45 protein-coding genes and 1 pseudogene (1 of these 46 running past the window's edge) are annotated in these 48,571 nt (G+C 65.7%); 34 read left to right on the plus strand and 12 right to left on the minus strand.

Annotated elements, in window-relative coordinates; all coding sequences use genetic code 11:
• Window positions 1-315, plus strand: the 3' portion of a protein-coding gene (locus VLK31_RS19030; RefSeq protein ID WP_409169990.1) for a hypothetical protein. Its footprint begins 9 nt before the window's first position; only the last 315 of its 324 coding nucleotides appear in the window; the start codon falls outside the window, past its left edge; the stop codon is at window positions 313-315.
• Window positions 316-333: 18 nt separating this feature from the next.
• On the opposite strand, the gene VLK31_RS19035 is transcribed toward VLK31_RS19030, so the two are convergent.
• Complete coding sequence (locus VLK31_RS19035; protein ID WP_409169991.1) at window positions 334-1,230, minus strand: LysR substrate-binding domain-containing protein; 897 nt, start codon at window positions 1,228-1,230, stop codon at window positions 334-336.
• Between the two features lie 109 nt (window positions 1,231-1,339).
• Between VLK31_RS19035 and VLK31_RS19040 the strand changes: the two genes are divergently transcribed.
• The 5 genes from VLK31_RS19040 to mmsB are packed head-to-tail and all read left to right on the plus strand — an operon-like array spanning window position 1,340 to window position 6,493.
• A complete protein-coding gene (locus tag VLK31_RS19040; RefSeq protein WP_409169992.1) occupies window positions 1,340-2,863 on the plus strand; it encodes a CoA-acylating methylmalonate-semialdehyde dehydrogenase in 1,524 nt (507 codons plus the stop codon).
• Entirely contained in the window at window positions 2,860-3,258 is a 399-nt protein-coding gene (locus tag VLK31_RS19045; RefSeq protein WP_409169993.1) for a lysozyme inhibitor LprI family protein, read from the plus strand. The genes VLK31_RS19040 and VLK31_RS19045 overlap by 4 nt, the downstream gene beginning before the upstream one ends.
• On the plus strand, window positions 3,255-4,409 hold the full coding sequence (locus VLK31_RS19050) for an acyl-CoA dehydrogenase family protein (RefSeq protein WP_409169994.1): 1,155 nt from the start codon (window positions 3,255-3,257) through the stop codon (window positions 4,407-4,409). Before VLK31_RS19045 ends, VLK31_RS19050 begins: the two co-directional genes overlap by 4 nt.
• A gap of 28 nt (window positions 4,410-4,437) precedes the next feature.
• Window positions 4,438-5,556, plus strand: coding sequence for an enoyl-CoA hydratase/isomerase family protein (locus VLK31_RS19055; protein WP_409169995.1), 1,119 nt, complete (start codon window positions 4,438-4,440; stop codon window positions 5,554-5,556).
• A 40-nt stretch (window positions 5,557-5,596) separates the two neighbouring features.
• Complete coding sequence (mmsB, locus tag VLK31_RS19060; protein ID WP_409169996.1) at window positions 5,597-6,493, plus strand: 3-hydroxyisobutyrate dehydrogenase; 897 nt, start codon at window positions 5,597-5,599, stop codon at window positions 6,491-6,493.
• A 15-nt stretch (window positions 6,494-6,508) separates the two neighbouring features.
• On the opposite strand, the gene VLK31_RS19065 is transcribed toward mmsB, so the two are convergent.
• The gene (locus VLK31_RS19065) at window positions 6,509-6,844 is read right to left on the minus strand and encodes a hypothetical protein (protein WP_409169997.1); all 336 of its coding nucleotides are present in this window, start codon (window positions 6,842-6,844) and stop codon (window positions 6,509-6,511) included.
• Between VLK31_RS19065 and VLK31_RS19070 the strand changes: the two genes are divergently transcribed.
• The 5 genes and pseudogenes from VLK31_RS19070 (at window position 6,843) to VLK31_RS19090 (ending at window position 10,278) form a co-directional block, all read left to right on the plus strand.
• Window positions 6,843-7,523 (plus strand): DUF1345 domain-containing protein, encoded by a 681-nt coding sequence (locus tag VLK31_RS19070; protein ID WP_409169998.1) that lies wholly within the window; start codon window positions 6,843-6,845, stop codon window positions 7,521-7,523. The two genes, VLK31_RS19065 and VLK31_RS19070, sit on opposite strands and share 2 nt — an antisense overlap.
• Window positions 7,524-7,528: 5 nt before the next feature.
• A complete protein-coding gene (locus VLK31_RS19075; protein ID WP_409169999.1) occupies window positions 7,529-8,263 on the plus strand; it encodes a hypothetical protein in 735 nt (244 codons plus the stop codon).
• Between the two features lie 178 nt (window positions 8,264-8,441).
• Window positions 8,442-8,789: pseudogene (locus VLK31_RS19080) on the plus strand (5-methyltetrahydropteroyltriglutamate--homocysteine S-methyltransferase); the annotation flags it as partial.
• 127 nt (window positions 8,790-8,916) lie between these two features.
• Window positions 8,917-9,720 carry a hypothetical protein gene (locus VLK31_RS19085; RefSeq protein ID WP_409170000.1) on the plus strand — a complete coding sequence of 268 codons (804 nt, stop codon included), beginning with the start codon at window positions 8,917-8,919 and terminating at the stop codon, window positions 9,718-9,720.
• 210 nt (window positions 9,721-9,930) lie between these two features.
• Complete coding sequence (locus VLK31_RS19090; RefSeq protein WP_409170001.1) at window positions 9,931-10,278, plus strand: alpha/beta hydrolase; 348 nt, start codon at window positions 9,931-9,933, stop codon at window positions 10,276-10,278.
• An 88-nt stretch (window positions 10,279-10,366) separates the two neighbouring features.
• On the opposite strand, the gene VLK31_RS19095 is transcribed toward VLK31_RS19090, so the two are convergent.
• Window positions 10,367-11,257: a LysR family transcriptional regulator gene (locus VLK31_RS19095; RefSeq protein WP_409170002.1), complete on the minus strand. Its 891-nt coding sequence runs from the start codon at window positions 11,255-11,257 to the stop codon at window positions 10,367-10,369.
• 105 nt (window positions 11,258-11,362) lie between these two features.
• Between VLK31_RS19095 and VLK31_RS19100 the strand changes: the two genes are divergently transcribed.
• On the plus strand, window positions 11,363-12,742 hold the full coding sequence (locus VLK31_RS19100; RefSeq protein WP_409170003.1) for an amidohydrolase family protein: 1,380 nt from the start codon (window positions 11,363-11,365) through the stop codon (window positions 12,740-12,742).
• A 190-nt stretch (window positions 12,743-12,932) separates the two neighbouring features.
• Window positions 12,933-13,820, plus strand: a complete 888-nt coding sequence (locus VLK31_RS19105) for an MBL fold metallo-hydrolase (RefSeq protein WP_409170004.1) — start codon at window positions 12,933-12,935, stop codon at window positions 13,818-13,820.
• A 55-nt stretch (window positions 13,821-13,875) separates the two neighbouring features.
• Here the strand turns inward: VLK31_RS19105 and VLK31_RS19110 are convergent, their stop codons facing one another.
• Window positions 13,876-14,454: a DNA-3-methyladenine glycosylase I gene (locus VLK31_RS19110; protein ID WP_409170005.1), complete on the minus strand. Its 579-nt coding sequence runs from the start codon at window positions 14,452-14,454 to the stop codon at window positions 13,876-13,878.
• A 62-nt stretch (window positions 14,455-14,516) separates the two neighbouring features.
• Here VLK31_RS19110 and VLK31_RS19115 point away from each other — a divergent pair, with 62 nt between their 5' ends.
• Entirely contained in the window at window positions 14,517-16,283 is a 1,767-nt protein-coding gene (locus VLK31_RS19115; RefSeq protein ID WP_409170006.1) for a dipeptidase, read from the plus strand.
• A 19-nt stretch (window positions 16,284-16,302) separates the two neighbouring features.
• On the opposite strand, the gene VLK31_RS19120 is transcribed toward VLK31_RS19115, so the two are convergent.
• The 6 genes from VLK31_RS19120 to VLK31_RS19145 form a co-directional block, all read right to left on the minus strand.
• Window positions 16,303-16,620 carry a chaperone modulator CbpM gene (locus VLK31_RS19120; protein WP_409170007.1) on the minus strand — a complete coding sequence of 106 codons (318 nt, stop codon included), beginning with the start codon at window positions 16,618-16,620 and terminating at the stop codon, window positions 16,303-16,305.
• Window positions 16,621-16,622: 2 nt separating this feature from the next.
• The gene (locus VLK31_RS19125; RefSeq protein ID WP_409170008.1) at window positions 16,623-17,585 is read right to left on the minus strand and encodes a DnaJ C-terminal domain-containing protein; all 963 of its coding nucleotides are present in this window, start codon (window positions 17,583-17,585) and stop codon (window positions 16,623-16,625) included.
• Between the two features lie 57 nt (window positions 17,586-17,642).
• Window positions 17,643-18,302: a histidine phosphatase family protein gene (locus VLK31_RS19130; protein WP_409170009.1), complete on the minus strand. Its 660-nt coding sequence runs from the start codon at window positions 18,300-18,302 to the stop codon at window positions 17,643-17,645.
• An 8-nt stretch (window positions 18,303-18,310) separates the two neighbouring features.
• Complete coding sequence (locus VLK31_RS19135) at window positions 18,311-18,949, minus strand: CDP-alcohol phosphatidyltransferase family protein (RefSeq protein ID WP_409170010.1); 639 nt, start codon at window positions 18,947-18,949, stop codon at window positions 18,311-18,313.
• Window positions 18,950-19,118: 169 nt separating this feature from the next.
• Window positions 19,119-19,895, minus strand: coding sequence for a glutamine amidotransferase (locus VLK31_RS19140; protein ID WP_409170011.1), 777 nt, complete (start codon window positions 19,893-19,895; stop codon window positions 19,119-19,121).
• Between the two features lie 58 nt (window positions 19,896-19,953).
• A complete protein-coding gene (locus VLK31_RS19145; RefSeq protein WP_409170012.1) occupies window positions 19,954-20,853 on the minus strand; it encodes a LysR family transcriptional regulator in 900 nt (299 codons plus the stop codon).
• Window positions 20,854-21,033: 180 nt separating this feature from the next.
• Here VLK31_RS19145 and VLK31_RS19150 point away from each other — a divergent pair, with 180 nt between their 5' ends.
• From VLK31_RS19150 to VLK31_RS19175, 6 genes are all read left to right on the plus strand, one after another.
• Entirely contained in the window at window positions 21,034-22,212 is a 1,179-nt protein-coding gene (locus VLK31_RS19150) for a CaiB/BaiF CoA transferase family protein (protein ID WP_409170013.1), read from the plus strand.
• On the plus strand, window positions 22,205-23,149 hold the full coding sequence (locus VLK31_RS19155; protein ID WP_409170014.1) for a hydroxymethylglutaryl-CoA lyase: 945 nt from the start codon (window positions 22,205-22,207) through the stop codon (window positions 23,147-23,149). Before VLK31_RS19150 ends, VLK31_RS19155 begins: the two co-directional genes overlap by 8 nt.
• 79 nt (window positions 23,150-23,228) lie before the next feature.
• Complete coding sequence (locus VLK31_RS19160) at window positions 23,229-24,170, plus strand: Bug family tripartite tricarboxylate transporter substrate binding protein (RefSeq protein WP_409170041.1); 942 nt, start codon at window positions 23,229-23,231, stop codon at window positions 24,168-24,170.
• Between the two features lie 95 nt (window positions 24,171-24,265).
• Window positions 24,266-24,754 carry a hypothetical protein gene (locus tag VLK31_RS19165; RefSeq protein ID WP_409170015.1) on the plus strand — a complete coding sequence of 163 codons (489 nt, stop codon included), beginning with the start codon at window positions 24,266-24,268 and terminating at the stop codon, window positions 24,752-24,754.
• 8 nt (window positions 24,755-24,762) lie between these two features.
• On the plus strand, window positions 24,763-25,251 hold the full coding sequence (locus VLK31_RS19170) for a ribonuclease HI family protein (protein WP_409170016.1): 489 nt from the start codon (window positions 24,763-24,765) through the stop codon (window positions 25,249-25,251).
• A gap of 90 nt (window positions 25,252-25,341) precedes the next feature.
• Window positions 25,342-25,590, plus strand: a complete 249-nt coding sequence (locus tag VLK31_RS19175; RefSeq protein WP_409170017.1) for a DUF3297 family protein — start codon at window positions 25,342-25,344, stop codon at window positions 25,588-25,590.
• 16 nt (window positions 25,591-25,606) lie between these two features.
• Here VLK31_RS19175 and VLK31_RS19180 read toward each other — a convergent pair whose 3' ends face one another.
• The gene (locus tag VLK31_RS19180; protein ID WP_409170018.1) at window positions 25,607-26,746 is read right to left on the minus strand and encodes a DUF2272 domain-containing protein; all 1,140 of its coding nucleotides are present in this window, start codon (window positions 26,744-26,746) and stop codon (window positions 25,607-25,609) included.
• 199 nt (window positions 26,747-26,945) lie between these two features.
• Between VLK31_RS19180 and VLK31_RS19185 the strand changes: the two genes are divergently transcribed.
• A complete protein-coding gene (locus tag VLK31_RS19185; RefSeq protein ID WP_409170042.1) occupies window positions 26,946-27,962 on the plus strand; it encodes a TRAP transporter substrate-binding protein in 1,017 nt (338 codons plus the stop codon).
• A complete protein-coding gene (locus VLK31_RS19190; RefSeq protein WP_409170019.1) occupies window positions 27,959-31,045 on the plus strand; it encodes an EAL domain-containing protein in 3,087 nt (1,028 codons plus the stop codon). The genes VLK31_RS19185 and VLK31_RS19190 overlap by 4 nt, the downstream gene beginning before the upstream one ends.
• Window positions 31,046-31,228: 183 nt before the next feature.
• Here the strand turns inward: VLK31_RS19190 and VLK31_RS19195 are convergent, their stop codons facing one another.
• Window positions 31,229-31,384, minus strand: coding sequence for a hypothetical protein (locus tag VLK31_RS19195; protein WP_409170020.1), 156 nt, complete (start codon window positions 31,382-31,384; stop codon window positions 31,229-31,231).
• 729 nt (window positions 31,385-32,113) lie between these two features.
• Between VLK31_RS19195 and tssH the strand changes: the two genes are divergently transcribed.
• The 12 genes from tssH (at window position 32,114) to VLK31_RS19255 (ending at window position 48,491) form a co-directional block, all read left to right on the plus strand.
• Window positions 32,114-34,813 carry a type VI secretion system ATPase TssH gene (gene tssH / locus VLK31_RS19200; protein WP_409170021.1) on the plus strand — a complete coding sequence of 900 codons (2,700 nt, stop codon included), beginning with the start codon at window positions 32,114-32,116 and terminating at the stop codon, window positions 34,811-34,813.
• A gap of 99 nt (window positions 34,814-34,912) precedes the next feature.
• Entirely contained in the window at window positions 34,913-35,449 is a 537-nt protein-coding gene (gene tssB / locus VLK31_RS19205; RefSeq protein ID WP_409170022.1) for a type VI secretion system contractile sheath small subunit, read from the plus strand.
• A gap of 50 nt (window positions 35,450-35,499) precedes the next feature.
• Entirely contained in the window at window positions 35,500-36,996 is a 1,497-nt protein-coding gene (gene tssC, locus VLK31_RS19210; protein WP_409170023.1) for a type VI secretion system contractile sheath large subunit, read from the plus strand.
• Window positions 36,997-37,134: 138 nt separating this feature from the next.
• The gene (locus tag VLK31_RS19215) at window positions 37,135-37,620 is read left to right on the plus strand and encodes an Hcp family type VI secretion system effector (protein ID WP_409170024.1); all 486 of its coding nucleotides are present in this window, start codon (window positions 37,135-37,137) and stop codon (window positions 37,618-37,620) included.
• 154 nt (window positions 37,621-37,774) lie between these two features.
• Window positions 37,775-38,452, plus strand: coding sequence for a type VI secretion system lipoprotein TssJ (gene tssJ / locus VLK31_RS19220; RefSeq protein ID WP_409170025.1), 678 nt, complete (start codon window positions 37,775-37,777; stop codon window positions 38,450-38,452).
• 34 nt (window positions 38,453-38,486) lie between these two features.
• Window positions 38,487-39,842, plus strand: a complete 1,356-nt coding sequence (gene tssK, locus VLK31_RS19225) for a type VI secretion system baseplate subunit TssK (protein ID WP_409170026.1) — start codon at window positions 38,487-38,489, stop codon at window positions 39,840-39,842.
• A gap of 67 nt (window positions 39,843-39,909) precedes the next feature.
• Entirely contained in the window at window positions 39,910-42,471 is a 2,562-nt protein-coding gene (locus tag VLK31_RS19230; protein ID WP_409170027.1) for a type VI secretion system Vgr family protein, read from the plus strand.
• A 5-nt stretch (window positions 42,472-42,476) separates the two neighbouring features.
• On the plus strand, window positions 42,477-43,454 hold the full coding sequence (locus VLK31_RS19235) for a hypothetical protein (protein WP_409170028.1): 978 nt from the start codon (window positions 42,477-42,479) through the stop codon (window positions 43,452-43,454).
• A 48-nt stretch (window positions 43,455-43,502) separates the two neighbouring features.
• Complete coding sequence (locus tag VLK31_RS19240; RefSeq protein WP_409170029.1) at window positions 43,503-46,559, plus strand: T6SS effector BTH_I2691 family protein; 3,057 nt, start codon at window positions 43,503-43,505, stop codon at window positions 46,557-46,559.
• Window positions 46,560-46,846: 287 nt separating this feature from the next.
• Window positions 46,847-47,560, plus strand: a complete 714-nt coding sequence (locus VLK31_RS19245) for a DUF6708 domain-containing protein (RefSeq protein ID WP_409170030.1) — start codon at window positions 46,847-46,849, stop codon at window positions 47,558-47,560.
• 109 nt (window positions 47,561-47,669) lie between these two features.
• Window positions 47,670-47,981 (plus strand): hypothetical protein, encoded by a 312-nt coding sequence (locus tag VLK31_RS19250; RefSeq protein WP_409170031.1) that lies wholly within the window; start codon window positions 47,670-47,672, stop codon window positions 47,979-47,981.
• Window positions 47,982-47,990: 9 nt separating this feature from the next.
• Window positions 47,991-48,491, plus strand: a complete 501-nt coding sequence (locus tag VLK31_RS19255; protein ID WP_409170032.1) for a hypothetical protein — start codon at window positions 47,991-47,993, stop codon at window positions 48,489-48,491.
• Window positions 48,492-48,571 lie beyond the last annotated feature (80 nt).

Here is a 48,571-nt window from a genome sequence, read left to right on the forward strand (position 1 = left end):
TACGAAGGAAGGCCGCTGCTGCGGCTGGTGGATTGCTGGGTGCTGGACGCCATCGAGCAGCTCGACGACACCAAGCGCGAGACGCTGGAAGCGCTGGAGCCCAGGCTTGCGCAGACGTTTCTCGCGACAGGAACCTGGCAGGAGATCGTCGCCGGCCAGATGGGCTTTGCCGACGATGTGCCCGACATGGTGCGGCACTTCTGGCGCCGCTACCTCGACCATGCGGAAACCGAGAACCTGCGCGTGGACCCGCAGGCCTTCGTGGTCGAGTTTGTGGCGCAGAACTTTCCGGCCATCGCGCCGCCCAAGCGCTGAGGCGCTTCGAGTGCGCCCTCAGCCCAGAGGCAAAAGCAACAGCTTGTGCTGCGCCTGCGCTGTGCTGCGCAAGAACTCCCACACCGCCTGCATGCGCACCAGGTGCTTGGTCTCCGCGGGCATCGACATCCAGAAGGTCCGCGTGAAGGTTGCCTGGCCCGGCAGCGCGGGCTTCAGCGCACTGTCGTTCTGCGCAATGAAGGCCGGCAGCACCGCCATGCCCGCACCGGCGGCCACCGCGCTGTGCTGCGCCAGCACGCTGGTGCTGCGCAGCGCGAAGGTGTCGGGGCGATGCAGTTCGTCCAGGTACTGCAGCTCCTTGCTGAAGAGCAGGTCGTCCACGTAGCTGATGAAGGTGTGGCCACGCAGGTCTTCGCGGGTCTTGATGGGCTTGTGCGCGGCCAGGTATTTTTTCGACGCATAGAGCCGCAGCGTGTAGTCGGTGAGCTTGCTCACCACCACCGGCCCGCGCGCGGGCCGCTCCAGCGAGATGACGATGTCGGCCTCGCGCCGCGACAGGTGCACCAGCCGCGGCATGGCCAGCAGGTCGATGGTGAGCCGGGGGTGCTCCCGTGCGAACAAGGCCAGCTGCGGCGCCAGGATCACCGTGCCGAAACCCTCGGTCGCGCCGATGCGCACCAGGCCCGACAGCCCTTCGTGCGATGCGCTCGCCGTGCTCTCCACCGCGCGGAACGCGCCCTCCATGGCCTCCACCTGCGGCTGCAGCCTTCGCCCCGCCTCCGTGAGCCGATGCCCGCCCGACTCGCGCGAGAACAGCGGCGCGCCCACCTCCTTCTCCAGCGCCTGAATGCGCCTTGCCACGGTGGTGTGGTCGACCTCCAGCCGCCGGGCCGCGCTCATGAGCGTGCCCGAGCGTGCGAGTTCCAGAAAGTAGCGCAGGTTGTCCCAGTCCATGGTCTGCAATTATGCAGATCGACGGTGCGTATTTGTCTATTGCCATGGCAATTTTGCAAAGCTAGCATGCACGGCTGAACCGTATTTCATCCCCCAGGAGACAAAACCCATGGACGCCAAAGTCAAGCCCGCAGCCCAGATCGCCACCGTCAAGCTTTTGATCGGCGGCAAGCTGGTCGAATCCAAGACCACCGAATGGCGCGACGTCGTCAACCCGGCCACGCAAGAGGTGCTGGCCCGCGTGCCCTTCGCCACGCCGGCCGAGCTGGACGCCGCCGTCGCCTCCGCCAAGGAAGCCTTCAAGACCTGGCGCAAGACCCCCATCGGCACGCGCGCCCGCATCTTCCTGAAGCTGCAGCAACTCATTCGCGAGAACATGGGCGAGCTGGCCGCCATCCTCACGGCCGAACAGGGCAAGACGCTGCCGGACGCCGAAGGCGATGTGTTCCGCGGCCTCGAAGTGGTGGAGCACGCATCGAACATCGGCAACCTGCAACTCGGCGAACTGGCCAACAACGTGGCCAACGGTGTGGACACCTACACGCTGCTGCAGCCGCTGGGCGTGTGCGCCGGCATCACGCCGTTCAACTTCCCCGCGATGATTCCGCTGTGGATGTTCCCCATGGCCATCGTCACCGGCAACACCTTCGTGCTGAAGCCTTCCGAGCAAGACCCTATGGTTACCATGCGCCTGTGCGAGCTGGCGATGGAAGCCGGCATTCCGCCCGGCGTGCTGAACGTGATTCATGGTGGCGAGGCCATCGTCAACGGCATTTGCGACCACAAGGACATCAAGGCGATCAGCTTCGTGGGCTCGACCAAGGTCGGCACGCACGTCTACAACCGCGCCACGCTGGCCGGCAAGCGCGCGCAATGCATGATGGGCGCGAAGAACCACGCCATCGTGATGCCCGACGCCAACAAGGAGCAAACGCTCAACGCCATCGCCGGTGCGAGCTTTGGCGCAGCCGGCCAACGCTGCATGGCGGTGTCGGTGGCGGTGCTGGTGGGCGAGGCGCGCAACTGGGTGCCCGAACTCATCGCGAAGGCCAAGACGCTGAAGATTGGCGCGGGCACCGAGAAGGGCGTGGACGTGGGCCCGCTGGTGTCTTGCGCTGCCTACGACCGTGTGAACAGCCTGATCGAACGCGGCGAGGCCGATGGCGCCAAGCTGGTGCTCGACGGCCGCAAGCCTACTGTGCCCGGCTACGAGAAGGGCAACTTCGTCGGCCCGACGATCTTCACCGGCGTGAAGCCCGGCATGACGATCTATGACCAGGAAGTGTTTGGCCCGGTGCTGTGCGTGGCAGATGCCGAGACCATCGACGAAGCCATCGAGATGATCAACAGCAACCCGAATGGCAACGGCACGGCCATCTTCACGCAGTCGGGTGCCGCGGCGCGCCGCTTCCAGGAAGACATCGACATTGGCCAGGTCGGCATCAACGTGCCGATTCCGGTGCCGGTTCCGATGTTCTCGTTCACCGGCTCGCGTGCATCGAAGCTCGGTGACCTGGGCCCGTACGGCAAGCAGGTGATCATGTTCTACACGCAGACCAAGACGGTCACGGCGCGCTGGTTCGACGACAGCACCGTGAGCCACGGCGTCAACACCACCATCAGCCTCAAATGAGGCCAGGGCTTCGCGCTGCCGCCTGGGGCGCGGTGGCGGCGGTGGCGTTGCTTTGTGGCAATGCGCAGGCCGCTGCCGATGCCGACCCGGAGGGTTGCAACCCCAACGGCAACCAGATGCAGATGAACGAGTGCGCGGCGCGCGATTTTCGTGCGGCCGACGCCGAGCTCAACATCCGCTACGGCGAGGTGATGAACACGCTCTCCTCGCAGATGCGCGTGGCGCTGCGCACCGAGCAGCGGGCCTGGCTCAAAGGCCGCGACGCCAATTGCAAGCGTGCGTCCAAAGCCAGCGAGGGCGGCTCCATCTGGCCGCTGGTGTTCAACGCATGCCTGGAAAAATCAACCCGCAAACGAACCGCTGAACTGGACCGCTGGAAGGGGCGCGAGCAATGAATTTCGAACTGTCCGAGGAACAGAACGCCTTTGCGCAGAGCGCGCGCGCCTTTGCGCAGGCCGAGTTCGCGCCGCATGCGGCGCAGTGGGACGCCGAGGCCATCTTCCCCAAGGAGGCCATTGCCAAGGCCGGCGAGCTGGGCTTTTGCGGGCTCTATGCGCCCGAGCGCATCGGCGGGCTGGGACTGCCGCGGCTCGATGCGGCGCTGGTGTTCGAGGAGATGGCCGCGGTCGACCCCTCGACCACGGCCTTCATCACCATCCACAACATGGCGACCTGGATGCTTGGCACCTGGGCGACAGACGCCGTGGCGCAGCAGTGGGGCGAAGACCTGACCAGCGGACGCAAGCTGGCGTCGTACTGCCTCACCGAGCCGGGCGCCGGGTCGGACGCGGGCTCGCTCAAGACGCGCGCCGAGTTGCAGGGCACCGAGTACGTCATCAACGGCGGCAAGGCCTTCATCTCCGGTGCGGGCGCGACCGACGTGCTGGTGCTGATGGCGCGCACGGGCGGCGCGGGCGCGAGCGGTATCTCGGCCTTTGCGGTGCCGGCCGATGCGCCGGGCGTGAGCTACGGCAAGAAGGAGCACAAGATGGGCTGGAACAGCCAGCCCACGCGCACCATCAACTTCGACAACGTGCGCGTGCCCGCGCACAACTTGCTGGGCAAGGAAGGCGAGGGCTTTCGCATTGCGATGAAGGGACTGGACGGCGGGCGCATCAACATCGCGACCTGCTCGGTGGGCGCGGCGCAGGGCGCGCTCGACGCGGCACGCCGCTACCTGCATGAGCGCCAGCAGTTCGGCAAGCCGCTGGCGAGTTTTCAGGCGCTGCAGTTCAAGCTGGCCGACATGGCGACCGAGCTGGTGGCGGCGCGCCAGATGGTGCGCCTGGCCGCGAGCAAGCTGGACGCGGGCCATGCCGACGCCAGCACCTACTGCGCGATGGCCAAGCGCTTTGCGACCGATGCGGGCTTCAACGTCTGCAACGACGCGCTGCAACTGCATGGCGGCTACGGCTACCTGAGCGAGTTCCCGCTGGAGCGGCTGGTGCGCGACACCCGCGTGCACCAGATCCTGGAGGGCACGAACGAAATCATGCGCGTCATCGTTGCGCGAAAATTGCTCGAAGGCGACAGCGACATCCGCTGAGCGTCGTGCACCTGGAATCTTTCAAACAATGACCGACAACGTAGTTCTCTTCGACGAAATCAAGACCGCCGATGGCCAGCGCTTTGCGGTGGCCACGCTCAATTCACCCGCCTCGCTCAACGCACTGTCCGTGGACATGGTGCGTCTGCTCACGCCCAAGCTGCGCGAGTGGGCACAAGACGCCGGCATCGTCGGCGTGCTGCTGCAGGCGGCGGGCGAGAAGGCCTTCTGCGCCGGCGGCGACCTGCGTCAGCTCTACCAGACGCTGCTCGACTGCGGCCCCGCGCGCAACACCTACGCCGAAGACTTCTTCCGCGAAGAGTACGAGCTCGACCACCTGATCCACACCTTCCCCAAGCCCTTTCTGTGCTGGGGCCACGGCATCGTGATGGGTGGCGGCGTGGGTCTGCTGGCCGGCGCCTCGCACCGCGTGATGACGCTGCAAAGCCGCATCGCCATGCCAGAGATCAATATCGGCCTGTACCCCGACGTGGGCGGCAGCTGGTTCCTGCGCCGCACGCCGGGCCGCACCGGTCTGTTCCTGGCGCTCACCGCCGCCAACATCAATGCGCACGACACCATCTTCTGCGGCCTGGCCGATGTGCTGGTGCCGCAAGAGCGCAAGGCCGACGTGCTCGCGGCCATCGCGTCCACGCAATGGACTGGCGGCGACGCCAAGGCCGACCGCGCCACGCTGTCGCGCATTCTGGCCAAGGCCGGCGAGGGCGCCGAAATGCCGCCTTCGAAGGTGCGCGAGCACTACGACACCCTGAATGCTTTGATGGCCGGCGACGACCTGCTCGACATTGCCAAGCGCATGCGCGAACTGCAAAGCGACGACGCGTGGCTTCAGTCCGCTGCCAAGACCTTCGCCAAGGGCGCGCCGAGCTCGGCCGCGCTGAGCTTCGAGCTGTGGCAGCGTGTGCCGCGCATGTCGCTGGCGGAGGTGTTCCGCCTGGAGTACTGGGCCTCGCTGGGCTTCTGCGCGCACAAGGACTTCGCCGAAGGCATTCGCGCGGTGCTGGTCGACAAGGACCGCAACCCGCGCTGGAACCCGGCCACGCTCGAGGAGATCACGCCCGCCTTCATCGACGACCACTTGCGTCCGCGCGGCGAGATGCCGCCTGAGTTGGCGTCGCTGAGCTGACCCTCACCCTTCACTGCACAGAACAACGGAGACAAGACACATGAAGATCGCTTTCATCGGCCTGGGCAACATGGGCGGCCCCATGGCCCTGAACCTGCTCAAGGCCGGCCATACGCTCAGCGCGTTCGACCTGTCGGACGAAGCCTGCAAGAAGTTCGGCGGCCAAGGCCTGCCCATCGCCAATTCGGCGGCCGAGACGGTGGCAGGTGCCGACGTGGTCGTCAGCATGCTGCCGGCCAGCGCGCATGTGGAGGGCCTGTTCCTCGGCGGCGCGGGCAAGCCCGGCCTGCTCGACAGCATCCGCGCCGGCACGCTGGTGATCGACAGCAGCACCATCGCCGCGGCCACGTCGCGCAAGGTGGCCGAGGCGGCCAACGCCAAGGGCATTGCGATGATCGACGCGCCCGTGTCGGGCGGCACCGGTGGTGCCATTGCCGGCACGCTGACCTTCATGGTCGGCGGCGAAACCAAGGACCTGGAGCGCGCGCGCCCGGTGCTCGAGAAGATGGGCGCCAACATCTTCCACGCCGGCGCGGCCGGCGCGGGGCAGACCGCGAAGATCTGCAACAACATGCTGTTGGGTATCTTGATGATCGGCACGTCGGAAGCGCTGGCGCTGGGCGTGGCCAACGGGCTCGACCCGAAGGTGCTGAGCGAGATCATGCGGCGCAGCTCGGGCGGCAACTGGGCACTTGAAAAGTACAACCCGATGCCCGGCGTGATGGAAACCTCGCCGGCCTCGAAGAACTATGCCGGCGGCTTTGGCACCGACCTGATGCTCAAGGACCTGGGCCTGGCGCAGGAAAACGCTGCTGCGGTGCGCGCTGCCACGCCCTTGGGCGGCCTGGCACGCAGCCTGTACGCGGCACACAGCCTCGCGGGCCATGGCGCGCTCGATTTCTCGAGCGTGCTGAAGCTGGTGCAGAAGCCTTCTTGAAGAGCGCCGGGGCGATCAGCCGTAGTGGGCCTTCAGAGCCCAGAGCACCCCGATCACCACGACGAACAGCACAAAGAAAAGAACCCAGGCGCGGGTGAACGCCTGGTTTTCCGTGAGCTGGGGAGTGGCTGCCGTGGAGGGCGTCGCGGGGGCGGGAATGGGAGCAGGAACGGCGGGTGGTGGTTGAATCATTCCCGACTGTACCCCGCTGCGCCGTTGCAAAAATGCGGTTTCGTCAGGTCGCCGCAAGACTGCTTCAACGACAGTCGCGGGGCAGACCTCCATACCGCGGTCAGGCCGCTTCCATGCCACCGCGCCGCAAAGGCGGGTGAGCCGCTTCTCACCGCCCATGAAAATTCCAAGACACCCGCTCCTGCGCCAGTTGGCAGTTCGCCCGCGCCTGTTCATTGCCACGGCCATCGCCATCGCGGTCGGCATGCTGCTGCCCTCGGCCATCGAGGCGCATCTGGTCACGCGCCTGCTGATCGCCTGGAACACGGGCGCCTGCCTGTATGTGCTGCTGGCGGCCATCATGATGACGCGGTCGTCGCAGCAGCACATGCGCTACCGCGCCAAGATGCAGGACGAGGGGCAGATCGTCATTTTGGTGCTGGTGGTGGTGTCGGCCATTGCGAGCCTGGCGGCCATCGGCGGCGAGCTGGCGGTGGTGAAGGACATGCACGGCCTGGAGAAGATCGCGCACGTTGCGCTGGCGGGGCTCACGGTGGTGTCGTCGTGGGCGTTCACGCAGATCATGTTCACGCTGCACTACGCGCACGACTACTACGCGGCAGACGCTGACGACGGCAAGGGGCGCAAGCCCGGCATCCAGTTCCCGGAAGACGACGCGCCCACCTACGGCGACTTCTTCTACTTCTCGGCGGTGATCGGCACCTCGGGCCAGACAGCGGACGTGTCCTTCGTGTCCAAGCCGATGCGGCGCATCGGCTCGGTGCACTGCATCCTGGCGTACCTGTTCAACACCACGGTGCTGGCGTTGCTCATCAACATTGGCGCGAGCCTGTTCTGAACGCCATGACACGCACGCACCACCGCTTCGCGGCCATGGCACTGCTGTGCCTTGCACCCGCCGCCTGGGCGGACGACGAGGCGGCCGAGCCGCCGTTCAAGCTCACCGTGGGCGCCTACCGCGTGTCGGGCGGCGGTCTGCCCGCAGGGCCGGGGCTGGACCTGAACCTGCGCTACACCTACGGCGACGGCAATGTGTGGATCGGCTGGTTCCGCTCGCCGGTGCTCGACTTCGCGCAGCCGCGCGCGGGCTGGGACCACACCTTCACCTGGGGGCCGGTGCGGGTGCTGCCGTCGCTGCAGGCGGCGTCCGGCGGGTTCGTGGGCGGCAGCCTGGCGGTGGAAACAGGCGACAGCTGGTTCGTGGGCACGGGGCTGGGCCGCACCAACCTGCGCAACTATGCGAACCTGAACTTCGACCCGAACGATTCGTACACGGTGTACGGCGGCTACAAGTGGACGGACGGCACGGCGCTGTCGCTTTCGCTGATTCGCGACAACCGCCTGAACCCCGATCAGCAAGACGTGCACCTGGTCTACCGCCTGCCGCTGCCCGAGCGGCAGCGCCTGACCCTCGACCTGCTGGCCAAGCAGGGCACGGTCGACGGGCAGTTCATTCGCCGTGCCGGCCTCACCGTCACCTACGACTGGCCGCGCTGGTTCGTTCGTGCGGCGTACGACCCGAAGGTGAACTTCACCTCGCAGAACATGGTGCGGTTGTCGGTGGGCACGCGGTTTTAGCCTTCGCTCCCTCCCCCAAAGGGGGAAAGAGCAAGGCAGCCCTACGCGCGCTTCGACTTTTCGGGGCGACGAACCGGAGTTGTCGCGCTACTTCAAGATGGCGCGCGGCGTGGAGAGCGAAGCCGGCCATGTGCACGACGACAGCTGCAACCACGGCGCCGAAGGCACCGTCGCGCTCGACATCCTGCCGGAAATTGCCGCGATGGACGCCGCCGTGATCACCATTGAAACGAGCCGCTCCGACATGGAACTGCTGCGCGGCTTTGGTGGTGAAAAAAATGCGGGGGGCTTTCGCTACCCGAACGAGATTGGCCCGGACGTGTACGACATCCATTCGCCGCGCGTGCCCTCGGTCGACGAAATCGTGCGCCTCATGCGCAAGGCCGCGGCCGTGGTGCCGCACCAGAACCTGTGGATCAACCCCGACTGCGGCCTGAAGACCCGCGGCTGGCCCGAGACCGAGGCGGCGCTGTCGAACATGGTTACCGCGGCCAGGCTGTTTCGCGCGGAACTCGCGACGGCCTGAGCGGCCAGCAGAGAGACGGGGCAGGGCGGGGTCATGCCTGCGCGCCAATAATGGCGCCATGCTTGCCCTGAACCGCCTCTCTTTCTTTTCGCCCGCCCGTTTCCCCGTACTTCTTCTGTTGCCAGCATTGCTCGCTGCCCCCTTGGTGGGCTGGGCGCAAAGCCGCGCGGAGGCACTGCTGCAGTTCGAAGGCGTGCCCGCGCGCTACCAGGCTTCGTATGCGCCGGGCGCGGTGGCGCGCGGTGCGAAGGAACTGCTGGACCCTGACGATGCCGCCATCGCAGGCAAGGCCCTGAAGGCACTCGATGCGGCCGCAACGCGTGCCTTCAACGCCAAGGCGTCGGTCGCGGCCATCCAGCAGGAAGTGGCATCGGCCGGCAACGGCGCCCCCGCCCCCAGCCCCGAACTGCGGGCCGCCGTGGCCCGCTTCGCGAAGCTGCGCACCGACTACCTCGCCATGAGCGAGGCCGGCCGTGCCGAATTCTTCAACCGCGAGCGTGCCCGCCCCGCAGACCCTGCGCGCACCGAGCTGCTCGAACGCATGGCCGTGGGCGACGTGCGGGACATCGACTTCTCGAGCCAGCTGCTCATGAGCGCGGTGGTCAAGCAACTGGCGCGCGGCAACGGCGCCCAGCTCAGCGGGCTGCCCGACAGCACGCTGGACATGGCGCTGGACACCCTGTGGTCGCGTGGCGTGACCTCCACGCGCCCGCGCAACCTGATGATCGTGGCGCGCGAGTTCGAGAAGCAGATCACCCAGGCGCTGATTGCGGCCTTGACCGATGCCGACGTTGCCGTGCTGCTGGCCTGGCGCAACGAGCCGCAGACCGCGGCCGAGCGCGAAGCCCTGGTGGGCACCTACCGGGCCGAGGTCAAGGGCAGCGGCGGGGTGGCGCTGCGCACGCTGGTGCGCGGCTGGCCGAAGTCTTGAGGGTGCGGCGACTGGCATGCAACGTGCTTCAAAGATTTGCACGAAATGCCAGTTTTGGCACACGAAAGGGCAGTTGAGTTAGCGACGTCAGAAAGTTCCTCGTCATTGTTTCAATTTCATGAACACTGCGATTCGATTGAATAGGGTTTTCCCTAGCAATCGGGGTGCACACTTGCGGCACACAAAAAGCCCAGTAAAGAAGGAATTGAAATGAACACCTCGAAGATCCTCGCCGCCGCCGCTCTGTCCCTGCTCGCCGCCGCTGGCGCCCATGCAGAAACCTACGAAGGCGTGCAAGCCGTGACCTCCGGCTACAGCCGTGCCGACGTGGCACCGCAAGCAGTGGCTGCCGCCCGCGCCGGCAATACCTACGGTGACGGCATCTCCTCGACCGTGGCACCCGCCCTGACCGCATCGGCCGACCGCGCCACCATCCGCACCGAAGCCGTTGCCGCTGCCCACGCACCAGGCCAGAACCTGCGCCGCGAATCGTTCGCCGACAGCGTGGTGCCTGCCCAAGCCAAGGCCCGAACCTTCACGCGCCAAGCCGGCCTGTAATCGACGGCGGCGCAAGCCGCTTTGGTCAGCCGCCAAAAAACCGGACCCTGCGAAAGCAGCGTCCGGTTTTTTCATTTGGCCGCGACCCTCAGCAGAAGATTCGCGTGCGCGAGAGTTCTGTCTTGAGCCAGGTCGAGACAGCGCCCGTCTTTGCCTCGGTACGCCAGGTGAAATCGAGCCCCACCGTCCATTTGGTGAACGGGTAGGCCTTGAGCTGCATTTCGACGAGATCGCCGGCGGCAAGCTCGCTCGCAATCAGCCATTTCGCAACGATGGACCAACCCAGGCCGCTCTTCAACAACTGCAGCAGCGCAACGCTGCTCTGCACATAGACCCGTTTGGGCGACTTGAGGTATTCGCTGGTCAGCAAATGCTTCGACTGCGCTTCCAGCAGCAGTTGAAGATGGTCCGCCAACTGCGAAAACCGGATGTCCCTGGTGCGCGACAGCGGGTGATTCTGGTGCACGGCGTTGACGAGCGTCACGTGTCCGAGGCGGCAAAACTCCATCCCCTGCGGATAGTGGGCCCGCGCGCAACCCAGCCCGAGCATGGCTTCGCCGTTCTGCACCATGGTGAGCAAGTCGGTTTTCGACGGCTGAACGATGTTGATCTCGACGCCGGGAAATCGCTTGTGAAACGCCGTCAGCACGGGCGCGATCTGCTCGCACGGAAAGGCGTCCTCGATCCCGATGGTGACGCTGGTCTCGAAGTGGGTGGTCAACACGCTGGCGCGTTCCCTGAGGCTGTTGCAGTGCGACAGGATGGCATCCGCCTCTGTCAGCAAGGCCTCGCCCGCCGGCGTCAGCACCGGATACCGACCCGTGCGATCGAACAGCGTCACACCCAGATCGATCTCCAGGTCGCCGATTGCCGTGCTCACGGCGGACTGCGCCTTGCGCAAGGTTCGTGCGGTCGCGGAGAACGACTTCTCCCTTGCTGCCGCAACGAAGACCACGAGTTGATCGAGGCTCAGGTTCATTCGACTTATCGGAATTTCTGATGGGTCCTGATTTTAGGTAGCAGCCCTTGCCGAACAAAAATCTTCCGCCGCAGGTTCGCTGCCCTTGTCAGAAAGATCAATGAGATGAACCCCTTGCTTCTTCATGCAGACCACGTGCTCACGATGAACGCCAAGCGCACTGTCATTGCCGATGGCGCGGTGCTGGTAGGTGCCGACGGCCGAATCGCCGCGGTCGGCAGCGCGGCCGCGCTCCTGAACGACAACCCCGGCGTCGAAGTGAAGCGCCTCGCGCACAGGCTGCTCATGCCGGGGCTGGTGAACACGCACGCGCATTCCGGAATGCTTCGCGGCACGGCGGAAGGCCTTCCTGTTTGGGATTGGCTGCAGCAGTACATCGACCCCATGCACCGGGTGCTTCGGCCGGACGAAGCGGAGATGGCGTCGCGCCTGTGCTACGCCGAAGCCCTTCTCTCCGGAACCACGACCATTGTGGACATGTGGCGCCACATGGAAGGAAGCGCCAGGGCGGCCCGCGATCTTGGTATTCGCGCGGTGCTGGTTCCCTATGTTGCGGAGCACCCCGACCACGACTACTTCGAGACGCTCGACACCAATGAAGACCTCATCAGGAAATGGCACAACGGGGCTGACGGGCGAATTCAGGTCTGGGTCGGCATGGAGCACATGTTCTACGCCACGCCGGACGCCTGGAAGCGAGCCGCCGAGATCAGCCAGCGCTACGGCGTGGGTTTTCATACCCACAGCAACGAGAGCAGGTTCGACGTCGAGGAAACGCAACGCCGCTACAACCTGAGACCGATCGAGGCCCTGCAGAAGTTCGGCCTGCTGGACGCGCCGAAGGTGCTGCTCGCGCACTGTGTGTGGCTGTCCGATGCCGAGATCGACATCCTGGCGCGACGGGGCATCGGCGTGGCCCACAACCCCGTGAGCAACATGAAGCTGGCGAGCGGCGCCGCGCCGGTGGAAGCACTGCTTGCAGCGGGCGTGGCCGTCGGGTTGGGCACCGACGGCGAGAAGGAGAACAACAACCTCGACATGTTTGACGAGATGAAGACAGCGTCGCTGCTGGCAAAGTTTTCCAAGCTCGATGCCGCGGCGCTGGACGCCTGGTCGGTCTGCGACATGGCCACCGCGGGAGGTGCGCGCGCCCTGGGCATGGGCAGCGAAATTGGCTCGGTCGAACCGGGAAAACAAGCGGACCTGATTGCCGTGCGCACCAACACCCCGCGCATGACGCCGCTGCTGGGTGGACCGCAGGGCAACCTTCACCACAACCTGGTGCACGCTGTGCAAGGCGGCGACGTGGACATGACCATGGTTGCGGGGCGCATTCTGGTGCAGGGTGGTCAGCTCGTTTCCGGCGACCTTCAGGCGCTGATAGGCGACGTCAACACCGCGGTACCTGGCCTGTTCTCCCGCCGCAAGGCATGGCTCGATGCGAAGGGCGGCTCGAAGAACGCGTTGCAGCGCGACGGTGTCTGAGGCCGAGAACGCGCAGGTACTGGTCACGAATCACATTCGCGCACCCGATCTCGCCCTCGGCGATGTATCGCCAAACCGGATCGATACCGACTTTGTGCATGGAGCCCGAACTGAAATGATCCGGCATCGATGTCCATCGGTTCGCGCTTTAGAAGCCAACCAACCAACCAACTACCCAACAAAGTCTGTCATGCAGTTCATCCGCACTTCCTTGCTCGCCTGTCTCTTTGCATCGACAGCCGCCGCCGCGCAAATGCCTGTTCCGGCGCCCTTTCAGGTGCAGAACATCGCGCCCGGCATCGAAGTGATCTTTGGTGGAGGTGGCAACGTGACGATGGACCACGGCGGCGCACGCATCTTTCTGGTCGACGCCAAGTCGCCCAATGTGGCCGAGCAGTTCGTGTCCGCTGTCCACGCGGTGTCTGCGAAGCCGGTCATGGCCGTGGTCAACACGCATTGGCATTTCGACCATGTCGGTGCGAACCAACTGCTGCACAAGGCGGGTGCGAGCGTCATTGCCCAAGCCAACGTGCGCCACCGAATGGCGGATGGCGGAACCATTTCGTTCTTGAAGATGGCCGTCGAGCCGGCGCCGAAGAACGCGGCACCCGGGTCGGTCTATCAAACATCGCAGACGTTGAAAGTCGGCAGCGACACGGTGCAACTCGTGCACGTGGCCCGCGCCCATACCGACGGGGACACGTTGGTCAAGTGGGCGCATGCCAATGTGCTGGCGACTGGCGACATCTACATTCGCCACGGCCTGCCCTTTGTGGATCTTTCGTCGGGAGGTTCGCTGCGCGGCTTCATCGCGGCTGTCGACAAGTGCATCGCGCTGTCCGACGACCACACGGTGGTCGTGCCGGGACACGGCGAGCTGTCCACACGCGCAGACCTCGTGGCGTTTCGTGACCGCCTGAAGGCGATCACCGATGCGATCGATGAGCAGGTCCGGGCCGGCAAGTCCCTCTCGGAGATTCAAGCCCTGCGCCTGGCGGATGCCTGGCCGAAGGACGCGCGCGACTTTGTGAAGCCCGATCAGTTTGTCGCGATGGCAGTCGAAAGCCTGCGCGATTGAGGCAAGCAAGCGGCACGATCAAGGCCCCGCGTCAGGCTCCGAACGCGAAGGCCCTTCATCCATTCTTCTGCTTCGCCCCATGCCGGTGGCAGTCGTGCGCATGGTCGTCCACGATGCCCGTGGCCTGCATCCACGCATACACGATCACCGGCCCCACGAACTTGAAGCCGCGCTTTTTCAGCGCCGCTGAAATGTCTTCCGACAGCGGCGTCTTCACCGGCACGCTGCCGCTGCGGTTGACGATGGGCTTGCCGCCGGCCATGCCCCAGATGAATTGCGAGAAGTCTTCGCCCGCCGCCTGCATGGCCAGGTAGGCGCGCGCGTTGCCGATGGTCGCCTGGATCTTCGAGCGCGAGCGCACGATGCCTGCGTTTTGCAGCAGCCGCTCGATGTCGGCCTCGGTGAACTGCACGATCTTCTCGGGCACGAAGCCCTCGAACGCCTTGCGGAAGGCGTCGCGCTTGCGCAGGATGGTGAGCCACGACAGCCCGGCCTGGAAGCCGTCGAGCATGAGCTTCTCCCACAGCGCGCGGCTGTCGTGCTCGGGCACGCCCCATTCGGCGTCGTGGTAGGCCGCCAGCAACGGGTCGGTTCTGGCCCAGGCGCAGCGGATCTTGTCGGTGGTTGGACTCATGGTGCTTTTGTTTTTCGCTCGGCTATCGTCGGGTGTTTGTTCAACATGAGGGAGGCAGGCGCATGCCGCATATTCAATTTCCATTGTCCGCCCTGTCGATGGGCCTCGCGACCACGCTCGTGCTTGGCCTCGGTGCATCCGTGCACGCCGACACGCTGAAGAAACCGCAGCTCGACAGGCTCGCCGCCGCTTGGCAAGACGGCACGACAAAGTCCAAAACCAAACTGCCGAAAAATTTCAGTGCCTTCCTCGCCCAGGCCGCCAAGGCCGACCCCGCGCTGAAGCCGAGCGTGGCCGCGTACCGCGCCAGCAAGCCGCTGGCGGGCGACGAACTGGTCACCATCGCGCGCCTGCTCGGCCTGTACAACCGGCTGCAGAACCAGCAGGCCGTGATCGCGAGCATCGGCGCCATGGTGGCGATTCCGACAGTGCGCAACGTGCAGGTGCCGCCGCATGAAAGCCCGCAGATCATCGAGTTCGGCAAACTGGTCGAGAAGATGGCGGGCGACTTTGGCCTGGCGTACCGCAACGTCGACAACCGCATCTTCGAAGTGAGTCTGAAGGGCAAGGGCACGGAGGAGTTCGGCATCCTCACGCATGCCGACGTGGTGCCCGCGGTGCTGTCCGAATGGGTGCTCGACGACGGCACGCGGCTCGACCCCTTCAAGATGCAGCGGGTGGGCGACTTTCTCTACGGCCGCGGAACCATCGACGACAAGGGCTCCATCGCCGCCGTGCTCTACGCCATGAAGGCAGTGAAGGACAGCGGCCTGCCCATCGAGCGCAGCGTTCGCCTGATGATCGAGACCACCGAAGAAACCGGTGGCGACGCCATGCAGTACTACCGCACCAGGACGCAGCTGCCGGCGTACAACATCGTGCTCGACAGCAAGTACCCCGCAGTGGTGGCCGAGAAGGGCTCGGGCGCGCTGAAGGTGCTGTTCCCTGCCGAGCCGGCCGATGCGGCTTCGACGGCCATCACGGCGATGAGCGGCGCCGCATCGGCCAACGCCATTTCGCAGACCGCGATGGCCACGCTCAAGGGCGGCGATCTCGCGGCCGTGGTGGCAAGGCTCGAAGCCGCCAGGCCCGCCTTCCTGCAGAAGTACGAAGGGCAGGGCGGCAAGTTTTCCATCGACATCGCGCGCGGCGCCGACAGCATCGAGCTGAAGGTGACGGGCGTGTCGGCGCACGGCTCGCGCCCGGAAGAAGGCGTGAACCCGCTGCCGCGCCTGGCGCTCTTCCTGCAGGAAAGCGGCGCGCCGCTGGCCGCCAACCACTACCTGAAGGCCGTGAAGTACATCGATGCGCTCTACGGCACCGGCTACCTCGGCGAGAAACTGGGCCTGGGCTATGCGGACGACTTCATGGGCCCGCTGACCTTCTCGCCCAACCTTGTGCGCATGGGCAGCAACGACAAGCTCGAAGTCACGGTGAACGTGCGCATGCCGCGCGGTCGCACGCCGGACGAGCTGAAGGCGCAGGTCACATCGAAGATCGATGCCTGGGCCGGCGCGAATGGCGTGAAGCTGGAGGTGGCCTACGACCAGGGCAACTGGATGGCGCGCGACCCGCAGGGCGCATGGCTGTCAACGCTGCTGAACATCTACGGCGACACCACCGGCCTGGAGGCCAAGCCGGTGCCCACCGCCGGCAGCACCACGGCCAAGCTGATGCCCAACGCCATCAACTTCGGCCCCGCGATGCCGGGCAAGAAGTACACGGCGCACAACGCCAAGGAATACAAGGAAGTGCCCGACCTTGACGCCGACATGCAGATGTTCACCGAGATGCTGGTGCGCATCGGCAACCTGAAGCAGATGCAGTAGCGGGCGGCCCGCTCAACCCTCAACCCAGCCTGTGCGCGTGCAGCGCGGCCTTGAGCCGGCGCACCGCGTGCTGCAGGTCGATGATGAGCGCGGCGGCATCGAGCCCCACGCCAAAGTCGCGCTCCAGCCGGCGCGCTTCGAGCGCGTGCTGCAGGTCGGCGCTGGAGAACTGCCAGCGCTCGGGCGGCGTCTCGCGCGTTTCGATGTGCAGGATGCCGACCTCCACCAGTTGCACCACCCAGGCGGTGTCGGCGCCGACGGCGTGCGCCAGTTCGGTGGCCGCCAGCGGCTGCGAGGCGCTGATGGCGGTGGCGGTTGTGAGTGTGAAATTCACCATGCTCAGACTCCCAGATGCTGGCGTGGGTGGAACGATGCGGTGGCTTGCGCCAGCTGTTCGTAGGCCTTGCGGGCCTCGTCGCTGTCGGCGGGCGGCAGGGCGATGTCGATCAGCAGGTACAGGTCGCCAGGTGTCTTGCCCGCGAGCCCGCGGCCCTTCAGCCGCAGCTTCAGTCCATTGCGCGCGTTGCGCGGCACGGTGACTTCGACCACGCCGCCGGTGGGCGTGGGCACCTGCACCTGCGCGCCCAGCGCCGCCTCGGCGGGCGTGACCGGCAGCGTCATGTACAGGTCGCGTTCTTCCACGCGGTACAGCTTGTGCGGCGCGATGCGCACCTCCAGGTAGAGGTCGCCCGCGCCTTCGCCGCCGTGGCCGGGCATGCCTTGCCCCGCGAGGCGGATGAACTGGCCGGGGTGCACGCCCGGCGGAATCTTCACGCTGAGCGTGCGGTTCTCCCACTGCGGGTGGCCTTGCGCGTCGACGGTTTGCGCGCGCAGCGTGATCTCGCGCTCCACGCCGTTGAGCGCGTCTTCCAGCGCGATCTCGATGGCCGCATGGTGGTCTTCGCCGCGCGCGCGAAAGTTCTGCCGCTTGGCGTCGCGGCGCTCGGCTTCGCCGAACAGTGACGAGAAGAACTCGCTGAAGTCGGCATGGTCGGCCGGGCCTTGGCGCGGGCCGCGGTGGAACTCGAAGCCTTCGTCCCAGCCGGGCGGCGGCTGAAAGCCGCCTTCGGGGTGGCCGCCGCGCGCGACACGCTCGGCCAGCGCGTCGTAGGCGGCGCGCTTTTCCTTGTCGCCCAATACGTCCTTGGCCTCGTTGATGTCGCGCATGCGCTGCTCGGCGTCGGGCTCCTTGCTGACGTCGGGGTGGTACTTGCGTGCGAGCTTGCGGTAGGCCTTGCGCACTTCGTCATCGGACGCGGTGCGTTCGATGCCCAGGGCGCTGTAGTAGTCCTTGAAATCCATGGTGTGTGGCAGTTCGTTGGGTGGACGGCTTGGCGGGGTCTGGGCGCCTGCTTGGCGCTAGGCCAGGGACGCCCCTTCGCCGCCGGCATGCCGCAGCAGCGGCGTTACGGCCCAGGTGGGGCCGGCACGCTCAAAACGCAATGGCTGCGCGTTGCCCATGATGGCCACGTCGACCGGCACGCCCAGCAGCGCGGCCAGCACATAGAGCGTGCCGCCGTGCGCCACCACCAGCACCGGCGCGGGCTGCCGCAGCGCGGCGTCGAGCGCGGCGCGCGTGCGCTCGACGAACTGCGCGAGCGTTTCACCGCCCTCGGGCTCGCAGGCCCAGTCGATGTTGGCTGACGATGTGCCGATGAGCGCGCCGAAGTTGCGCTCGCGCAGCGTCTCGTGCGCCGTGGGCGCCAGGCCCAGCGCGGCGGCCACGGTGTGGGCGGTGTCGAAGGCGCGGCGCGCATCGCTGCACACGATGGTGCGGATCGGCTCGCCGGCCAGCAGCTCGGCGGCGCGCGCGGCCTGCTGCAGGCCCAGCTCGCTCAGCGGCTCGTCGGGCGCCTGGAACACGCGCAGTGCGTTGCGGCCGGTCTGGCCGTGGCGCAGAAAGTAGAAGTGGTCGCAGGCCGGCGCAAGCGGCTGTGCCTGCGCAAGCCGGACCAACTGGTCGAGGCCGCCGGCGGCGGTGTGAACAGGAGCGGGTGTGGGGGCCATCGGCAGTTGCATGGAGGGGCTCAGAACTTGGGGATGCGCAGCGTCTTGCTGATCATCAGCGTGCCGGACAGCGCGAACATCAGCGTCAGCGGATGCAACTGCCACGGGCCGATGACCCATGCGCCACCCCACAGGGCGCTGCCGATGTGGCCTTGCGAGGCCGCATACGCCAGCACGCCGACCAGCACCACGCTGGTGGGAATGGGCGTGCCTTCGAAATACTTCACCTTGTTGGCGCCTTCGGACAGCGACTCGGCCGTCACGTTGTAGCGCGCCAGCCGGCTCACGCCGCAGCACACGAAGTACACCAGCAGGACGCAGTCCCAGCCGCCGTTCAGGCCGGCCGCAAAGCCCAGCGCGGCGGGCGCCACGCCGAAGGAGATGATGTCGGCCAGCGAGTCGAGCTCGCGCCCGAGCGCCGATTGCGTCTGGCGCCAGCGCGCAATGCGCCCGTCGAACACGTCGAAGATGAAGGCTGCCGGTGCCAGCGCCGCGGCCCAGAGAAACTGCGTGAGCGACTGGCTGGCCATGAAGGCCATCGCCAGAAACACGCCGCCCACTCCGCAGGCCGCGTTGCCGAGCGTGAAGACGTCGGCCAGGTGGAACTCCCGAATCATCGAGAAGTGCTTGCGAACGGGCGCGGGGGAGGGAGTGGTCATGAAGAAGCGGGGGACGGGGAGGACAGGGAGGGCGGGGGACGTTTCGGAAACCTTCGGAAACGGCGAATTCTTTGCACCTTAACCGAAGCGCGTCGGGCTTTTTGTAGTCGCGGTCTGACGAAAAGGCACCCCTGAGGGCCGATGCGGGCCGATGCGGGCCTCCAGGGGCTCAAGCGCTCGGCTGCACCTTGCGCGCTGTGTCTGCCTTGTTCGCTTCGTTCGCCTCGACGATCCGCGCGAAGCGCCCCAGCAGCCCGGCCGCAGCGTCGGTGTCGACCACGCACTCGCGCAGCGCGACCGGGTCGGCGCCTTCGGTGCGCAGGCCGTCGGCCAGCATGTCGATGTAGCCGCGCATGGTGTCGGCGTCGAACTCGGGGTGAAACTGCACGCCCCAGGCGTTGCGCCCCGCGCGAAAGGCCTGCACCGGCTCGTGGTCGTTGCCGGCCAGGCGCACCGCGCCTTCGGGCAGGCGCAGCGCGCTTTGCCAATGCACCACGTTGGCCGAAAACTGCGCGGGCAGGTCGCGCAGCAGGGGGTCGGTGGCCGCGGCCTGGTCGAGCACCACCGTCACGCTGCCCACTTCCGCGCCCTGTGGGTGGTTGCCCGCCTCGCCGCCCAGCGCGTGCGCCAGCAACTGGTGGCCGTAGCAGATGCCGAGCACCGGCGTCTCGCGCGCCACCAGCTGCGCGAGCCAGGCAGCGGTGGTTTCGCTCCAGGGTTCGCGGTGCGACACCATGGCGTGCGAGCCCGTCACCACCACGCCGGACACCGCGTCCGCGTCGGGCAGCGTGTCGCCGCGGCGCGGGTCGATCACCACGATGGGCAGCAGCTGCGTGCCCAGCCCGTCCGCAATCCAGTGCTCGAAGTCGCCGCGCGCTGCGCGAAGGGTTTCAAAGGTGCTTCCGACCTTGACGATGACGAGCGGATGCGGGGGCGTTTTTTGCATGGCCGCCATCATGCCGCAGGCACTGTCGCGCCCCCTGCCGCAGCCCTGAAACACCGGCTCAGCGAGCGGTCTCCCGCCGGTGCAGCAGGTCCATGAAGGCTCGCCCCACCGGCGACGGGGAGCGGCCCGCGCGCGTCACCAGCCCGATGGGCCGCGACATGGTGGGCCGCCGCAGCGGCACCGTCACCAGCTCGTCGTTGCGCGTGAGCTGCAGTGCCAGCCGTGGCAACGCCGTGATGCCCAGCCCCGCGGCGACCAGCGCACCGGCCGCGGCCACGCTCGGGTATTCCAGCGACGGCACCACCTGCAGGCCGCGCTGCAGAAAAGCCGCATCGGTGATCGGGCGGATGCTGCTCCTGAAGCCGCTGGCAATGAAGGGCCGGGTAGCGAACACCTGCCAGGCGACCGAGGCGCGGCTGGCCAGCGGGTCGTCGCGCCGGCACAGCAGCACGAAGGGGTCGTCGATCAGGTGCCGGTACAGCATCGGCTCCTGCGGGCCGGGGCGCACGCTGATGCCGAAGTCGGCCCGGCCTTCGTCCACGGCGGAGCGCACCAGCTCGGCCGGCCCTTCGATCAGCGAGAACGCCACCGTCGGGTGGCTGCGGCGGAACTCGGCGATCGCGTGAGGCAGCACCGCCACGCCGATGGACGGCAGCGCCGCCACGGTCAGGTGCCCGCTGCGGCCTTCCAGAAACTGCGACAGCTCGCTGAACGAGCTGTGAAAGTTCTCCAGGATGCGCAGCGCAATCGGCAGCAGCTCGCGCCCGGCAGGCGTGAGCGCCACGTGGCGCGTGTCGCGGTCGAACAGCCGCGCGCCGGCCAGCGCTTCGACGATGCGGATGGTGCGGCTCAGCGCCGGCTGCGACACATGCAGCGCCAGCGCGGCGGCACGAAAGTTCGAGGTCTTGGCGACCTCTACAAAGGCCTCCAGCTGCTGCAGCGTGATGTCGATTCGCACGGTCGCACCCCGGTGGATTGATGCGTTCAAGTTATCACAGATATAGGAATATTCGTCTTCCCAGATCAATGCGCCAAGCCCAGACTGGCGGCCAACGAACAGAGACAACGGGCTCTTTGAAGAGCGCTTCGAAGAGCGCTTTGAAGGGCCCGCAACAGAGCCCGATACCGGGCGCGACACATGCAAGAAATACTGCAAGGCATCCGGGTGCTCGAACTCGGGCAGGTGCTGGCCGGGCCGTTCGCGGGCGCGATCCTCGCGGACCTGGGCGCCGACGTGGTCAAGCTGGAGCGCACCGAGGGCGGCGACGACGCGCGCCACATGGGCCCGGCGTTCCGGCACGGCGACGCGCTCAACTTTCATGTGTTCAACCGCGGCAAGAAGTCGGTGGCCATCGACCTCAAGAGCGCCGAGGGCATGGCGGTGTTCGAGCGGCTGGCGGGCGAGGCCGACATCCTCATTCACAACCTGCGCCCGGGCGTCACGCAGGCGATGCACATCGACGGGCCCACGCTGTGCGCGCGGCATCCGCGCTTGGTCTACTGCGAGATTTCTGCCTTCGGCCATACCGGGCCGCTGCGCATGCAGCCGGGCTATGAGCCGCTGATACAGGCCTTCAGCGGGCTGTCGAGCATCAACGGCGGCCCGGACGACCCGCCGCTGCGCACGGGGGCCTCGGTGTGCGACCAGGGCACGGGCATGTGGGCGGTGATTGGCGCGCTGGCGCTGCTGCAGCGGCGCCATGTCACGGGCAAGGGCGGCGTGGTGAGCGCGTCGCTGCTCGAGACCGCGCTGGTCTGGACCGGCCAGAAGGCCGACGCCTATGCCAACGAAGGGCGCCTGCCGGAGCGCCACCGCTCTGGTCATCCGGGCTTCGTGCCCTACGAATCCTTCGACACCGCCGACGCGCCGCTGCTCGTGTGCTGCGGCAACGACCGGCTGTTTGCCAAGTTCGCGCGCGAACTCGGCCGTGACGACTGGACCACCGACGAGCGCTTCGCCACCAACCGCCAGCGCTTGCGCCACAAGGCCGCGCTGTTCGCGCAGATCGTGCCGCTGCTGCGCACGCAGACCCGCGCGCAATGGACCGCGCGCTTCACCGCGGCCGGCGTGCCCTGCGCGCCGGTGCACACCGTGCCAGAGGCCATCGCCCACCCGCAGGTCGAGGCGCTGGGCATGCTGCAGGCGGTGCCGGGCGAAGACTTTCGGCTGACCGCGCTGCCGTTGTCGATCGATGGCGTGCGCCCGGCGCACCGCGCGGTCGCGCCACGGCTGGGCCAACACAACGCGGAGTTCGGGGCGCCCGCACGCAAGCAACCACCCCCCGAAGCTACCGACCAAGGAGCCGCCCATGCCTGACCTTCCCCGCCGTGTTCACCTGCACGAGGAGGGCCCGCGCGAGGGCTTCCAGATGGAGACCCGCCACATCGCCTCGACCGACAAGGTGCGCCTGATAGAGGCGCTGGCCGGCACGGGGCTCGCGGAGGTGCAGTGCGTGTCTTTCGTGAACCCCGAGCGCGTGCCCGGCATGGCCGACGCCGAGCTGGTCGCGCAGTCGATCCGCCGGCGCGAGGGCGTGCGCTACACCGGGCTGTGGCTCAACCTGCGCGGCATGCAGCGCGCCATGCGCACGCAGCTGGACATCGAGGGCACCATCGGCACCAGCGCGTCGGAGGCGTTCTTGCTGCGCAACAGCGGCCAGGGCCTGAGCGCGCTGCGCGAGGCCCAGCGCCAAACGCTGGCCTACTGCGTGGACCACCGCATTGCGGTGACGCGCGGCATTGTCACCACGGCCTTCGGCTGCAACTTCGAAGGCCCGGTTTCGCCCGCCACGGTGGTGGAGCGCGTGGCGCAGATGTTCGAGGTGATGGCCGAGTTCGGCCTGCGCCTGCCCATCCTGCGGCTGGCCGACACCGTGGGCTGGGCCACGCCCCGGTCCATTGCCGCGGTGGTGGGTGCCGTGCGCGAGCGCTGGCCCGACCTTCGGCTGGGCCTGCACCTGCACGACACGCGCGGCACGGCCATGGCCAATGCGCTGATGGGCCTGCAGATGGGCATCGACACCTTCGACAGCGCCTGCGCCGGCCTGGGCGGCTGCCCGTTCGCGGGCCACACCGGCGCGGCCGGCAACATCTGCACCGAAGACCTGGCCTTCATGTGCGAGGAGATGGGCATCGAGACTGGCGTGGACATCGACGCGCTGATCGACTGCGCGCAACTGGCCGAGAAGATCGTCGGGCATCCTTTGCCGGGCAAGCTCATGCGGGCCGGCACGCTGGCGCGTTTTCGGCAATGAAGCCCTGCGACAGAACCCCGATAAAAATTCCACAGGAGACAACACCGTGCCGAACTTCTTCCTTCGACTGTGTGCCCCCATGGCGCTGGGCGCGGCCCTGCTGGCCGCTGGCCCGGCGCATGCGCAGACTTACCCTGGCAAGGCCATCACCATCGTCGTGCCCTTCGGCGCGGGCAGCGGCACCGACCAGCAGGCGCGCAGCATGGCGCAGGCGCTGGGCGCCGAATACAAGGTGCCCGTGATCGTGGACAACCGTGCCGGTGCCAGCGGCTTCATTGCCGCGCAGTACGTGGCCAAGGCCGTGCCCGACGGCTACACGGTGCTCATGACCACCAACACCACGCACGCGGCCAACGAGCACCTGTTCAAGAAGCTGCCCTACGACCCGGTGAAAGACTTCACCCCCGTCACGCTGCTGTCCAAGGGGCACATGCTGTTGCTGGTGAATGCCGACTCCGCCATCAAGTCGGTGGCCGACCTCGTTGCGGCAGCGAAGAAGTCGCCCGGCAAGCTGAACTTTGGCAGCGGCAGTTCGTCGAGCCGCGTGGCCAGCGAGCTGCTCAAGCAGATGGCCGGCATCGAGGTGGTGAATGTGCCCTACAAGAGCAACCCGCTGGCCATCACCGACCTGCTGGGCGGGCAGGTCGACTTCATGTTCGCGGATGCGCCCACGGCCTTGCCCCAGGTCAAGGGCGGCAAGCTGCGCGCGCTGGCCGTCAGCGGCAACAAACGGCTCGACGCCGTGCCGGCGATGCCCACCGTGGAAGAGGCGGGCGTGAAGGGCTACGACATGTCGTACTGGACGGCGGTGTACCTGCCGGCGGGCGCGCCCGCGGCCATCACCCGCAAGCTCAACGAGATGATGATCAAGGTGAGCGCCGCGCCCGCCGTGGTGGCCTACCAGGCCACCACCAGCGGCGAGGCCGTCACCAGCACGCCCGAGGGGCTGGCGCAGTTCCAGGCGGCCGAATCGCAGAAATGGGGCCGGGTGATTCGCGCGGCGGGTATCGAGCCGGAGTGACTGTGGGAGCGGCGGCGGAAACGACGATGTGGTGAGCGGAGGCGAGTGGGGGGTGTGCTGGGGCTCGCCGGCGCGGCGCGCTGCGGCTACAGTCGATGCAACTTCCGCAAGCCTCAACACCCATGCGCTCCCTGGCCCTTTTCATGTCGATCTTTGCCGTGGCGCTGGGCGCGCATGCGGACGTGGTTCGCTGCACGGACGCCAGCGGTGCCGTTTCGTACACCAACGTCGCCTGCCCGCCTACCAGCAAGCAGGCGCGGCCGGTGCAGATTCTGGAGGCGCCGCCGCCTGAAGAGCGGCGCGAGCCCATGCCACCGGCGAGCGCAGCGCCCGCGCAGCCGGCGCCCAGCCGGCTGGCCGCCAATCCGCCGTCCGGCCCGGCGATTATTCCGCGTTACCCGGCCGATACCCCGTCGCAGCCCGCGGCGGACGCCCCGGTCTACATCCTTGGCCCCGAAGACCCGTACTACGACGGCGCACGCCACATACGCCGGCCGCCGCCCCGCCCGGTGCGAGATCCCGGCCCCCCGCCCGGCCAGCGGCCCTGCCAGAACCTGGCGGGCATCAAGCGCAACAACTGCTGAACACGCGAATGAGCCTGGAAGAAAGCGCTGCCGAGATCGCGCCCGAAGCTGCGTCGGAAGGTGCGCCCTGGACGGTGTATTGCGACGGCAGCGCCATGCCCAACCCGGGCCGCATGGGCATAGGCGCCGTCCTTACCGCGCCCGACGGCACGCGCCACACGCTGTCGCAGGCCACGCACACCACGGGCTGCAACAACGAGGCCGAGTTGCTGGCCCTCACGCTGGCGCTGCACGACCTGCGCGCACGCGGCGTGACGGCGGTGCGGGCGTACAGCGACAACAGCACCTTGGTCGAGCAGCTTGGCGCGGCCGGGGCCCGGCCCATCGCGCGGCTGGCCGGCTTGTTCGACGATGCACGCGCCTTGCTCGGCAGCTTCGACGACGCGCGCCTGCAGTGGATTCCGCGGCACCGCAACGGCGAGGCCGACGCGCTGGCACGTGCCGCACTGGGCTTTGCGCCCAAGGCGCCGGCCCGGTACATCAAGAAGCGCCGGTAGAGGCTGATCGGCCTTGGGCGGGTAACGCAGGGGGGGCGCGGGCAGGTCCTGGCAGGGCAGGCCGGCCGGCAGCCCCTATCATCACGCGCCATGACAGAAGCCACTTCCCGCCCACCTCTCCCCGACCACCTCTCCATCGATCCGCGCAGCCCGCACCATGTGGCCGCCGCTTTCGAGCACGACATCGGCATTCGTTTCAACGGCAAGGACCGCCTCGACGTGGAGGAATATTGCATCAGCGAAGGCTGGGTCAAAGTACCCGCCGGCAAGACGCTGGACCGCAAGGGCAAGCCGCTGTTGCTCAAGCTCAAAGGCACCGTCGAGGCGTTCTACAAGTAAAGGTAAGCCAGCCGTTTCAACGCCACTGCAGCAACAGCGACCAAGGCTGGCGGCTCATGTGGCGATCGATGCAGCCGGCAGCGCCCGGCGTGCATCCCTGCGGCAGGTAGCTCGGGTCCAGCCACCGGGTGCCCGGCGCAAAGTCGAGCCGCCTGCGCGTGACCGACTGCAGCACGTTGCCACCCACGGTGTCGAAGCCCGTGGCATCCACGCTCACCACCACATCGCAATGCATCGGCAGCGCCTCGCCGCCGGTGTCGCGCGTGGCCAGCACCTCGCCGATCTTGTCGAAGGTGTCCAGCTCCGCGCCCGCGCCGCGTGCCTGGCAGACCAGGTCGCCCACGCGCGGCGGCGTGCGCGTGATGTCGCAGGCGCGCATGGCGTAGGGCGTGGGGCGGCCCGCCGCTTCCTCCGTGCCGGCCTGCCATGCGGCACCCGCGTAGTCGACATGCGCCTCCGAAAAAACGAACTCGCTCTCCGTCAGCCCCGCCTGGCGCGCCAGCCAGCTGATGAAGGCGGCGGACCAGGGCGTGTCAATCACGGCCACGCGGCTCAGCGCGACCTGCACGGCGCGCAGTTCGACGGAATCCAGCCCCTCGTCGGGGCCGACACCCATGCCCTGCAGGCGCCCGGCCGTGGCCTCGTTCAAGGCCTGCATCAGCAGGTGACGGTCGGCCGCGCGCAGTGCGCCAAAGCGCACCTGCGAAGGCAGGCGCGGATCGACGGCCTGCCAATAGCCCAGCACCCGCTGCCACGGCGCCAGGCCGGGCACGCTGCGGCGCGTGTCTTCGGCTTCCGAGTCGCCGGCCTGGGTCATGCGGCCTTCGGCGTCCATGGTCTGGCCGCCGAAGGCTTCGTGCGCCTGCACGGCGAAGCCGGCCATGACCAGCGCGCGGCCGGGCGAGGGGATTTGAATGGCGGTATCGAGGCAGCCCGGCAGGGCCAGGGCGGGCGCCGATGCAACCAGGCACAGCGCGCAGGCAAAGAGGGCCCAGGGCCGGCGCGGCGCGCGGGAAAACGTGTCGGGTGGCGGCATGGGGCGCGAGCATAGCCGCAGGTGAAAGCTGCGCAGCGCCGCGCCGGCCTGATGCGTGGTGTGGCGTGGTGTGGCGCTGTGTGGCGCTGCGCCCGGCTCGGCGTCCGTGTGCAGGCCCAATTGTTGACGTCTCGGGGAATTGATCTTTTCAGGCCTTTTCGGGCCGCAAATGACGTCTGTTGTGGCTGGCAAGCAGCGCTTGCGGGCTTTCGCGCGGTTCGAGTCAACGATCCTGTGTAATGATGAAATTCTGTAATTTTTTGCTTCTTTGGCGCATTACCGGAACGTCACTACCGTGGCTTACCTCGTCGGTCTCCTGATGTTTTTTGCCTCGCTTTGCCATGCGCAGACCGCGCCTGTCCAGCGTTTGCGCATCGTCGGGGGGTTGGGTGGGGTCACGCAGTACACGGGCCATGAAGAGCAGTTCTGGACGCGCGACCTCGCCGCCCTGTCCGGCGGCCGCTACACGGCCAGCATCGTGCCTTTTGACCGCGCGGGCGTTCCGGGCCAGGAAATGCTCAACCTCATGCAACTGGGTGTCGTGCCTTTCGGCACCGCGCTGATGAGCCAGATGTCAGCGCAGTTTCCGGAATTGGGCGCGCCCGACATGGCGGCCCTGAACCCCGACATTCCCACGCTGCGCCGCGTGGTGAGCGCTTTTCGCCCCTACCTGAGCAACGCCCTGCGCGAACGCTATGGCGTGGAGCTGCTGGCGATCTACATCTACCCGGCGCAGGCCGTGTTCTGCAACAAGCCCATGCAGCAACTGAGCGACCTGGCGGGCCGGCGCACCCGGGTGTCGAGCGCCACGCAGGCCGACTTCATCGAGGCGCTGGGCGGCACGCCGGTGTACACCGAGTTCGCCCAGATCATCGAGAACATGAAGTCCGGCAACACCGACTGCGCCATCACCGGAACCATGTCGGGGCACACGCTGGGGCTGCATGAACTCACCGGCACGCTGTACACCATGCCGCTGAGCTGGGGCGTGGCCGTGTTCGCGGCCAACCGCGAAAGCTTCAACGCGCTGCCTGCCGACCTGCAGGCCCTGCTGCGCAAAGAGCTGCCACGGCTGGAGGCTGCGGTGTGGGCCCAGTCGGAGCGCGAAACCGAGGAGGGCATTGCCTGCAACACGGGCGCGGCCGGTTGCAGCAAGCCCGTGAAGGGGCGCATGGTGGCGGTCAGGCCTTCGCCGCAGGACGAAGCCCGCCGCCGCGACATTCTTGCGAGCCGCGTGCTGCCGGCCTGGGTGCGCCGCTGCGGCCCGGTGTGCGCCACCGTCTGGAACGAGACGCTGGCGCCCGTGGTGGGTCTGCGGGCGCAAACCACCCAGTGAAGCCGCACTTTCCCCGCCGCGTCACCGCCATCGTCTACGGCCTGGCGATTCTCTTTCTCTGCACGGTGGCGGCCGTGGCCACAGTGATCATCTGGGAGGCGCGCCAGAAGGCGATCAGCGACCACGAGAGCCAGGCCGTGCGCTTCGTCGGCGGCTCGGAGGCGGCGCTCAACCGCGCGCTGCTGAGCATCGACATGCTGCTGGCCGGTGCCAACGAGCTGCTGCGCAACTCCAGCGCCGACAGCGTGGGCGCCGACGCCAGCCTGGCTCCCGCCCACCGCCTGCTGGACGACGTGGTGCGCCAGAACCTGCTGGTGCGCCACATTGCCTTCGTCGATGCGAAGGGCGCGGTGGTGGCGTCGTCGGACCGGCGTGGCGCCGGGCTGCCACTGGCACTGCCGCCCGGGTTTGTGGACAGCGTGCTGGCCAACCCGGTCTCCACCCTGGCGATCAGCGTGCCCGCCATGAGCCTTGTCACTTCGCAGAAGGTGCTGTTCTTCGCGCGCGCGCTGACGCTGGCGGACGGCTCGCGCGTGCTGGCGGTGGCCGAGGTGCAGCTGTCGCTGCTGACGACCATCATGACCCAGGGCGCCGGCATTCGCGGGCTGGAAGTCACGCTGGAGCGCAACGCCGGCCCGCTGCTGGCGAGCCTGCCGCCGCGCGACGATCTCAGCGGCCAGCAACTGCACCCGCCCCTGCTGGAGCAGACCAGCGACGGCAAGCCTTCGCGCATGGCCGCGCGCCTGAGCGGCCTGCCTGCCATCGTGGTGGCGCGGCCCACGCTGCACCGCAACCTGCTGATCGTTGCGAGCATTCCACTGACCGCGGCGCTGCAGGACTGGCGCCGCGAGCGCGACCTGATCGCGTGGACCTCCGTGGCCATCGGTCTGATGATTCTGTTGGTCGCGTGCTTCACGCACTACCAGCTGCACCGCCAGTGGCGCGCGAGCGTGGAGCTGGTGCGCTCCAAGGCCACGCTGGACCAGGCGCTGGAGTCGATGATCGACGGCTTCATCCTGCTGGACGCCGAGAGCCGCGTGCTCACCTGGAACCGCGGCTTCGTGGCGATGTTTCCGTGGGTGGCGCACATGATTGCGCCGCAGTTGCCCTTCAGGCGCATCGTGGACGAGACCGCCAAGCACGTGGTGCACGAGCGCGGCCCGGCCGACTGGACGGCCGTGAACATGCCGCAGATGAACCAGCCGCACTCCGAGCAGGAGGCGCTGCTGCAGGGCGGCCAGGTGATTCGCGCCACGCGCAGCCGCACGCCCGACGGCGGCATCGTCTGCGTCTACCAGGACATCACCGAAAAGCGCCGCCACACCGCCGCCATCATCGAGAGCAAGGCGCAGCTGCAGGCCACGCTCGACGCGCTGCCCGACCTGATGCTCGAAATGGGCCTGGACGGCCGCTGCCACGGCTACCACTCGCCACGCGGACAGGGCGGCGCGAGAGGGCCGCTGCTGGCCGCCGACATCGAGAACCCGGTCGGCCTCGTGCTGCCCGAGCTGCTGCCCACCGACGCCGCGGCCGAGGTCATGAGCGCGCTGCACGAGGCCAACGCCACCGGCTCTTCCACTGGGCGCCAGTTCGAGCGGCGCATGGGAAGCGACAAGGCCTGGTTCGAGATTTCGGTGTCGCGCAAATCGGTGGCTGAGGGGCTGAACGTTCTGAACGTGCTGGGCGTTGCGGAACCGCGCTTCATCGTGATCCTGCGCAACATCACCGAGAGCAAGCTCGCCGCGCGCGAAATCGAGCACCTGGCCTTCTACGACACCCTCACCGGCCTGCCCAACCGCCGCCTGCTGCTGGACCGCCTGCACCAGGCCATCGGCTCGGCGGTGCAGCGCTCGCGCCTGTGCGCGCTGCTGTTCCTTGACCTGGACAACTTCAAGACACTGAACGACGCGCTGGGCCACGACATCGGCGACGTCATGCTCAAGCAGGTGGCGCAGCGCCTGAAAGACTGCCTGCGCGAAGGCGACATCGTGGCGCGACTGGGCGGCGACGAGTTCGTGGTGATGCTGGAAGACCTGAGCGCGCAGCCCGTCATCGCCACCTCGCAGACCGAAACCATGGGCGCGGCCATCCTGGCGCGGCTCAACCAGCCTTACCAGCTGGGATCGCAGCAGCACCACAGCACCTGCAGCATTGGCGCCGCGCTGTTCGACGCCAGGCAGGCGTCGATGGAAGAGGTGCTCAAGCAGGCCGACATTGCGATGTACTACGCCAAGACCAGCGGCGGCAATGCGCTGCGCTTTTTCGAGGCGGGCATGCAGACCACCATCACCGCGCGCGCCACGCTGGAGAGCGAGCTGCACGCGGCCATTGCGGCGCAGCAGTTCGAGCTGTACTACCAGAGCCAGGTCACGAGCCAGAACAAGGTCTTTGGCGCCGAAGTGCTGGTGCGCTGGCGCCACCCGGTGCGCGGCTTGCTGCTGCCGCGCGAATTCATCGACGTGGCGGAAGACACCGGGCTCATCATTCCGCTCGGCCTGTGGGTGCTGGAGGCGGCCTGCGAGCAGCTGACCGTGTGGCGCGACGACCCGCGTCGCAGCCACCTGCAGCTGTCGGTGAACGTGAGCGCGCGGCAGTTCCGCGAGGAAGACTTCGTCGAGCAGGTGTGCCTGGTGCTCAAGCGCACCGGCGCCGACCCGGGCAAGCTAAAGCTCGAACTCACCGAGAGCCTGCTGCACGAGAAGGTGATCGACACCATCGGCAAGATGGACGCGCTGGCCGCGCTGGGCATTCAGTTTTCGATGGACGACTTCGGCACCGGCTATTCGTCGCTGTCGTACATGACGCAGCTGCCGCTGAGCCAGATCAAGATCGACAAGTTCTTCGTGCACAGCATCGGGCTGAACCAGAAGGTGGAGCTGATCATTCAGACCATCATCGGCATGGCGCGCAACCTGGAGCTGGAGATCGTGGCCGAAGGGGTGGAGACGCAGGCGCAGCGCGACTTTCTGGAGCGGCATGGGTGCCTGCTGTGCCAGGGGTATTTGTTCGGGCTGCCGCAGGCGCTGGATGTGTATGAGGCGGAGCTGGACGGCGTGGCTCGGGGCCTTGAGGGGAACGGCTGAGGCTGGCCGCCGACAGTTTTGTTCCTTGAAGCAGAGGGAGGCGTTGGCGTCTCGATGCTTCTGTGCCTGCTGGCGCTGGCAGGAAGATCCCTCTCTCAAATACAGCGACCAGCCGATGACCACTGGCGGATCCCCGGAGTCCCGCGTGTTCGTGGTCGTTGCGGGTGGCGTTGTTCTGCGTGTTCACTCGTTTTTTTCGAGCAAGACATAGGGCGTGACGAGGGCCTGTCGGTCGATGGGCGCCGCTGCCTGCAGGTGCACCTCGCCGCAGAGACATGACCCGTGCGGGTGCTCGGCCCAGTCGATCGCGCCTGTCACGCACGCCGATGCGTGACGCATGTTCGTCAATTTGCGGAGTCAACAGACAAAAAATCATCGGTGCTCGATGCTCTGATCCGATTGATGAAGTCTCGTCAGAAATTTCTTTTTGGCTCAATTGCTGTTAGCTGGCGCTGCCCAAATGCCTTGCAAAAAAGTACCAGTAATATTTACCGGTGTAATTCTTTGTTCTCGTCTGAATAAAGATGGATAAGGAAATGGTAGAAATTTGAAAATTAGTAACTAAGATCGTCTTCCATTGTAATTAAGCGATATTGCAATTTAACATTGCACACGCCCTTGCGCTGAAAAAATTTAGCAAAATGAATCGAGCACGTTCATGCATGCCGAAGCAACTCCTACAGAGGGAGAAGGGTCATTCATTCGTCTTCAGATTGCGCCTCGACGGACGGCAAAAGAGGCCTTGCTACTGCAATTTTCGACGCATTGCATCGATGTCCTTGTGATTTTCAGACGAACCTTAACGGCCGAGAAATAAGTCACGTAACGGACTTCGAAAAGTAGCCAATTAAATAAATAGAAGATATATTCACTCCAAATTTAGAAGGCGCCGAATGCCAATAAAGGGTGCGCACCGTGCAGCACTTGCAAGGCATTTTTTGCTCTCCAGGGAGATGAATACGTGCATAACAGGGATGAAAAAATTGCCGGATGTCCGGCGGAGCGTCACTGCCCGAATATTGCTTCGAGCAAGGGCTTTGAGTTTTCAAGCTCGCGGGGTGCGTCCTGATGGCTGTAGCCCGTCGAACATTGTTTGGCAAGCTCAACCTGAGTCTGTTTCGTTCGCTGGAGTCGGCCACAGCCTTCGCCAAGCTTCGCGGCAATCCCTACGTTGAGCTGGTGCACTGGCTTCAGCAGATATCGCAGTCGAGCGACGGTGATCTGCAGCGCCTCTGTCGCCACTTTCGGATCGATTCGGTGGTGCTCGAGCGTGACTTGAGCGCTGCGCTTGTCGCGCTGCCCGCAGGCGCCACGGCCGTCAGCGATTTCTCCGGTCATGTCGAACAGGCCATCGAGCGGGCCTGGGTGCTGGCCAGTCTGCAGTTCGGCGATCGTCACATTCGTGGTGCATGGTTGCTGACAGCGCTGGTTCAGACGCCCGACCTGCGGCGTCTGCTGCTGAATATTTCCCCCGCGTTCCAGAAGATCCCGGTGGATGCGTCGGCTGATTCAATCGCCGACATCATCGTGGGCTCTCCCGAAGAGCATGAAGGCCCTCACGACGGTTCGGGCCTTGCGCCCGCCACCCCCGGTGAAGCCAGCGGAGCGCTCGCGCAGCCTGCCGACGGCAAGTCCGCCCTCGCAAAGTACTGCACCGATCTGACCGAGCAGGCGCGCGCCGGCAATATCGATCCAGTGATCGGGCGTGAGCACGAGATCAGGACCATGGTCGACATCCTGCTGCGCCGCCGGCAGAACAACCCGCTGCTGACCGGGGAGGCGGGTGTCGGCAAGACGGCAGTGGTTGAAGGCCTTGCGCTGGCCATTGCCGAGGGCAACGTTCCGCCCTCGCTGCAAGGGGTCCGCCTGTTGAGCCTCGATGTAGGTGCGTTGCTGGCTGGAGCGAGCATGCGCGGCGAGTTCGAGTCAAGGCTCAAGGCCTTGCTCGAAGAGGCCAGCCGGTCGACGCAGCCCGTGATTCTCTTTGTCGACGAAGTCCATACGCTGGTGGGGGCGGGTGGGCAGGCAGGCACAGGCGATGCAGCCAATCTGCTGAAGCCCGCGCTCGCCCGCGGCACTTTGCGCACGGTCGGTGCGACCACGTGGAGTGAATACAAGCGGCACATCGAAAAAGATCCGGCCCTCACGCGGCGTTTCCAGGTATTGCAGGTGATGGAGCCGGAAGAGGCATCCGCCGTCGAGATGGTGCGAGGCCTGGTCGGCACTTTCACGCGGCACCATGGCGTAACAGTGCTCGATGAGGCTGTTCGCGCAGCGGTCGTGCTGTCGCACCGCTACCTTCCATCGCGGCAACTGCCCGACAAGGCAATCAGCCTGCTCGATACCGCATGCGCACGTGTCGCAATGTCGCTGCATGCGCCGCCATCGGCGGTTGCGCATCTGCGCCAGCGTGTGGCTGCGCTGGGCTCGGAGATCGATCTGTTGGCCAAGGAAGGGGTGATCGCGCAAGGCGGTGAAGCCCGTTCCGGGCGGATCACCGCAGCGAAGGCGCAGCGCGAAAGCACGCAGCACGCGCTCTCGATTCAGGAGGCGCACTGGCAGGACGAACTCGCGCTCGTGACGCGTATTCACGCACTGCGAGTGGCGCATGCCGAAGCCGCACAGGGCCGAGAAGCAGAGGCTGCGGTATCGCCGTCCTCCGAGTTGGTCGCGCTAGAGGCGCAATTGCAGGACCGCCAGCAGGACGCACCGCTGATCTTCCCGCAGGTCGACGAATCCGTGGTCGCCGCGATCATCGCGGACTGGACCGGGATCCCCGTCGGCCGCATGGTCAGGGACGAAGTCACGGCGGTGTTCGATCTTCAGTCCACGCTCGATCGCCGTGTGATCGGCCAGCCTCGCGCCCTCCATGCAATTGCCCAGCGTGTGCGTACCGCGCGCGCACGCCTGACCGATCCCGAGAAGCCGATCGGCGTCTTCCTTCTCGTAGGCCCCTCCGGTGTCGGCAAGACCGAGACTGCGCTGGCCCTGGCCGAGGCAATGTACGGCGGCGAGCAGAACCTCGTCACCATCAACATGAGTGAGTTCCAGGAGTCGCACACCGTGTCGACGCTGAAGGGCGCGCCACCCGGCTATGTCGGCTATGGCGAAGGCGGTGTGCTGACCGAGGCGGTGCGCCGCAAGCCCTACAGCGTGATCCTTCTCGACGAGATCGAGAAAGCGCATCCCGATGTGCACGAAATCTTCTACCAGGTGTTCGACAAGGGCCGCATGGAAGACGGCGAGGGGCGCCAGATCGACTTCCGCAACACCACCATCTTGCTGACCAGCAACACGGGCTCCGAGCTGATCGCCAGGCTTTGCGAAGACCCTGCCCTTGTGCCCGATGTGCCTGTGCTGTGCGACGCCTTGCAGCCGGTCCTGCGTCAGGTTTTTCCGGCCGCCTTCATCGGCCGGCTCACGGTGGTGCCCTATCTGCCGCTGAGCGATGCGGCACTCGACCGCATCGTGTCGCTGCACCTTGACCGCGTGGTGGCGCGCATGCAGGCACAGCACGGCGTTCAGCTGAACTACACGCCCGCGTTGGTTCGCCACGTGATCGAGCACTGCGGCATTCACGAAACCGGCGCACGCCGCTTGATCGGCTTCATCGAGCAACAACTGTTGCCAGTGCTGGCGGGCCATTGGCTCGAGGCGCTTCAGAACAAACGCACGATTTTCCGGATCAGCGCCGACGTTGCGGCTGAATCCGGCAATCACCAACCGCAAGGGGAGGAGCTTATCGCCTGCCAGATCGAATACGCCTGATTTTCGAGGTCGCAATGCGCGCCCACGGAGCACACACAAAGCTCCGGGTTCCGCGTTGACCCCGACATCCATCCATTGTTGTCACCAGGGAGTTTTTTCATGATCAATAACAGCAGTCAGAAGTTCATCGCCCGCAATCGGGCGCCGCGCGTGCAGATCGAGTACGACGTGGAAATCTACGGTTCGGAAAAGAAGATCGAACTGCCGTTCGTGATGGGTGTGCTGGCCGACCTGTCGGGCAAGCCCGCCCAGGCGCTGCCCCCAGTCAGCGAGCGCAAGTTTCTCGACATCGACATCGACAATTTCGATGAGCGCATGAAGGCCATCCAGCCGCGCGTGGCCTTCGCCGTGCCCAACACGCTCACGGGCGAAGGCCATTTGATGGTCGACATCACCTTCGAGAGCATCGACGACTTCTCGCCGGCGGCTGTCGCGCGCAAGGTCGAGCCGCTGAGTCGCCTGCTGGACGCACGCACGCAGCTCGCCAATCTCCAGACCTACATGGATGGCAAGGCAGGTGCCGAGAGCCTGGTCAACAAGCTGTTGCAAGACCCCGCGCTCATGAAGTCGCTGGCGTCGGCGCCCAAGCCCGAGGCGCCTGCCGCGCCCGCTGCGCAAGAAACCGCCGCCGCCTGAACGGCGAGCGCTGCATTCACAGCACCGACATACCCAGCAAGGACACGATCATGAAACCCAACCAACGGCAAGCCGCCGCAGAACCCACGCAGTTCGTGGACGTCAACGACTTCTCTTCGTTGCTCGACAAGGAGTTCAAGCCCAAGACCGACGAGGCGCGCGACGCCGTCGAGGCGGCCGTGCGCACGCTGGCGGAGCAGGCGCTGGTCAATGCGGCCACGATGACCGACGACGCCTACAGCAGCATCGAAGCCATCATTGCCGAGATCGACCGCAAGCTCTCCGAGCAAATCAATCTCGTGCTCCACAAGGAGGAGTTCCAGAAGGTCGAGTCGGCCTGGCGCGGCATGCACCACCTGGTCTACAACACAGAGACCGACGAGAAGCTCAAGATCCGCTTCATGGATATCTCCAAGGACGAACTGCGTCGCACGATGCGTCGACACAAGGGCATTGCCTGGGACCAGAGCCCCATCTTCAAGCGCATCTACGAAGAAGAGTACGGCCAGCTCGGCGGAGAGCCTTACGGTTGCCTAGTTGCCGACTACTACTTCGACCACACGCCGGCCGACGTCGAGGTGCTCGGCGCCATCGCGAAGATCTCCGCCGCCTCGCACGCGCCTTTCATCGCGGGCTCCGCGCCTTCGCTGCTCGGCATGGAGTCGTGGCAAGAGCTGTCGAATCCGCGCGACCTTGCCAAGATCACCTCGAACCTCGAACACGCACCCTGGAACTCGCTGCGCGAGACCGAGGACTCGCGCTACGTCGGTCTGGCCATGCCGCGCTTTCTTGCGCGGCTGCCCTACGGCGTCAAGACCAACCCGGTCGACGAGTTCGATTTCGAAGAAGAAACCGAAGGCGCCGACCACAAAAACTACGTGTGGAACAACGCGGCCTACGCCATGGCCGTCAACATCAACCGCAGCTTCAAGCTCTACGGTTGGTGCACGATGATTCGCGGTGTCGAATCGGGCGGCACGGTCGAGAACCTGCCGTGCCATACCTTCCCGACCGACGACGGCGGCTTCGACATGAAGTGCCCGACCGAAATCGCGATCTCCGACCGCCGCGAAGCCGAGCTCGCCAAGGCCGGCCTGATCCCGCTGGTGCACCGCAAGAACACCGACCATGCGGCCTTCATCGGCGCGCAGTCGATGCAAAAGCCGCAGGAGTACATGGACCCCGATGCGACCGCCAACGCGAACCTTTCGGCGCGCCTGCCGTACCTGTTCGCCAGCACGCGCTTCGCCCATTACCTGAAGTGCATCGTGCGCGACAAGATCGGCTCCTTCAAGGAGCGCGAGGACATGCAGCGCTGGCTCAACGAATGGATCATGCATTACGTCGATGCCGATCCGTCGAACTCCTCGCAGGAAACCAAGGCACGGCGCCCGCTCGCCGCCGCCGAGGTCGTGGTGGAAGACATCGAGGGGAACCCGGGCTACTACAGCGCGAAGTTCTTCCTGCGCCCGCACTTTCAGCTCGAAGGCTTGACGGTGTCGTTGCGCCTGGTGGCCAAGCTGCCGTCGCTCAAGCAAGCGGCCTGATACAGCCGCCGCTCGAAGCCTCATTCATGAATCAGCGATGCGAAGACATCGCGGATGAGCGCGCCTCGGCGCGTGAGCGTCTGGGCACGTTCCGTTTTTGGGAAGTCAGTTTTTTTTGTTCAACGCAAGGGAGTTTGCATGTCTCAAGATATTTTTCTGAAGATCAACGGTATCGAAGGCGAGTCGCCCGACTCGGCCCACAAGAATGAAATCGAAGTCCTCGCCTTCAACTGGCGCGCGCTGCAGGAGTCGACCATGCATGCGGGCTCGGGCGGCGGTGCCGGCAAGGCAACCGTCGAAGACCTGGAATTCGAGCACTACGTCGATCGTGCCAGCCCCAACCTCATGAAGTATTGCCTCACCGGCAAGCACGTGCAGGAAGCCAAGCTGACCGTGCGCAAGGCCGGCGGCGATCCGCTGGAATACCTCAAGTTCACGTTCTCCGACGTGATCATCACGAGCGTCCAACCCTTCGGTGCGAACTCCGACGAGCTGCGTGTCAAGGAGCGTGTGCGCCTGTCGTTCTCGAAGATCAAGCAGGAGTACGCCGTGCAGAACGCACAGGGCGGCAGCGGCGGCGCAGTGACCGCCGGCTACGACATCAAGGGCAACAAGGAATCCTGATCGACCGAGCCTGAGAAGGCGCAAGCCAGGGCTGCACAGGCCCTGGTGCGATCTCGATGCCAGGCGAGGGCCGGGGCGATGGCGCCCGGTTCTCGCGTGGACTTTTCTGCCTTCCCGTCGAAGTCTCTTTTTTCTCCTTCCATTGGCCTGCACCATGCGTTCTTCTACTTCAACCAACCCGATGCATGCGGCGTTCGTCGAACGTTCGCGCGTTCTCTTGCGAGCGGTGGGGGCGGTCGTGTGCGTGGCGTTTGTCGGCACGCCAACGGCTCGTGCACAGGTGACGGTGACAGTCCCTCTCTCAGCGCCGACGGCGCCTCAGGTCGCACCGACGGCGCCCCAGGCGTCCGCGCCCGTGCTCCCGCGTTTCGCCGCCCCGGCCGAACAGTTCTCCTTTGCACCCAGGGAGCAGATCAAGCTCGACATCACCATCACCGCGGCGCCGGACCTCAATCCCGACGAGAAGGAGCGGCCCGCGCCAATTCTGGTGCGCGTCTACGAATTGCGATCGGAGGCCGTCTTCGAAACCGCCGACTACTTCTCGCTGCAGAACAGCGACAAGGCTGTGATCGGCGCGGACCTTCTCACGCGCGAGGAATTCATCCTGCGACCGGGTGACGTCAAGACCATCCGGCGCAAATCGCATCCCGACGTTGGCGCCATCGCCGTCCTCGCGGGTTACCGCGACCTGGCTCAGTCTGACTGGCGCGCTGTCCAGAAGATCGCACCCGCGCCGGAGGCCGCCTGGTATCGCGCGGCCTGGCCCGCGAACAAGTCGAAGTTGCAGATCCAGCTCCAGAGCAGAGGCGTTCGGATCACGCCCGTCGAGTGATTCCAAGCCCATTTCACCCCTACCGAACGAACCCATGAGCTGGTACAACAAAGTAGCCTGGAGCGAAGGCCTGTTCTTGCGGCCGCAGCTGTTTCAACAGCAAGAGCGCTACCTGGAGCATCTCGCGCACAAGCGCGCAGCCGTGCTCAATCCCTTCTTCTGGGGGTACAGCCATTTCGGCATCGATGCCGAATCGCTGTCGCTGGGCAAGCTGGTGCTGGCCAGCGCGTCTGGCATCTTTTCCGACGGCACGCCGTTCGACACGCCGGGCCAGACGCCGCCACCCGCGCCGCTCACGATACTGCCCGAGCACCTGGAGCAGGTCATCTATCTCGCGGTGCCGATCCGCACGCCGAACGGCGAAGAAACGAGCTTCGACGATCCCGGTGCAGCGTCCGCATCGTTGGCCCGCTTTGCTGTGTTCGACACCGAACTGCGCGATGCCAACTCCATCGGGCAGGGGCCAAAAACGGTGCAGCTCTCGCGCCTGCGTCTTCGCCTGTTGCCGCAGCGCGAGCTCACCGACGCCTGGATCGGCCTGCCGCTGGCCCGCGTCACCACGCTGCGCTCCGACGGCAGCATCGCGATCGACAACAACCTGATTCCCCCCGTTGTCGGCTATGGCGCCAGCACGCTGCTGTCCGACTGGGTTACCAACCTGCACGGCCTCTGCCATTTGCGCGCGCAGTCGCTCGCAGGCCGGCTCAGCGGCAGCGACGGCAAGTCCAGTGAAGCCGCCGAGGTGTCGGACTTTCTGTTGCTACAAATCCTCAATCGCTACGAGCCCCTGCTCGAGCACTGGCTGCGCGTGCGCGAGACATCGCCCGAGCATCTCTACACCTTGCTGCGTACGCTGAGCAGCGAGCTCGCAACCTTCGTGCGGCCCAGCACGCGCCGTCCGAGGCAGCATCCGGCCTACCAGCACATCGACCCCTACCTCTCGTTCAAAGAGCTGGTCGGCGACGTGCAGGCCTTGCTCAACGACGTGCTGGTGCGCAGCGCGCAGAGCATTCCGCTGGCAGATCGCCCCAACGGCGTGCGCGTGGCCAACCTGGAACCGTCCGAGCTGCAGGGCTTCTCGAGCCTTGTGTTCGCGGTGGCGGCGCACACGCCGCCCGATCAGCTCGCGAGCCAGTTCCCCGCGCGTTGCAAGGTTGGGCCGAGCGATCGCCTGGCCGAACTCATCCGCTCGCATCTGCCTGGCATTCCGCTGCAGACCTTGCCAGTGCCGCCGAGGCAGATTCCGTTCAACGCGGGTTTTGTCTATTTCCAGATCGAGTCGCGCGGACCGTTGTGGGAGCACCTGCTCAAGCACGGTGGGTTGGCGCTGCACGTGTCCGGTGAGTTTCCGGGATTGCGGATGGAGCTGTGGGGAGTGCGCGAGAAGTGAAGCCGGTTGTCGTCAGCGGAGTTTGCTTCGATCAGGCGCAAGGTTCGGCTTGCGCAGGGAGACTTGCATGCTGAACAGCCACACGTTGCGCATCGAGAGTTCTGCGCTCCCTGTTTTTCAGGGCCGAGCGTCGCTGGAGCCCGTGCGGCTGTCGGGCCGTGAGGGCTTGAACAGCCTGTTTGCGTACGAGCTGCTGCTCAAGACGCCCGATGACTTGAACCTGGGCGCGAGTGGCGCTGCAGATTTCGATCTCGACAGCTTCATCGGGCGCGAGCTCAGCTGCCTCATCGAGCTCGATGGCTCGGGTTCGTTTGCACCTGGCGCAGTCGGCGCCAGCGTGGACCACGTTGGCGCAGGTGTACGCCAGATCAACGCGTTGATCACCGATGCAGCCCTGTGGGGCGAAGAGGGCCGCCATGTCCAGTACCGCCTGGTGCTGCGCCCCTGGCTTCACCTGGCCACCCTGTCCACCGACTGCAAGATCTTCCAGAACAAGACCGTCGTTCAGATCCTGGACGAACTGCTGGCCGACTACGCGTTCCCGGTCGACAAGCGCCTGATCGAGACCTATCCGGTACGCGACTACCAGACCCAGTTCAACGAGAGCGACTTCGCCTTCTTCGAGCGGCTGTGCCAGGAATGGGGCATCAGCTACCACTTCGAGCATTCGCAAGGAAAGCACAGGCTGGTGCTCACGGATGCCATGGGCGCGTATGCACCCAGCCAGAGCGCCGCCTACCAAGAAGTCGAATACCACGCCCCCGGCTGGAAGGTCGATGCCGAGTATCTGCGCAGTTTCATGCCCGAGCACCAGCTCACCAGTGGGCGGTACGAGACAAGAGACTACGACTACACCCGGCCCAGGGCGAACCTGAGTGCCGCGCGCAAGGACCCAAGGCCCACCGGACAGTCGGATGGCGAGGTCTACCAGTGGCACGCAGCCAGCGCTGCAGGCAGTCACTATGCCCAGCCCAAGGCCGGCAATGCGGATGCCAATGACCCTCAAGATGAAGGCCGGCTGCTGGCCCTGCTGCGCATGCAGGCCCTGCGCACCCAAGGCGCCCGAGCGCAGGCCAGCGGCAACCTCCGGGGCATGGTCCCGGGCTGCACCTTCAAGCTCGCCCGCCACCCACGCCAATCGGCCAATGCCGAGTACCTGGTCCTGGACACCCGGTTCCTCATTGAAGACGTGGCCCAGGACAGCCAGAACAAGGACGCCAGCGAGGCCAGGAAGCAGCACTGGCGTGTTCAGGTCGACCTGACAGCACACCCGGTGGCCGAGGCTCTGCGCCCGATGCCGACCCGTGAGAAGCCCACGAGCCATGGCCCCCAGACTGCCCTGGTCGTCGGCCCCGAGGGCCAGAACCTGTGGACCGACGAGCTGGGTCGCATCAAGGTGCAATTCCCCTGGGACCGTGTGGGCCAGAACAACCAGCACAGCACCTGCTGGCTGCGGGTCAGCTCGCCGTGGGCGGGCAACCAGCTGGGCGGCATCCACATCCCGCGGATCGGGCAGGAGGTGATCGTGAGCTTCATCGGCGGGGACCTCGATCTGCCGATCTGCACGGGCCGGGTGCATAACCAATCGAACCAGCCGCCTTGGGCATTGCCGGGCCAATCGGCCTTGAGCGGGTTCAGGTCGAGGGAGTTGACGAAGGAGGGCGGCAACAGCGCGGCCGGCAGAAGCAACCACCTGGTGATGGACGACACGGAAGGGAAGATCCAGGCGCAGCTCAAGAGCGATCACAAGAGCTCCAGCGTGAGCCTGGGGTTCATCACGCGGGTGGAGGACAACGCGGGCAGGAAAGACCCCAGAGGCGAGGGCTTCGAGCTGAGGACGGACGGGCATGGGGTGGTGAGGGCACAGGACGGGCTGCTCATCACCACCGAGGCCAGAAGCAACGCGGCCAACCATGCCAAGGACATGGGCGAGACCACTGCGCGGCTGAAGATGGCCCAGACGCAACACCAAAGCCTCGCCGAAGCCGCCGCCACGGCCCAGGTACAGGACCAAGGTCAGGATCAGGCCAAGGTTGCTCAGTCGCTTGGCACCCAGAACGACGCCATCAAGGGCAGCGGCGGCGGCAACACGGCCCAAGGCCGGTTCCCCGAACTCAACGAACCGCAGCTGGTGCTGGCCAGCGCCGCCGGCATCGCCGCCACCACGCCCGGCAGCCTGCACCTGCAGGCCGGAGAGCACATCGCGATCACCAGCGAAGGCCACATCAGCCTGAGCGCCGCCAAACGCCTGCTGGTCAGCGCCAAGGACGGCATCCGCCTGTTCGCGTTCAAGAACGGCATGAAGTGGATCGCCGGCAACGACAAGGTCCAGATCCAGGCGCACAAGGACCGCATCAACGTCACCGCCAAGCAGGCCGTTCGCATCACCAGCACCACGGGCGCGATTCACATCACCGCGCCGAAGAAGGTGGTCGTCAACGGCGGCGGGAGTTTCACCGAGTGGAGCAACGGAAGCATCCTGCATGGCACCCTGGGCGGGTGGGTGGAGCATGCGGCGAGCCATCTCAAGACGGGGCCGGCGCAACTGCCGCTGAGCACCGAGGCGTTCAAGGGTTGCTCGCCGGACGACATCAAGTCGGGACTCGGCGGCGCTGGCATTTTGAAATGACGGCAATGGAAAACCAAGTGAGCGAGACCCCGGTCGATTGGCCCTGGGAGGCCGTGCCCGTACCGCTTCATGCGGCACTGGCATCGTCGCTTGAGCAGCAATTGAGACCAGGGCCGGTGTACCTGCTGGTCGATCCATTCAATGGTGATGTCGAGCCGCCCATCGAATCGAACCCGCGCTACGCCGTGCCGGGTGACGCCTTGCGAGTGCATGCAGAGCAACTGCCCTATCTGGTCGAACTCAAAGATACGCGAGACCCACTGTTGGAACAGAGCATTGCTTGGGCTGTTGAAGAGCATCTGCAAGCCTGTGCGAACGGGAGTGGCCCTTGTCGCATCGGTGGCTGGCTGCAACCGCACGCACCCCATGACGGTGCAGTGCTGGCTCGCCAAGTCGGCGCGCTGCTGCTGGCGAGCGATGCCCCGAACAGAGGCGGCTATCTGCGGCTCGCCGACCGTCGCGTGCTTGCGTTGCTGCATCAGGGCGCCGGCTCGACGCCCGAAGCGCCGCCCCTCCTGCCGGCCATCGACTGGGGGCGGCAGCTCAAAGGGATCGCGCATTGGATTTACCTCGACGGCAATTTCACGCTGCGTGCGTTGCAAGGCCAACCGGGCGCCGCCACCTGTGGACCGTTGCAACTGGAGGCCGCGCATTTGCAATGCATGGCCGATGCCGAAGCCATCAACCTGGGCCTCATGGCATGGCAGCGCTTTCGCCATCCGCTGCCGGACGACGCGGCGGCCCAAATCACGACGCTGCTTTCACGCGCGCGCCGGCACGGGTTGCGCAGGCCGGATGACCTGGCCGCCTACGCCGCCGAAGCGCTGCGCTTCCCGGCCTTCGAGCACTACCCCGACCTGCCGGGCCGCATTGCGCGCAGCTTGCAGACCGACCAGCCCTTGGCCGAAAGGCTCGCGGCGCTGCGCGATCGATGGGCCGATGCGCCGCCGCCCGCCCCGTCGCTGCAGAGCTACCGAGCCTGACCGCATTGCCCTGCTGCCTTCCTTTTTGACGAACATTCGCCCTATCCCATGACTTGCAAGAAATGCGAAAAGACCGGTCTGTCGATCCTGCTGGTGCGCCCGACCGCCATCGGCACAGACCCGGAGATCGCGCCCCAGGGCGTCGCCGCGCTCGACACGCACCCCGGCACCGTCAAGGCATTCGCCTTGCCCGACCTGAAGGGGAAAACCAAATACGCCCTGCGCCTGCTGCGCCGCGAGGGGTATGTGTATGTGTTCTTTCCGGATGAAAAGCCCACGGGCCAGATCAAGCCTTGGCAGGCCTACCGGGTGTACGACCGGGCGGCGTTGATACCGGAGGGCGAGTTCGTCTTTCAAAGCAGCGAGTTCGCTTGCGACAAGAAGATCACCCATCCGCACGACGTGCGCACCATCTGCATTGCCGAGCCCGAGCGTATCGCCCGGGTATGGATCGGCTTCAGCATGAACTGGTGGAGCGACGCGATCAAAGCCCAGGTGATGGAGAACCCAAAGGCGGCCGGCATGGTCGAGGTGAACCTGACCGGTGCGTCGCCGGCGCACGGCTTTGCCGCCGAAGCCGAGCTGCTCAAACAGCATGTGGCCGACTACGCACTGCAGAGCCTGGCGCACGGCGGCCTCACGGAAGACGCTACCCCGTTCTACCCGCCCGGCGATGTCTCCGCGAGCCATGCCGCGCGCGCCATGGCGGCGGTGATGCAAAAGCAGAACGAAGGCAGCAAGGGGCGGCCGATGGTGGTGGCCATTCCAGACCCGGTGGGGTTGGCTGCGGATCTGAACGGCATACGCATGGCGCGGGACAAACGGGACAAGGAAGAACTCCTGGCGCCCCACATCGCGTGGCCCTTGATGACCAACCAGTTGCTGAGCAGTCTCAAGACCTCGATCGAAGCCGGTGCGATGGCCCAGGCGAAGGCATCTCTTGGAGGCCAGATGTCGCAGGCGCGCTGGAGCGAAATAGTGAAGGCCACGCCGAACATCCGTGCGCACGGCTATGCCTGGGCGCCGACGGAAGGCACGGCTCCGGACGGCAGTCCCAACGGAGAACTGCGCGGACCCGACCACCATGCGCGCGAGCGTCGCGCCGATTCCAACGGGCGTGCAGAGGGTGCCGCTCAATGGCGTTCCATTGCCGGCCAGATCGATGCAAAGAAGCGCCAGTCATGGAAGCGACAGTTCGATGCCCAGCGCTGCCCCGTGGCCGACCGCCTGGCGCTGTACGAAGACGACTGGCTCACCGCCGCCGGTGCACCAACGGATGGCTATTTCACGCACCATTTCGATGAGAGTGATCCCAACAAGCGCCTCGCGCCCACAAGCCCAGGCGCCATCTATGCGGGTGAAAGCCATCGCATCCACTACCCCCAGCCCCAAAGCAAAGCCGACTGCTGCGAGCGCTACCTGGAGCGCCTGCTGGGAAAGCCCATCACCGATCCAGGCTCCGTGGCCCTGCGTGCCATGTTCGCCAACCAGAAGAGCGTGATCGACAAGGTGCACGCCATGCTGATCGGCGATGCCGACCGCGACAACGAGAACAACATGCGCGACAAGTCGCAGGACATCTTCAAGGCGATGGTCACCGCCGAATGGGGACCGAAACACAGCTGGATGAAAGCCCTCGTGATGGGCTTGTGCGCTGGCCAACTGAGCGCCATCGCGGCCGCAGCCTTTCAGCTCAGCATCAGTCTCAAGTGGCCGGACGGACTGACCCTTCCGGAGAAGGCGCAGAAGTTCCTGAAGCGGCTTCCGGCGCTGGCTGTTGCCGAGCAGACCTTGCTCAGTGCCATGCGCACCGCCGTGGAGGGCGGCAAGCCCAGCATTCCGGTCGTCATCCGCTTCGAATGGCTGATGGAGGAGGTGCTGGAGTACATGGACAAAAACCCAGTCGGTTATTCCGAAGCGGATCGTCGCGCGATACGCAACAAGCGCGTGGGCAGCAAGATCGTTGTGCGACAGATAGTCATGCTGGAGGCCGAGACCGGCAACATCAACCTGATTCCCAGCGAGACCCCGCGGATGCCCGCTGCGTCGCCCAAAACCTTCGGCGGCTTGACCCAGGCGAAGTTCGATGAGCAGATCAAGGCCACCGACTTGCAGACCTACGACCGGGCCACGGTCAAAAACATCAAGGCCTATGTCACCAAGGAGGCTATCAGGGCAGAGGCCAAGGGCATCCGGACCGACCAGTTGTTCGGCGGCGCCGTGATGATCGTGCAGGGCCTGGGCCTTGTGTGGTCTCTGCGCGATCTCCTGAAGGACTTGGAAAAGGGCGACAACAGCAAGTTGCTCGACCGGTTCCTCAGTGTGGCGGACGGAGGCGCGGGTGTCATCGGCGGGGCGCTGGACCTGCGGGCGGCGGGGCTTCAGATGCAGATGATTTCGGAGCATGGCGCTGAGAGGGGGATGGCGATGAGCCGGGTCAGCAGTTCGCTGAGCAACCTCAGGGCAGGGGCTGCGATGGCGGGTATGGCTGGGGGGCTGTTGAACATGGTGATGTCGTTTCGCAAGGCGGTTGAGGCGGATCAGAACGGGGATAAAGCTGCCTATAGCGCGCACCTGGTTGCTGCACTTGCGTTCGGCTTGAACGGCGCGGTGATGACCTTGGTCTACAGGAATATTGTGACCCGCGGTGCAACCAATCTGGCATTGGGCGCGATTGCTCAAGACGTAGCCGCAAAGCTGATCAAAAGGGGAGCGTCGCGGGTCTTCTTGACGGTGATCGTCGGCATGGAGGCTGAAGCATTGGCGCTGGGGGTGGCCAGTGTGGTCAGCGGCGCAGCACTGGTACTGTTGATCGTTGGTGTGGTTGCCACCGTGTGGGCGGTGCTGGCCGAGCGCACCGAATTGCAACGCTGGGTCGCGCGAGGTTATTTTGGCAATGACACCGACGGGCGCTACAAGGACATGGACAGGGAACTGCTGCAGTACGAACTGCTGATGGAATTGGTGCACAAGCCCATGACCGATCAGGAAATCGCGCGCGTGCTCAAGGCCCATCCAGCACCACCTGCGGTGCCAAGGCCGCCACCGAAAGCACCCCTTGACCCATGGGATCGCATGAACGATGGCTACGGGCGTTCGCGATGATCGGCGGCTTCAATGTTAGCGGGCGCAGCACCGACGAAGATCGCAATGGCGGCAAAGTCATCGGACTCGTGGAGAGGTATGCCCAGAGGTGGAGTGGCGGTGGTTCGGTCGGTCACGGTGGACATCTCACGGGGGTGTATCCCGACGCGATTGAGTTTCAGAGGGTTTACCTGACGGGAGGCGGCGGGCATTACTTGGCGCACTGCTTCGTAATTGGTGTAATTGGAACGTACCTGTTCACAACGTTCGCGTTGGAAGGAGCAATTAGAAACGGAGCGTATGGAGCTATGGCCTTCGCCTATCTCGGCTCTTGGATGTTCTTCGTGTTCTTCGCCTACCTCGAACTCTTCGCCTCTGCCGACAGCCCCATCTACTTCGACCGCAAGCATCGCAAGGTCTACAAGGTTGTTCAATCCGGCGCTCGCCGCTGGGGCTTCTTCGGCCCGCGCAAATCCCGACTCGTCGCTTACGACTGGGAGTTGGTCGACGCCGAGCATCACACCACGCTGCAGGCCAGCACGGCCACGGCCAGCCGTGTGCACCACCTGGTCTTTCTGGTACGCAAGAGCCAGGACGATCCCACCATCGTCGACCACTTTGCTTTCGCCAGCGTCGACTTCGTGCCGGCGCTGTGGGAGTACATCCGGCGCTACATGGAGAACGGCTCCGCGCCGCTCGTGCAAGGCGAGTTCCCGCCCGTGTCGAACATGGGCGCCTATGTGCCCTGGAGTGACTTCGGTGCTGTTGTGCCGTTCCTCGATCAGCCTGGGCGACGCTGGAAGGAGCAACCTTGGAGGACTCTCTTCAAATACATCAGCATGCCCGTCACTGTGCCGCTGTACGTGCACTGGTTGTTCTTCAACCGGTTGACGGTATGGACGGCGCAGAAGGTCGAATGGCCTGAAGAGATCAAGAGCGCCATCGGGCAACTTATCAACGAAGTGGACTTGCGCACCGACGCCTACCGCAGGCTGCGGCCTGGACCACCTCCGGCCGTGTGATGCAACAAGTCGAGCAAAAAAGCGCGAACCGTTCCAAGCGGTGCCCGGTATTACCGATGTTGTCGTTTCGCCGTTGGGTTTTTCGTGCGCGAGTGCTGGGGCATTCCCGATGATCGGCGGCTTCAACATTAGCGGGCGCAGCACGGACGAAGCCGACTGGCTTCAGACCAAGATGCTGCCCGCCACGCTCCAGTACTTCGGATGCCACTTCGACGAAAACGACCCCGGCCAGCGACTGGCGCCCACCCGGCCCGGAGAAATCTATGCGCGCGAAAGCGCCCTGGTGCACTTCCCGCAGCCGCTGAGCAAACAAAGCGACTACGCCGCCTACCTTGCGCACCTGATGGACAAGCCCATCACCGACAAGCAGGTCGTGGTGTTGCGTGCGATGTTCGGCAATCAGAAAGCCGTGCTCGAATAAGTCAACGACTTGCTGCTCGGCAACGCAAACCGCGCCAACGACAAAAACATGCGCGACAAGACCTACGAGCTGCTCAAGGGCTTGATCAACACCGAAACCGGCAGAAACAAGTTCGGCTGGATGACCAACGCGGTCGCCATGCTGGCCGGCAGCGTGGCCGATGGCGCGAGCGGCTTGATCGGCGCTGCGGCCGATACCTTGGCCGGCGCGCACAAGGCGGGGTTGATGAAGCAAGTGGCGGGCAAGCACTTGATCCAGATGAGCACCCGGCTGGCGGTGCTCAAGACGGTGGCGGCTGTGTCGGGGGTGGCGGGTGGGGCATTGAATGCGGTGATGTCGGCTTACAGCGCGGGGGAGGCGAAGAAGGAGGGGGATTCGGCGGCGTATAGGGGCTATTGGACTGCTCAATGGATATTTACTGGTACAGCGCTGACAAGTGGGTTCGCTGCTGCCGATGCTGCTACTAGGGAACGTCTGATCAAGTCCACCGATTGCCGACCTGAACGTTGATCACCCAGCTGAAGGAGAGCCAACGATGAGCCAGATCAGTTTTTCGGATGCCGAGCATGCAGGCAAGAGAAAGAAGACAC

The sequence above is a fragment of the Variovorax sp. H27-G14 genome (assembly GCF_046156345.1).
Classification (GTDB): Bacteria; Pseudomonadota; Gammaproteobacteria; order Burkholderiales; family Burkholderiaceae_C; genus Variovorax.

Coding starts and splice junctions, on each gene's coding strand:
- VLK31_RS19215 (WP_409170024.1), top strand. CDS start 37,135: ATGTCTCAAGATATTTTTCTGAAGATCAACGGTATCGAAGGCGAGTCG.
- VLK31_RS19100 (WP_409170003.1), top strand. CDS start 11,363: ATGAACCCCTTGCTTCTTCATGCAGACCACGTGCTCACGATGAACGCC.
- VLK31_RS19185 (WP_409170042.1), top strand. CDS start 26,946: ATGTTTTTTGCCTCGCTTTGCCATGCGCAGACCGCGCCTGTCCAGCGT.
- VLK31_RS19195 (WP_409170020.1), bottom strand. CDS start 31,384: ATGCGTCACGCATCGGCGTGCGTGACAGGCGCGATCGACTGGGCCGAG.
- VLK31_RS19250 (WP_409170031.1), top strand. CDS start 47,670: ATGATCGGCGGCTTCAACATTAGCGGGCGCAGCACGGACGAAGCCGAC.
- VLK31_RS19115 (WP_409170006.1), top strand. CDS start 14,517: ATGCCGCATATTCAATTTCCATTGTCCGCCCTGTCGATGGGCCTCGCG.
- VLK31_RS19150 (WP_409170013.1), top strand. CDS start 21,034: ATGCAAGAAATACTGCAAGGCATCCGGGTGCTCGAACTCGGGCAGGTG.
- VLK31_RS19055 (WP_409169995.1), top strand. CDS start 4,438: ATGACCGACAACGTAGTTCTCTTCGACGAAATCAAGACCGCCGATGGC.
- VLK31_RS19155 (WP_409170014.1), top strand. CDS start 22,205: ATGCCTGACCTTCCCCGCCGTGTTCACCTGCACGAGGAGGGCCCGCGC.
- VLK31_RS19240 (WP_409170029.1), top strand. CDS start 43,503: ATGACTTGCAAGAAATGCGAAAAGACCGGTCTGTCGATCCTGCTGGTG.
- VLK31_RS19230 (WP_409170027.1), top strand. CDS start 39,910: ATGCTGAACAGCCACACGTTGCGCATCGAGAGTTCTGCGCTCCCTGTT.
- VLK31_RS19245 (WP_409170030.1), top strand. CDS start 46,847: ATGGCCTTCGCCTATCTCGGCTCTTGGATGTTCTTCGTGTTCTTCGCC.
- VLK31_RS19035 (WP_409169991.1), bottom strand. CDS start 1,230: ATGGACTGGGACAACCTGCGCTACTTTCTGGAACTCGCACGCTCGGGC.
- VLK31_RS19130 (WP_409170009.1), bottom strand. CDS start 18,302: ATGCAACTGCCGATGGCCCCCACACCCGCTCCTGTTCACACCGCCGCC.
- tssB (WP_409170022.1), top strand. CDS start 34,913: ATGATCAATAACAGCAGTCAGAAGTTCATCGCCCGCAATCGGGCGCCG.
- VLK31_RS19095 (WP_409170002.1), bottom strand. CDS start 11,257: ATGAACCTGAGCCTCGATCAACTCGTGGTCTTCGTTGCGGCAGCAAGG.
- tssK (WP_409170026.1), top strand. CDS start 38,487: ATGAGCTGGTACAACAAAGTAGCCTGGAGCGAAGGCCTGTTCTTGCGG.
- VLK31_RS19165 (WP_409170015.1), top strand. CDS start 24,266: ATGCAACTTCCGCAAGCCTCAACACCCATGCGCTCCCTGGCCCTTTTC.
- VLK31_RS19135 (WP_409170010.1), bottom strand. CDS start 18,949: ATGACCACTCCCTCCCCCGCGCCCGTTCGCAAGCACTTCTCGATGATT.
- VLK31_RS19070 (WP_409169998.1), top strand. CDS start 6,843: ATGAAAATTCCAAGACACCCGCTCCTGCGCCAGTTGGCAGTTCGCCCG.
- VLK31_RS19140 (WP_409170011.1), bottom strand. CDS start 19,895: ATGCAAAAAACGCCCCCGCATCCGCTCGTCATCGTCAAGGTCGGAAGC.
- VLK31_RS19045 (WP_409169993.1), top strand. CDS start 2,860: ATGAGGCCAGGGCTTCGCGCTGCCGCCTGGGGCGCGGTGGCGGCGGTG.
- VLK31_RS19075 (WP_409169999.1), top strand. CDS start 7,529: ATGACACGCACGCACCACCGCTTCGCGGCCATGGCACTGCTGTGCCTT.
- VLK31_RS19110 (WP_409170005.1), bottom strand. CDS start 14,454: ATGAGTCCAACCACCGACAAGATCCGCTGCGCCTGGGCCAGAACCGAC.
- tssC (WP_409170023.1), top strand. CDS start 35,500: ATGAAACCCAACCAACGGCAAGCCGCCGCAGAACCCACGCAGTTCGTG.
- VLK31_RS19120 (WP_409170007.1), bottom strand. CDS start 16,620: ATGGTGAATTTCACACTCACAACCGCCACCGCCATCAGCGCCTCGCAG.
- VLK31_RS19065 (WP_409169997.1), bottom strand. CDS start 6,844: ATGGGCGGTGAGAAGCGGCTCACCCGCCTTTGCGGCGCGGTGGCATGG.
- VLK31_RS19090 (WP_409170001.1), top strand. CDS start 9,931: ATGAACACCTCGAAGATCCTCGCCGCCGCCGCTCTGTCCCTGCTCGCC.
- tssJ (WP_409170025.1), top strand. CDS start 37,775: ATGCGTTCTTCTACTTCAACCAACCCGATGCATGCGGCGTTCGTCGAA.
- VLK31_RS19105 (WP_409170004.1), top strand. CDS start 12,933: ATGCAGTTCATCCGCACTTCCTTGCTCGCCTGTCTCTTTGCATCGACA.
- VLK31_RS19235 (WP_409170028.1), top strand. CDS start 42,477: ATGGAAAACCAAGTGAGCGAGACCCCGGTCGATTGGCCCTGGGAGGCC.
- VLK31_RS19160 (WP_409170041.1), top strand. CDS start 23,229: ATGGCGCTGGGCGCGGCCCTGCTGGCCGCTGGCCCGGCGCATGCGCAG.
- VLK31_RS19175 (WP_409170017.1), top strand. CDS start 25,342: ATGACAGAAGCCACTTCCCGCCCACCTCTCCCCGACCACCTCTCCATC.
- mmsB (WP_409169996.1), top strand. CDS start 5,597: ATGAAGATCGCTTTCATCGGCCTGGGCAACATGGGCGGCCCCATGGCC.
- VLK31_RS19050 (WP_409169994.1), top strand. CDS start 3,255: ATGAATTTCGAACTGTCCGAGGAACAGAACGCCTTTGCGCAGAGCGCG.
- VLK31_RS19040 (WP_409169992.1), top strand. CDS start 1,340: ATGGACGCCAAAGTCAAGCCCGCAGCCCAGATCGCCACCGTCAAGCTT.
- VLK31_RS19170 (WP_409170016.1), top strand. CDS start 24,763: ATGAGCCTGGAAGAAAGCGCTGCCGAGATCGCGCCCGAAGCTGCGTCG.
- VLK31_RS19125 (WP_409170008.1), bottom strand. CDS start 17,585: ATGGATTTCAAGGACTACTACAGCGCCCTGGGCATCGAACGCACCGCG.
- tssH (WP_409170021.1), top strand. CDS start 32,114: ATGGCTGTAGCCCGTCGAACATTGTTTGGCAAGCTCAACCTGAGTCTG.